The organism is Pseudoalteromonas luteoviolacea S2607 (genome assembly GCF_001625575.1).
Lineage (GTDB): Bacteria > Pseudomonadota > Gammaproteobacteria > Enterobacterales > Alteromonadaceae > Pseudoalteromonas > Pseudoalteromonas luteoviolacea_E.
Map to the genome: position 1 here is coordinate 1 of NZ_AUXV01000015.1, position 57671 is coordinate 57671.

42 protein-coding genes (1 of these 42 running past the window's edge) are annotated in these 57671 nt (G+C 41.8%); 22 read left to right on the forward strand and 20 right to left on the reverse strand.

The window, feature by feature from the left end:
• From N480_RS08975 to ahpC, 4 genes are all read right to left on the reverse strand, one after another.
• On the reverse strand, positions 1 to 227 hold a 227-nt coding region (locus tag N480_RS08975), incomplete at its 3' end, for a hypothetical protein (RefSeq protein WP_196761468.1).
• Between the two features lie 14 nt (positions 228 to 241).
• Positions 242 to 2077 (reverse strand): motility associated factor glycosyltransferase family protein, encoded by a 1836-nt coding sequence (locus N480_RS08980; RefSeq protein WP_063372177.1) that lies wholly within the window; start codon positions 2075 to 2077, stop codon positions 242 to 244.
• A gap of 323 nt (positions 2078 to 2400) precedes the next feature.
• Positions 2401 to 3972 (reverse strand): alkyl hydroperoxide reductase subunit F, encoded by a 1572-nt coding sequence (gene ahpF, locus N480_RS08985; RefSeq protein ID WP_063372178.1) that lies wholly within the window; start codon positions 3970 to 3972, stop codon positions 2401 to 2403.
• A 111-nt stretch (positions 3973 to 4083) separates the two neighbouring features.
• Positions 4084 to 4653, reverse strand: coding sequence for an alkyl hydroperoxide reductase subunit C (gene ahpC / locus N480_RS08990; protein ID WP_063372179.1), 570 nt, complete (start codon positions 4651 to 4653; stop codon positions 4084 to 4086).
• A 267-nt stretch (positions 4654 to 4920) separates the two neighbouring features.
• Here ahpC and N480_RS08995 point away from each other — a divergent pair, with 267 nt between their 5' ends.
• The 5 genes from N480_RS08995 to N480_RS09015 all read left to right on the forward strand — a co-directional run bounded on the left by N480_RS08995 (position 4921) and on the right by N480_RS09015 (position 9741).
• Positions 4921 to 5343 (forward strand): DUF3429 domain-containing protein, encoded by a 423-nt coding sequence (locus tag N480_RS08995; protein WP_063372180.1) that lies wholly within the window; start codon positions 4921 to 4923, stop codon positions 5341 to 5343.
• A 296-nt stretch (positions 5344 to 5639) separates the two neighbouring features.
• Complete coding sequence (locus N480_RS09000; RefSeq protein WP_081231809.1) at positions 5640 to 6482, forward strand: GGDEF domain-containing protein; 843 nt, start codon at positions 5640 to 5642, stop codon at positions 6480 to 6482.
• A 229-nt stretch (positions 6483 to 6711) separates the two neighbouring features.
• Entirely contained in the window at positions 6712 to 7803 is a 1092-nt protein-coding gene (locus N480_RS25910) for a methyl-accepting chemotaxis protein (protein ID WP_063372181.1), read from the forward strand.
• Between the two features lie 93 nt (positions 7804 to 7896).
• Positions 7897 to 8682, forward strand: a complete 786-nt coding sequence (locus N480_RS09010) for a class I SAM-dependent methyltransferase (protein WP_063372182.1) — start codon at positions 7897 to 7899, stop codon at positions 8680 to 8682.
• A gap of 210 nt (positions 8683 to 8892) precedes the next feature.
• The gene (locus tag N480_RS09015; protein ID WP_063372183.1) at positions 8893 to 9741 is read left to right on the forward strand and encodes an EamA family transporter; all 849 of its coding nucleotides are present in this window, start codon (positions 8893 to 8895) and stop codon (positions 9739 to 9741) included.
• A 51-nt stretch (positions 9742 to 9792) separates the two neighbouring features.
• Here N480_RS09015 and N480_RS09020 read toward each other — a convergent pair whose 3' ends face one another.
• Positions 9793 to 12309, reverse strand: coding sequence for a prolyl oligopeptidase family serine peptidase (locus N480_RS09020; RefSeq protein WP_063372184.1), 2517 nt, complete (start codon positions 12307 to 12309; stop codon positions 9793 to 9795).
• Positions 12310 to 12496: 187 nt separating this feature from the next.
• Here N480_RS09020 and N480_RS09025 point away from each other — a divergent pair, with 187 nt between their 5' ends.
• The 7 genes from N480_RS09025 to N480_RS09055 all read left to right on the forward strand — a co-directional run bounded on the left by N480_RS09025 (position 12497) and on the right by N480_RS09055 (position 22143).
• Positions 12497 to 13510, forward strand: a complete 1014-nt coding sequence (locus N480_RS09025; RefSeq protein ID WP_063372185.1) for a LacI family DNA-binding transcriptional regulator — start codon at positions 12497 to 12499, stop codon at positions 13508 to 13510.
• Positions 13511 to 14746, forward strand: coding sequence for a glycosyltransferase (locus tag N480_RS09030; RefSeq protein WP_063372186.1), 1236 nt, complete (start codon positions 13511 to 13513; stop codon positions 14744 to 14746).
• Positions 14747 to 15041: 295 nt separating this feature from the next.
• Positions 15042 to 16268: a threonine/serine ThrE exporter family protein gene (locus N480_RS09035; protein WP_081231810.1), complete on the forward strand. Its 1227-nt coding sequence runs from the start codon at positions 15042 to 15044 to the stop codon at positions 16266 to 16268.
• Between the two features lie 507 nt (positions 16269 to 16775).
• The gene (locus N480_RS09040; protein WP_063372187.1) at positions 16776 to 19337 is read left to right on the forward strand and encodes a TonB-dependent receptor; all 2562 of its coding nucleotides are present in this window, start codon (positions 16776 to 16778) and stop codon (positions 19335 to 19337) included.
• Positions 19338 to 19587: 250 nt separating this feature from the next.
• Positions 19588 to 20937: a TonB family protein gene (locus N480_RS09045; RefSeq protein ID WP_081231811.1), complete on the forward strand. Its 1350-nt coding sequence runs from the start codon at positions 19588 to 19590 to the stop codon at positions 20935 to 20937.
• Between the two features lie 156 nt (positions 20938 to 21093).
• Positions 21094 to 21693, forward strand: coding sequence for a hypothetical protein (locus N480_RS09050; protein ID WP_063372189.1), 600 nt, complete (start codon positions 21094 to 21096; stop codon positions 21691 to 21693).
• A gap of 18 nt (positions 21694 to 21711) precedes the next feature.
• Entirely contained in the window at positions 21712 to 22143 is a 432-nt protein-coding gene (locus tag N480_RS09055) for a hypothetical protein (RefSeq protein WP_155732803.1), read from the forward strand.
• Positions 22144 to 22210: 67 nt separating this feature from the next.
• On the opposite strand, the gene N480_RS09060 is transcribed toward N480_RS09055, so the two are convergent.
• Both N480_RS09060 and N480_RS09065 read right to left on the reverse strand, forming a co-directional pair.
• The gene (locus N480_RS09060) at positions 22211 to 22810 is read right to left on the reverse strand and encodes a hypothetical protein (protein ID WP_063372191.1); all 600 of its coding nucleotides are present in this window, start codon (positions 22808 to 22810) and stop codon (positions 22211 to 22213) included.
• A 98-nt stretch (positions 22811 to 22908) separates the two neighbouring features.
• A complete protein-coding gene (locus N480_RS09065; RefSeq protein ID WP_063372192.1) occupies positions 22909 to 24975 on the reverse strand; it encodes a winged helix-turn-helix domain-containing protein in 2067 nt (688 codons plus the stop codon).
• Between the two features lie 203 nt (positions 24976 to 25178).
• Here N480_RS09065 and N480_RS09070 point away from each other — a divergent pair, with 203 nt between their 5' ends.
• Both N480_RS09070 and N480_RS09075 read left to right on the forward strand, forming a co-directional pair.
• Complete coding sequence (locus N480_RS09070; RefSeq protein WP_063372193.1) at positions 25179 to 27839, forward strand: TonB-dependent receptor; 2661 nt, start codon at positions 25179 to 25181, stop codon at positions 27837 to 27839.
• A gap of 441 nt (positions 27840 to 28280) precedes the next feature.
• Positions 28281 to 30341, forward strand: coding sequence for a S9 family peptidase (locus tag N480_RS09075; RefSeq protein WP_081231812.1), 2061 nt, complete (start codon positions 28281 to 28283; stop codon positions 30339 to 30341).
• Between the two features lie 291 nt (positions 30342 to 30632).
• Here the strand turns inward: N480_RS09075 and N480_RS09080 are convergent, their stop codons facing one another.
• Both N480_RS09080 and N480_RS09085 read right to left on the reverse strand, forming a co-directional pair.
• The gene (locus N480_RS09080) at positions 30633 to 31892 is read right to left on the reverse strand and encodes an adenylate/guanylate cyclase domain-containing protein (RefSeq protein ID WP_063372194.1); all 1260 of its coding nucleotides are present in this window, start codon (positions 31890 to 31892) and stop codon (positions 30633 to 30635) included.
• Positions 31893 to 32144: 252 nt separating this feature from the next.
• On the reverse strand, positions 32145 to 34739 hold the full coding sequence (locus N480_RS09085) for a serine hydrolase (RefSeq protein ID WP_063372195.1): 2595 nt from the start codon (positions 34737 to 34739) through the stop codon (positions 32145 to 32147).
• A gap of 259 nt (positions 34740 to 34998) precedes the next feature.
• Between N480_RS09085 and N480_RS09090 the strand changes: the two genes are divergently transcribed.
• The 3 genes from N480_RS09090 (at position 34999) to N480_RS09100 (ending at position 37036) form a co-directional block, all read left to right on the forward strand.
• Entirely contained in the window at positions 34999 to 35733 is a 735-nt protein-coding gene (locus N480_RS09090) for an alpha/beta hydrolase (RefSeq protein WP_063372196.1), read from the forward strand.
• Positions 35734 to 35831: 98 nt separating this feature from the next.
• Positions 35832 to 36341 carry a YdcF family protein gene (locus N480_RS09095; RefSeq protein WP_063372197.1) on the forward strand — a complete coding sequence of 170 codons (510 nt, stop codon included), beginning with the start codon at positions 35832 to 35834 and terminating at the stop codon, positions 36339 to 36341.
• 185 nt (positions 36342 to 36526) lie between these two features.
• Positions 36527 to 37036, forward strand: coding sequence for a hypothetical protein (locus N480_RS09100; RefSeq protein ID WP_063372198.1), 510 nt, complete (start codon positions 36527 to 36529; stop codon positions 37034 to 37036).
• A gap of 186 nt (positions 37037 to 37222) precedes the next feature.
• Here N480_RS09100 and N480_RS09105 read toward each other — a convergent pair whose 3' ends face one another.
• Both N480_RS09105 and N480_RS09110 read right to left on the reverse strand, forming a co-directional pair.
• A complete protein-coding gene (locus tag N480_RS09105) occupies positions 37223 to 38077 on the reverse strand; it encodes a LysR family transcriptional regulator (RefSeq protein ID WP_063372199.1) in 855 nt (284 codons plus the stop codon).
• 31 nt (positions 38078 to 38108) lie between these two features.
• Positions 38109 to 38948 (reverse strand): hypothetical protein, encoded by an 840-nt coding sequence (locus N480_RS09110; RefSeq protein ID WP_063372200.1) that lies wholly within the window; start codon positions 38946 to 38948, stop codon positions 38109 to 38111.
• A gap of 434 nt (positions 38949 to 39382) precedes the next feature.
• Here N480_RS09110 and N480_RS09115 point away from each other — a divergent pair, with 434 nt between their 5' ends.
• Positions 39383 to 42952 (forward strand): amino acid adenylation domain-containing protein, encoded by a 3570-nt coding sequence (locus N480_RS09115; RefSeq protein WP_063372201.1) that lies wholly within the window; start codon positions 39383 to 39385, stop codon positions 42950 to 42952.
• Between the two features lie 250 nt (positions 42953 to 43202).
• On the opposite strand, the gene N480_RS09120 is transcribed toward N480_RS09115, so the two are convergent.
• From N480_RS09120 to N480_RS09150, 7 genes are all read right to left on the reverse strand, one after another.
• The gene (locus N480_RS09120) at positions 43203 to 43562 is read right to left on the reverse strand and encodes a DUF6334 family protein (protein WP_063372202.1); all 360 of its coding nucleotides are present in this window, start codon (positions 43560 to 43562) and stop codon (positions 43203 to 43205) included.
• Positions 43563 to 43882: 320 nt separating this feature from the next.
• Entirely contained in the window at positions 43883 to 44170 is a 288-nt protein-coding gene (locus N480_RS09130; RefSeq protein ID WP_063372204.1) for a hypothetical protein, read from the reverse strand.
• Between the two features lie 55 nt (positions 44171 to 44225).
• A complete protein-coding gene (locus tag N480_RS24985) occupies positions 44226 to 44423 on the reverse strand; it encodes a CPCC family cysteine-rich protein (RefSeq protein ID WP_081231814.1) in 198 nt (65 codons plus the stop codon).
• 217 nt (positions 44424 to 44640) lie between these two features.
• Positions 44641 to 45141: a hypothetical protein gene (locus tag N480_RS09135; protein ID WP_063372205.1), complete on the reverse strand. Its 501-nt coding sequence runs from the start codon at positions 45139 to 45141 to the stop codon at positions 44641 to 44643.
• A gap of 808 nt (positions 45142 to 45949) precedes the next feature.
• Entirely contained in the window at positions 45950 to 47164 is a 1215-nt protein-coding gene (gene zigA / locus N480_RS09140; protein WP_063372206.1) for a zinc metallochaperone GTPase ZigA, read from the reverse strand.
• A 94-nt stretch (positions 47165 to 47258) separates the two neighbouring features.
• On the reverse strand, positions 47259 to 47690 hold the full coding sequence (locus N480_RS09145; protein WP_063372207.1) for a TraR/DksA C4-type zinc finger protein: 432 nt from the start codon (positions 47688 to 47690) through the stop codon (positions 47259 to 47261).
• Positions 47691 to 47934: 244 nt separating this feature from the next.
• Positions 47935 to 48144 (reverse strand): hypothetical protein, encoded by a 210-nt coding sequence (locus N480_RS09150; protein ID WP_063372208.1) that lies wholly within the window; start codon positions 48142 to 48144, stop codon positions 47935 to 47937.
• Between the two features lie 334 nt (positions 48145 to 48478).
• On the opposite strand from N480_RS09150, the gene N480_RS25295 reads away from it, so the two are divergent.
• From N480_RS25295 to N480_RS09160, 3 genes are all read left to right on the forward strand, one after another.
• On the forward strand, positions 48479 to 48631 hold the full coding sequence (locus N480_RS25295) for a hypothetical protein (RefSeq protein WP_155732804.1): 153 nt from the start codon (positions 48479 to 48481) through the stop codon (positions 48629 to 48631).
• Positions 48632 to 49043: 412 nt separating this feature from the next.
• Positions 49044 to 51065, forward strand: coding sequence for a DUF1800 domain-containing protein (locus N480_RS09155; RefSeq protein WP_081231815.1), 2022 nt, complete (start codon positions 49044 to 49046; stop codon positions 51063 to 51065).
• 9 nt (positions 51066 to 51074) lie between these two features.
• A complete protein-coding gene (locus N480_RS09160) occupies positions 51075 to 52433 on the forward strand; it encodes a DUF1501 domain-containing protein (protein WP_063372209.1) in 1359 nt (452 codons plus the stop codon).
• 41 nt (positions 52434 to 52474) lie between these two features.
• Here the strand turns inward: N480_RS09160 and N480_RS09165 are convergent, their stop codons facing one another.
• Positions 52475 to 53380: a histone deacetylase gene (locus N480_RS09165; RefSeq protein WP_063372210.1), complete on the reverse strand. Its 906-nt coding sequence runs from the start codon at positions 53378 to 53380 to the stop codon at positions 52475 to 52477.
• A gap of 475 nt (positions 53381 to 53855) precedes the next feature.
• Between N480_RS09165 and N480_RS09170 the strand changes: the two genes are divergently transcribed.
• Complete coding sequence (locus N480_RS09170) at positions 53856 to 57029, forward strand: M43 family zinc metalloprotease (RefSeq protein ID WP_063372211.1); 3174 nt, start codon at positions 53856 to 53858, stop codon at positions 57027 to 57029.
• Between the two features lie 63 nt (positions 57030 to 57092).
• Here N480_RS09170 and N480_RS09175 read toward each other — a convergent pair whose 3' ends face one another.
• Positions 57093 to 57671 carry the end of a tetratricopeptide repeat protein gene (locus tag N480_RS09175; protein ID WP_196761469.1) on the reverse strand. 2178 nt of this gene lie beyond the right edge of the window, so the window shows 579 of its 2757 coding nt (coding positions 2179-2757); its start codon lies beyond the right edge, outside the window — the gene reads right to left on this strand; the stop codon is at positions 57093 to 57095.

Below are 57671 nucleotides of genomic sequence, written 5' to 3' on the forward strand. Positions count from 1 at the left end.
CCGAATGAATCACCTGCACCAAATGAATCACCTGCACCAAATGAATCACCTGCACCAAATGAATCGCCTGCACTTTGAAAACTATTAAATTCTGAATTATTGAAGCCTTGGCCAACTTGGGCTGGCTTTTGGTCTTCGATATAGTATTCAATCGTTTGTGAAATCGCTTTTCCCGAGTGAGCTGCAACCAATGCGATTGGCAAAACTGTTTTTAAATTAAACTTCATTAATTTCCCTTAATTCAAGTTGCTATTGGAGAGAGTTTTTGACGGACTTCAGTAAGCATAGTGTCTATATAGTCACGTGCCTTTGATGCATACTGAGGCCACTGATTAGTAGGTAAATGGTTAATATGGCTAGCAATCGTTGACACTACATATTTAATTGTACCACTCAAAAGTAGCTTATTTATTTGATTATGATTGGCATATAAGGTTTGAACAAAAAAGTTCAGTTCATTAAGAATATCAACAATTGATGGTGCTGATTGAATTTTGCTTTGCAAAGCATTTATGGACGTTATAACTTCTGCAAGAAAGCCAATGCTATGTGTGCGAGTCCTTTCACTGGTTTGAGTATAAGTGAAAACGTCATGCATAACTTTATGTTTTTCACACATTTCAATGGCAAGTTCGTCATAATTTATAGACTTTGCCCCTTTAATTAACGCGCCATCACTGGTATTAGACACCTCTAATTTAGGGGTCAACTTAATTAACTGCTCTTGAGCAAGCCTCGCTTCATTAAAAATGCGAGAAGAATATACATATTCTCTAAAATTCCCCCTTACCTTTAATTCCGCATCAAATTTAGCCTGAGATAAATCACTTGCACTATTAAAGTAGTCTGACAGCTGGCTATGGTGCGCGTTTGGATCTACGTAACCATAATCACATCCCAGTAAAATAAGCTTGTTGAATCCTAAACGTGAAAATGCCGTAGCTGCCATATTGGTAACTGTCGGGTTGCAATGATAAAGCGGTTTAATAGCTGTTAACCCATTTGAAAATAGCTTACTACCTAGATCGTTTCCTTTGGTAAATACAATTTTATGATGAAACTGGTTGATGAGTTTTGGAAAGACAGTGCTTAAAGTAATCAAGACCACATCTTTTAATCTGGGATCCGTTAACTGGCGCTCTTTTAGGTAATAGTTAGCTGCCGTTCGTTCCATTTCTATATGAAAGTCAGGAATAATCCCCTCTTTCAGTAATGCACCGAGTGCAGTACCGCATGAGGCGATAATAATATTCTCCGAGTCGTGTCGCAACTTTTTTAGGTTTTTGTCTAGCGACGGACCATTTCCAACTATGCCCACAGGTACATTGGAAAAGTCACTGAACACATTTTCGTGACTATTCACTACACAAAGCTTGCTATTTTCTATACTGTGAGTAAGGCCTAATAATTCATCTTCGAAAAACCCCCACATACTCGCTAAGTTATTGCGCCATTGCTTGAACTCCATATAAACTTGGTCAAATAAAGGCGTGCTGTAATGTCGATATAAACTGATGTCTACTAATGTATTAGCGCCCCTTTTAATTACATACGCTCTTAATTCTGCAATGAATTGCTCATAGCTAGTCGGGTTGAAAAAAGTAAGAGAGCCATGACGTTTTTTACATTCACGCTCAATACTGTTTAGATCGATATTTGCACATGCTGTTGCATACTGCTCTATATTAGATTCAACAACAATCACATCAGTATAATGAATTAATGAGAGCAATTTATGAATATGATATCCAGCACCAAGCCCGAGTACGATCAAAGTCCCCCTTTGCGGTTTAGAGCTGGGGTTGCAACCTAGTTCTTTTGCAACCAAATTGAGTGCATTGATACATTTTTGATGGGTATTCTTTGTTGCATTATCAGAAAGGTAATTTAATCGCAGATGCGTTGGGTGCTTTAAAAAAAGTGAAACTTGCTCTTCGCAACTTTTTTTTGCGTCAGAGCCATAAAAATTATTTTGATAGACTTGAGTGTCTTTAGTATTTTGGCACAACAGCTGGCGATAAAAATCATGCGGCAAATGTTGTTTTAATAATCCATAATTATGATTAATAAATTCCATATTCTTTATTTATTGTTATGCAATTAACGTTGCGCATTCTTCCATAACCACTTTGTATCGTCAATCAGCAAAATCTATTAAAAACAATAAATTGACAATAAAACAGTAACCAAATAGCTAAATTTGATAGTAATAGGATATATCTTAACTAGCTATTATTAGATATAAAATAACTTACGTGAAAATATAAATTATTTCATCAGCAGCATTGATGAAATACATAAAAAAAGCCACGCATAAAAGCGTGGCTGGAGACACATTGCATGGGTGTATTGCAATGAATTAAGTCGGGCAAGATGACTGCACCTTACCAAAGGGAATATTTAAGCAGCTTGATTGGCAGAATCCTGTGCTCGGATTAAGTAATCAAATGCGCCTAAGCTCGCTGTTGCACCGCTTCCCATAGCGATAACAATTTGTTTAAACGGGCTCGTAGTAACGTCACCAGCGGCGAAAACACCTGGTATATTAGTAGACCCTTTACCGTCAATTTCAATTTCACCAAATTGGTTTAATTTTATTTGTGTATTTTTCAACCACTCTGAATTTGGGACTAATCCGATTTGAACAAAAACGCCAGCGACCAAGATTGACTGCGCTTGTTGAGTACTTCGCTCAATGTACTTGAGCCCTGTCACTTTTTGCTCATCACCTACAATTTCAGTGGTCTGTACATTAGTGTGAATTGTAACGTTAGCGAGGCTGCGTGCTTTTTCTATCAAAACCTGATCAGCTTTTAAATCATTCGCAAACTCTAAAACAGTGACGTGCTCTGTGATATTTGCAAGATCTATTGCAGCTTCAATACCTGAATTACCGCCACCAATGACTGCCACCGGCTTTCCTTTGAATAAAGGGCCATCACAATGTGGGCAATAAGCAACTCCCCTGCCTTTATATTCTGCTTCACCGGGCACATTGACAGATCTCCAACGCGCGCCTGTGGAGATAACGACAGACTTCGCTGTCAATTTTGCGCCATTTTCTAATTCGATATCCAGATACTCATTGCGCTCGATATTAGCAACCCTGTTGCTCGTCATAATATCAACGTCGTATTGTTTAACATGTTGCTCTAATTGCGCGACTAATTTAGGCCCTTCAGTCTCTTTAACAGAGATAAAGTTTTCGATACTCATCGTATCAGCGACCTGACCACCAAATCGCTCAGCTACAACCCCAGTATTCAGACCCTTTCTTGCTGCATATACCGCAGCGGATGCACCCGCAGGCCCTCCGCCAATCACCAGCACGTCAAAAGGCGCCTTGCCATTAAGTTTTTCGACTTCCTTTTGAGCCGAATTGCCGTCTAATTTTTTTAGGATATCTGATAGACTTACCGCGCCTTGGCTGAATAGCTCACCATTTAAATACACGCTGGGTACAGCCATGATATTGCGTGCCTCTACTTCGTCTTGAAACAGTGCGCCATCTACCATGGTTGTTGAGATGTTGGCGTTATTTGCAGCTAAGGTATTAAGCGCTTGTACAACCTGAGGGCACGTCTGACAACTCAAAGATACGTACACTTCAAAGTTTAGAGGCCGATCAATTAACTGAATCACTTCAAGTTCGTCACTATTCAATCTAGCGGGGTGTCCACCACTGTGCAGCAACGCAAGTACTAAACTCGTAAATTCATGGCCCATTGGAACACCAGCAAAGCTAATTTGCGTACTCGTATTTTTCGAGCTAACAACAAGTGAAGGTCGTCTAGCATTCATATCGTAGTTTTCGACCACCGAAATGTGTTCGCTCAACGAAACAAGATCTTGAGCTAGCGAGTTTAGTTCATTGGATTTATTGCTACTGTCCAATGCAATTTTCAGCTCGATTGGTGATGTTATTTGTTTAAAGTGCTCTTTTAACTGACTTTTAATTTGCGCATCTAACATATTTATAATTCCTCATTGAAACGCTAAGCACATACTTGCTGTAAAGCGAAGAAGCAAATTTCAGGGGCTTGCCTGCTAGCAAGCGCCAGCAGGCTTAAGGCAAGTAGCGACTTAGATTTTGCCTACTAAATCAAGAGAAGGCGCTAAAGTTTCTTCACCTGGTTGCCAAGAAGCAGGACAAACTTCACCATCATGCGTTGCAATGTATTGAGCTGCTTGTACTTTGCGAACAAGCTCTTTTGCACTGCGTCCAATTCCCAAATCGTGAGTTTCAATAACTTTAATTTCACCTTCTGGATTAATAACAAATGTGCCACGTAGCGCCAGGCCTTCTTCTTCAATCATTACTCCAAAATTGCGAGTAATTTTGCCTGTTGGGTCGCCAATCATTGGGAATTCGATTTTCTTAATGGTATCTGACGCATCATGCCAAGCTTTGTGAGTGAAGTGTGTATCGGTAGACACCGAGTAAACTTCTACACCCATTTCTTGTAGTTGGGCGTAATGATCAGCCAGATCGCCAAGTTCAGTTGGACATACAAAGGTAAAATCTGCTGGGTAAAAGAAAACAATGCTCCATTTACCTAGTAAGTTTTGCTCAGACACATCTACAAAGTCTCCTTTGTGGTAAGCCGTCGCGTTAAAAGGTAAAAGTTTTGTGTTAATCAATGAAGTGCTCATAACTATCCTCTTTAAGAAGTATGTAATTTTGTTTTAAGCCGTAGTGGCTTTGCTTGAACACAAAGATATAAGCTTGCATGAATTAAATAAAATTGATTAAAACTATCATTGCTATCGAATAATTTGATTGAATAATCTGAAAAGCAAATTAAACCTTAGGTATAATCAACACGTAGAAATGAAACAAGTGCATTAGCACAGCCGTTCATCTGTACCAGTTGCTGATATACAGCCGAACACCTTAAACCACATAAGAAAAGAGTATTTATGCATCCATATTTCAACCACATACAACTAGGCTACTTGGGCTTCGTACCGTTTTTACTGTGTATTGCCGCAACACTCATGCTGGGCAGTTCTGAATCTTTAGTCGACGTATTTAGCTATTACAGTATGGGTATACTTGCATTTATGGCAGGTACTTTGTGGCGAGCAGGTGAACAACCGAAGTCACATGCGGTATTCGCAGTAGCTACTGTGATCCCTTTTCCATTACTCTCGTTTTTGTCACCAACATTGATACTTAGTTACTTAGCCGCTTGCTTTTGGGTAGTTCTTTGGACAGAAAAAGCAATGCCCAAATGGCAAGAAACGCACAAAGACTATAAACAAATGCGTTTTATTTTAACATCCGTTGTATTTGTTTCTCACTTGTTCATGATATCTCAAGCTATTGAATTAACTAGATAGAATAATCCCTCCGAAGCTCAGAGGGTTTTACGCTTCAACTATTCTTTTAATGCAATGTAAAAAAGCTACAAGTTCTCAACCTGATAGATTACCATGACGAAATAGTGTCAGGAGTGTGAAAATTAATTTAAAACACTCACACGCCACAGAAATAGCCCTAATGACCTAGTTAGGGCCTTCCTGAGATAAAAATAATTATTTTAAGCGACTGAATAATTGTAGTAAGTTTATTTGCAGGCGAGCAAATCAAGGCGATAGCTGCTATAAGTTAGAGGGTAGCGTTGGGAGTGCAATTTATGTATCAAAAGCTGCTTTATGCCGCGATTTGGGTCTTCGTTTTTGGGTTTTATATCTGGATGCAGGAACAGCCGGGCGACTTACTCGACTCACTAGAGGAGTTATTCTGGTTCAGTATTGCGTCAACGATGATCGTGTATTCAGCACCACACCTTAAAAATCGCGTCTTAATTTGCGCTTGGGGCATTTATTGCTTTGGCTTATTACTTGATTTACTAGATGACTTTATTGCTGTTGATATATTACCAGTCATTGTGCTTGATACTTCCTTTAAGCAATTAGGCTTTTTGCTCATTTGTTATGCGCTATACACTATGATAGTGCGTAAACGCGAAACCATAACCCAGCTCAATAATGAAATACATCAACGCAAACAGCTTGAAGACAAGCTAAAGTTTGATGCAACGCATGATGAGTTAACTAAAATAGGTAACCGCAGAGCCTGTTTTACACAATTTAATACACTTTGCCGTCAACACCCGACTCTTTTTTATTTTGATTTAGATGACTTTAAGTGTGCTAATGATAAATTTGGACACAATTGTGGTGATGCCATTTTAAAAAAAATCGCAACCTCATTAAACGAAGTATTCGGACAAGATAACTGTTTTAGAATAGGCGGTGACGAATTTGTTGCATTTGGCTCTCTAGATCAAAATGATGATGAGCAGCTCAGAAAAAAACTCCTTGAAGAAGTTTTCGAGTTCGGTGTCGGGCTCAGTATAGGTCATACTGACACTGACCCTGATACTGCGCCTGACAAACTACTCCACTTGGCAGACGCTGCAATGTATAACAATAAAAGTTTAAAATCCGTACGCTCTAGACCAAGACAAGGGTAAAGCATCGTATTTACCCATTCCTACCTCTTTATTGTATATCTGGCTGATATATTTTAATTTACATAAAAATAGATCTACACCAACACATATAAAATACTTCATAAAAAATTTGTGTCACAATAGCAAACAATGCAATGTATACATTGTTTTAAATTATTAACGAGTCGCGTGGCGATTGTTTGCAACGCACTCACGCAAAATAAGCGAAAAGATAAAGGGGACTAAATCAGTGTTTAACAACTTATTCTCTAACACCGATTTTAAGGAAGAGCTACACCACATAAAATCAGAGCTTGCTGCGCAAGTTCAAGAAAATCAAAGGTTGGAAGCTGAAAACCAGAGACTTCAAGAGCAACTCATAGAAGCTCAAGCACAGTTAAATGACAACACCGATAACCAACTGCTGCAATGCGCATTATCTGGTATGAACCAAATTCAAGGGATCAGAGAAACCGTATTGCAAAGCTTTTTGAATATTGAGCAAGACAGCAGCGCAATATCAGAGGTCAATCAATCTTTTGAAACTTCAGAAGAGTCCTTAGCTAAAATCCTTTCAGGTATGGGTAAGCTTTCTGAAAACATGTCCAGTATGACCGATAATATATCTGGCTTGTCACATATGGCAGACAATATTCATACCTTTGTTTCCACCATATCTAAAATCTCAGATCAAACCAATTTACTGGCTTTAAATGCGGCGATCGAAGCTGCACGGGCGGGTGAAGCAGGAAGAGGCTTCAGCGTGGTCGCAGATGAAGTGCGCGCGCTGGCTAATAACACTAATGCATCAGCAAACGAAGTTTCTGACTTGGTAACTAAAATTATTGATACCACACAACTAACTGTAAAAGATGTGTCGGTTATTCAAGATTCTAATAAAGTGCTTTCAAGTAGTATTGAACACTTAAACGATGAATACGGCCAAATCGTTACAAGTTGCGGCTCGATGAGACACACGATTTCTAACGCAACCCAGCAAACATTTATCCAAACGGTCAAGCTTGATCATGTGGTATGGAAAAGTGAAGTTTATAATGTCATCACGGGCATCAGTCATAAGGCTGTTACGGACTTTGCCGATCATACATCATGTCGGCTGGGCAAATGGATAGCAGGCGACGGTGCTAAACTATATTCAGATAACTCGGCTTATCGACGCTTAGAGCAACCGCACAAAGAGGTGCACAAGGCAGGCGTTGAAGCGGTCACTAAATTTAAAAGCGGTGATAAACAAGGTGCTGTGCAGCAGCTAAATAGAATGGAGCAAGCCAGTATTGACGTAATGCACTTATTGGATGAACTTAAGAGCGTATCGCTATAGCACAATTAAAATCTAATAAGATTACACAAATTGCGCTTCACCATGTAGTTTGGTTTGGTATAATTACGCGTTTTGAATAACCAGTAGTTTTTTATGAAGCTGAACCCGCAGTGGCGAATTCTTACAGTAGGAGATGGCGACCTAAGCTTCTCCTATTCCATCCAAAAACACCTTAAACCCACATCACTGGTCGCGAGTATTTATGACAGTGAATCAGCTTTACGTGAAAAATACCAAGAGCATGCTATGGACAATCTGCTCAAAGCCGGTGTGCAAGTACTCACCGAGTTTGATGTAACCGATGTCGACTCTTGGCACCGTCTAGGACGACAGCAATTTGACGCTGTTATTTTCCAGTTTCCTTTAATACCCGCTTTTACGTCTCATGACGAATTCAAACAAAGTCAATTGAGTATTAACACGCTAAACCGACGTTTGTTGCGCTACTTTTTAGTTAACTCTCAGTCCATTGCCCTCGATAAGCAAGGTCCAATGCTCAGTATTATCACGTCAAAGGACGTCAAACCTTATTGTGAATGGAACCTAGAGCAAACCTTACATCAGGGGCTCAATATTAACTACTTAGGACAGACAGATTTCAACATAGACCTCTTTCCCAATTATAAAATCAGGAATGTGGACAGGGACAAACATGTTAAGGATACACGTGGGATCAGCTATTTTTGGTCATCCCAAACCGACACAGCTCAATCATTAGTAATACCCGATTACCTCTGTGATTCGCATTGCGGTATGTGTAGAGCTGGACCATTTTTAACAGAGCAAGACAAACAAGCCCACTATTCATCAAAAAAGCATAAACAAATGTCAGCCCATGAAAAAGCATGGCAAGCTTTTTTAGCCTCAGAGCAGACATAGCTGAAATATAGAAGCCTGGATTTATGTAATAATTTGTTGCAAAGATCCAAGCCCAGAACACAAAGTATCAACCTAAAAAACACAATAAATACACAGGGCAAACATCGAAAGATAGAAAAAACGCAATAAAGGAATAATGTATACAAAACCATTGAGTGTGATGGTCTAAAGCATTAGACTACCGCCCTCTTAAAGCCAATAGGTGTATCAATGCAAATTTTGGATAGGCGTTTTTTGTATGCGATTGCTTGTCTCCTTCTCGCTATGGTGACTATTCAGTCTGGCGCATCAATCGCGAAACAACTTTTCCCGTATGTGGGCCCTGAAGGTACAACAGCATACAGACTCGGGTTTTCAGCGCTGATTTTGTGCCTAGTTTTTAGACCTTGGCGAAAGTTGCCTGCGAACTGGAGACCGGTCACCCTTTATGGTTTGTCGCTAGGTATAATGAATTTGACTTTTTATTATGCGATAGAGCGCATACCTTTGGGAATTGGGGTTGCACTTGAATTTACGGGCCCACTTGCGGTTGCGTTATTTTCTTCTAAGAGAAAGCGTGACTACCTTTGGGTATTGCTCGCCATAGCTGGGATTTTGATGCTATTACCAGATATGAGTGAAGTTGATGGACTGGATCCAATTGGCGTTATCTTAGCCCTAATTGCAGGCGCATGCTGGGCAGGCTATATCATCTTTGGTAAAAAAAGTGGTGGCCAAGGTTCTGGCGGCATCACTGTTGCCTTGGGCATGAGCGTCGCAGCCTTTGCAGTCGTTCCCTTTGGCGTAGCGTCACAGGGGTTGGCCTTACTTGATTGGCAATTAATCCCATTAGGGATTGCCATAGGCCTTTTGTCTAGCGCTCTGCCCTTCAGCTTAGAAATGGTTGCACTGCGCAATATGCCTGCGCAAGGCTTCAGCATTATGATGAGCTTAGAGCCGGCAATTGCAGCTTTAGCCGGCTTAATGATACTTGGAGAGTTACTAACAATCTGGCAATGGTTCGCAATTGCAATGGTTATTGCCGCTTCTTTGGGTAGCTCTATTACTCAAAAAGAGTGATGTAAAGCATTTTTCACTATTCAAGAAAAGGCCCGATAGGGCCTTTTCTCATTATTGATTCCAAGGAGACGGATATTGAAACTCTTGCTGAGGTTCTGGGAGTTCAAACCTTAAAACGTCAGGTATTGTGTCTGTTTCTTCTATAGTTGGGAGTGGTTCGAAGTGAAGTTGCAACCACTTCGACTGCTCATAAAGCATGTGTAGCACTTCTGCCTGCTCTGTGTAAATGTGGCCACTTTGCGGGAGCATTACCAATTTTACCGATTTGCCTAAATCGTTCATCGCGCTAAACAGTCTCTCGGATTGAACCGCAAAGCTCCCTTTACTCTTGTCTTGATAACCATGTACTAACATCAGCGACGTATTAATTTTATCGGCTTTAAATATCACTGAGTTATTTATGTACCTAGATTGGTTTTGCCATAAGCTGTGCTCATCTTGACCAAACGCGAAAGGCGTTAGCGTGAAATTGTAGGTACCACTTCGAGCTATGCCTGTCACAAACAAATTTGTCTGCGCGAGTAAATTAACAACAGCGGTTGCCCCCAAACCATGCCCACCAATTGCTATTTTATCTTTATCTGCAATACCTTGCGCAATCAGTGTTGATACAATTACGTCAGCACTGTCTCGTAACTGTTTTGCTAACTCTTCTCCTTGTAGCTGTGCACTGAGTAATGGTAAGTTGTGTACATTTAGTACTGCATACCCTTCATGAACAAATGGCACCCCACTCAAAGCATCTTGCTGAGCAAATAAGTAAGGGGATTTAATCTCAGTTTTGTCTATCGGTGCCTGAGCATTTATCCAGATCAGTACCGGGATCCGCCCATTACTCGGATCGAAGCTGTTAGGCAAATAGAAATCCCCCTCAACTATACGTCCACTTCCAACATTAAAACTCATAAGCTCTTTGCTTATGTTTTGCATGCTCGGATAAGGGTGTGCACTTCTTGTCAACTGCTCAACCGTGTCAAAAGTCAGATTTCTAGAAAAGTAATTTGCAGGATTACTTTTAGACTCTTTTCGTGTTACAAAGCGCATACCATCGTCAGAAATAACGTCGATTACTTGCTCAAAGTATGGTGCATTAGCCTGCCAAATAGGTGTAAACAAATTACCTTTCGCATCAAACCTTGATAAGAAAGGTTCATCTTGTCCATTATTTCTATTGGTGCCCTTTACGAATAAGTATCGGCCACCTGCAACCCTTAAAACATCAACCCCAAGATCATTTTTTGTGAAAATAAGTTCACGTTTAGCGCCGCGTTTTAAATCATCAAATAGCTGTAATTCAACACGAGAGCGGTTTGGGGTTAATGGTGAAAAGGCATAATAGACCTTTTTACCATTTGCCTCATTCATAACTAACACGCCTAACTGGTTGTCCCCCCACAAAATGTGAGATACGCGCCCATCTGTATCCGCGTAATGTCTTGGTGTGCGTTTAAACGGCGCAGAAATACTATATAAGCTTTCATTATCATCATTGTCACTCGACTGGGCCCAAATCAGCGTAGCGCCTTTATCTGCACGCCATTTAAAGGCTCTTCTTACAGTTGTTTCTACAAAGGGTTGAGAGAGCCTGTCCGTGCCTTGCAGGCTTTTTTGAGGTCTATACACTTCGTACAAAGGCACCCCACGCATACCCCAGATCTGCCAAACGCTATTGTTTTGTTCTTTAAAATCAACCACCTGCATTTGTGACAACCTACTTATGTCCATCATAGCGACCAGTAAATTGGTGGCGTCGGGAGAGGCACTAAAGTCGCTAAAGTAAGCAGGCTGACCAATTGCTACTGCCCCGCCTTGTAATGAAAGCTTGTAAAGCTGAGTAAAAGCATAGGTTTTAAACTCATCTTGCTGCACAGGCCCAAATTGTGCTTTATCTATGTTATTGAAGCTAGCAGTAGAATTGACGACTAAAGGAGACTGAGAAATACGTACTGCATTAGGTGCAGGCTCCGTCACTCCACGATTCAATTTAATATTAGCGATTAATCCAGAGCCATCGGCTAACCATTCAAAAGGCTTGCTTATTGTGAATCCATTTAATGCAAACTGAGACAAAATACGGCTCTTTTTTTGCTTAATATCAAATACCCACAAATGGGCAGCCTGTTCAGTTTCCAAAATGAAAGCTAAGTGTCGACCACTCGCGCTCCATGAAGGATGCAAAATTCTGCCATCGGGAATCCCTGTTGGACTAATTACGGCGCCTGTATCAATATGCTTAAATGAGATTCGAGAGTATCTGGGAATATCAGCGTGCATCGTACTAAGCGGGTTAAAATCAACGCCCAACAAATGTTTGGTTGTAGTGTTTGGGAGCTGATTTAGTGGCGCTTCATCCAAAAGTGCCATCCAACGACCTTTAGGCCCCACCAATGCTTCCGGCACACTATATTTGTTCACAAACTCCGCAATTTCTGATGATGGTTTTTTGTACTCCGTTGCGTTCGTTGCACTACTGTGAAACAAGGAAAGCGCAAACATAAACAGCGTTGCAGTAAACAATAATGAACCGGTGGTATTTATCACTTCTGAAAACCCTTTTCTAATTCCCATAGCAGACCATGATATAATGATTTTATGCTAAGTGCAGTATTTTAGAGACATTTGACGTTCAAAAATCTGATTTTTAGGCTATTGTTTTAGAGAATTGAGACACAATTGAATTGTAAGTTGCAGAGTCGAAGATTAAAAGTTTAAACTATGCAACCGTCATCAGCACAATGTATGCGATCAGGCACTTATGAACAACGACAAAAAGCCAGAAAAAATAACAATTTTTGATGTTGCCAAGGAAGCACAGGTCTCCAAATCTACCGTTTCGCTCGTTTTAACCCACTCAGATAAAGTAAGCGATAAAAGCAAAGAAAAAGTCTTAAAAGCAATTGAAAAGCTGGGTTATGTCTATAATCGTGACGCTGCTGCACTTAGAAGTAAAAAATCAAACCTTGTTGCAGTCGTCATCAACGACTTAACTAACCCCTACTCTGCACAGTTAGCGGTCGGTTTAGAAAAGCACATCTATGCATTAGGTATGGTTCCCATGTTAGTCAATACTGGGGAAGACTTTCAGCGCCAGCAGCAAGTAGTGAATACTTTAAAAGAGTACAATGTTTCAGCATTTGTTATGGTTCCGGCACCAGGTACAACTAAAGAATGGGTCAATCAATTAGTACATTCAGGTTTCCCAGTTATAAATATAATGCGTGAGATTCAATTTGCAGATGCGCCATGTATTCTCCCAGACAACCAAAAGGGGACGCACCTAGCCACAGAGCATTTGTTAGCGAAAGGGCTTGATAAGCTGGCATTTTTAGGTGGAACAACAGAAATTTCGGATTATCACGAACGTGTCGCTGGTTTTCGTTCGGCTATTGCCACTCGCAATTCATCTTCGCAAACGCACGAAATTACCGCACCAACCAACCGTCAAGGCGGTCGAGATGCTTTTCACCAACTTTATCAAGTGGCGCCAGATACACAAGCTATCGTCTGCTTTAGCGATGTCATAGCATATGGTGCCATTGAAGCGATGCGTGAGCACAATCTCGTGCCAGGTAAAGACATCAAAGTGATTGGCTTTGATGATTTAGCCGACTCTAGACTCATGCGCCCAGCACTTTCTTCAGTTCGTATTGATGCAGACGATATAGGTAAACGTACCTGCCAAGCGCTCAGCGAAATACTTAACAAATCACAGCCACCGGTCAGGACACTGGTAGATATTACACTACAAATAAGAGAATCATCTTCATAAATGACCAAAGTTTTAGTTATTGGATATGTATGGCCGGAGCCGAATTCATCGGCAGCGGGTGTACATATGATGTCCTTACTTAAGTTTTATAAGTCTCAAGGTTGGCAAGTTGAATTTGCCAGCCCAGCTCAAACAACCGATCATATGGTCAATTTGAATGAGTACGGCATATCAAGCCAACAAATTGCGTTAAATTGCAGCTCTTTCGACGAATATGTTCAAAACTACGCACCAGATATAGTCATGTTTGACCGCTTTATGATGGAAGAACAATTTGGCTGGCGTGTAGACAAGCATGCTCCTAACGCACTTAAAATTCTCGACACTGAAGACTTACAATGCTTGCGCGGTTCTCGCCACGAGGCAGTAAAAGCAAATGAAGCATTCGATGAGTCTAGACTATTGAATTCAGAGCTTGCTAAGCGAGAAATTGCCGCCATTTTGCGTTGCGATCTTTCTCTGATTATATCTGACTTCGAATTAGAGTTATTAAAACGAACGTTCAACATCAGTGAGTCGTTGCTGGTGCATTTGCCGTTTCTTGTAGAGTTGTCGAGTCTACCATCAGATCTACCAAGCTTTGATGCGCGACAGCATTTTATGACCATTGGTAATTTTCGCCATGCACCAAACTGGGATTCAGTCCTTTATCTACAGCGGCTATGGCCCGCAATTAAGAAACGCCTACCTGAGGCAGAACTGCATATTTACGGCTCATACCCGCCCAAAAAAGCAACGGCACTCAACAATCCAAAAACTGGATTTTTAGTTAAAGGATGGGCGGATGATGCGATAGAAGTTATGAAACAAAGTAGAGTGTGTCTGTCACCCATTCGATTTGGTGCGGGGATCAAAGGGAAGCTTCTTGAAGCGATGATCACACAGACTCCATGCGTTACAACGCCAGTAGGTGCAGAAGGGATGCATGGCTCCCTACCCTGGCATGGTGTTATAGCGCAAAGCGATGAAGAGTTTGTTGATGCCGCAGTGTCCTTATATACCGAAAAAGCAAAATTTGAGGTAGCTCAGAAAAATGGGATTACAATACTGCAAACATGGTATGACCAACAGCGTTTAATGGAACGGCTACAAACCAAAATCGCTGATATTAGAGGCTCACTTGCACAGCATCGCACAAATAATTTTTATGGCCAAATGCTGAAACACCATACATTGCGCAGCACTCAATACATGTCGCAGTGGATTGAAGAAAAAAACGCAAACAAAATGCGTTGAAAATACAGCAAAACTGGTTAGAATGCGCGGCGTAACTTATTATTGATTTTATGGAAATTAGCACCGTACAGCTGCGGCGCTTTTTATAAGACAATGAGCGCTGCTCAAGTATTAAGAAAACTGGATAGGCGAGCTTTTCGCCTATTTAGCTTAATCATACAGATTTTCAACATAATTGAGCAGTAACATTACATCATTAAAGTCACGATATTTAGTGTATTTTGGGGTTTAAGCACAAAACGCTTAAATTATGGGGCCATGCCCTTAACTACTCAACTAATTAGGTATTGCTCAGTTGAACTCAGCAACGTTTACGCAAAAGCGCAAGTTTATTGTTAAGCTTGGCAAAATGCTTCACCAATATGGTACACCTGCTTTTCGTTTAGAAGCACATTTAATGGAAGTTGCCACCCACCTTGGGTTAAAGTCATCTTTTGTCATGTCCCCAACGTCGGTCACATTTGTGATTTGGACTGACGGACACGAGGAAGAGTACACACACGTAGCAAGGGTTGAGCCAGGTGATCATGATTTGGGCTCGTTAGCTAATACCGACGATGTCGTCAACAAGATGTTGGCTGGCGAGTTAACTATTGCAGAAGCTGATGAAAATTTAGATCAAATTCAAACTGCTGAGTCCCCCTACTCGAGGTGGCAAATGGCGCTCGCTTTTGCAGTCTCAGGTGGTGCTTTTGCAATGTTAATGGGCTCCAGCTGGAGTGATGTTGTTTGGTCAGGTATCATTTCTATCTTGGTATACCTATTTATATTGTGGTCAGAACACTCTAAACGAGTCACTCACATGCTAGAGCCTATGGTTGCCATCGCTTCGGCTATAGCTGCGTGCGCTGTATCCGCATATATTGACCCACAATTAAATATTCGCTTAGTCGTACTTTCCGCAATTATCGTATTTATCCCGGGACTAGCCCTTGCTCTGGGGTTTGCAGAGCTTTCTGCAAGACACTTGGTATCTGGAACAGCGCGTGTCATGGACGCATTTATGCTGTTGTTCAAGCTATATTTTGGTGCTTTTTTAGGTATCAGTATTGGCTTCTATGTATTTGGCCAAGCAGACTTTGTTCAGCCAGATCCCATACCAAAATGGACGGCATGGTTAGCGGTATTTCTGCTTTGTATCAGCTTAGTCGTTATATTCAAAACCAAGTTAAAACATATTCCATGGTGCATTACGTCTGGGTTTATTGCTTACGCAGTTTCTGTAAGTGCTGCGATATATTTCGACTATGCTCTTGGAACATTTGCTGGTGCGTTTGCAGTGGGCATTTTTAGTAATATTTTCAACCGTGTTGAAAATGCTCCTGCTTCAATCGTCACGATGAAAGGGCTGATTGTGCTGGTCCCGGGCTCTAAAACCTACATCGGGCTAAACTCCTTGATTGAAGGTCAAAGCTTTGTTATGGCAGATCATATCGGGCAACAAACATTCTTAATCTTTATGTCGCTCGTTGCAGGTTTGATATTTGCGAACGTTGCACTACCTCCGAAAAAGAGTTTATAGCAATACCAAAGCATGCGAGGTAAATCAGTTACACTGACTTACCTCGTATGCTCGCAATGCTTTTTGCACGCTGACTTTTATTTGACCGTAACAATGTAAAACGCAGTTATGCGGCTTTCCCTGCTTCCTATGAATTTAACATCAACACCATCGTGTTTTTGTGACCCAACTACTCACTCCTTTTATGACTCACCGCATTTAATAGTTTCGATCTCCCCCTGTCATGGCGATATTTCATACAATTAATCACCACCTTGGGATTATTAGTTGTGAATGTGAACGAGATTAGAACAAAAAGATAATAAGTAAACTTACTAAATAAACTCAAAATAGTTACAAAATAGTTTTTATATTGTTTTTATACAATAAGTTAGTTTATTTTCACTTTTAATTTTTACGTTTCATATTAATTCATAGCCATTCAAGATTTAACAATCCTCCCTGTTGTTAAATCTTTACTGCACTAGAGGCGGTTACGCTTAATTTACATCCAAGGGGAATGGTAAGATGTCAAAAAACAAAAATAGACTCGCAGTTGCTGTAAGCTCAGCATTGATGGGGGCAGCTTTATACACTCCAGGCGCGCTATACGCGGCTGAGAGCAATGCATCACAAAAAGAAGTTGAAGTAATACAAGTTCGCGGGATTAGAGGCAGTGTTGTCAAATCTCTTAATACAAAACGATACGCTGATGCAATTGTCGACGCCGTAACAGCCGAGGACATTGGTAAATTTCCCGATCAGAACGTAGCAGAATCTTTGCAGCGCATAACGGGTGTATCGCTTACGCGAAACTTTGGTGAAGGTGAAAGAGTAAGCATTCGAGGTACTAGCGAAAGCCAGAATAGAACACTTTTAAATGGGCAAGCTGTCGGCTCAGCAGATTGGTGGACAAACTCAGCAGCCAGCCGTGGTTTCAACTATACCATGCTGCCTTCAGAAATTGTCTCGGGTTTAGAGGTTTATAAATCACCAGAAGCTGATATCGATGAGGGCTCAATTGGTGGAACCATCATTGTTAAAACGAGAAAGCCTCTTGATTTAGAAGCAAATAAAATTGCAGGCTCACTGTTAGCCCAATACAGTGAAGTGTCTGGTGAAACAGATCCTCAAGCTTCCATCATGTATAACTTCAAAAATGATGACGAAACATTCGGCGCTCTTTTTTCAGTCATTAGACAGGAGCGTAATTTACGTCGTGACGGTATTGAAGCTTGGAGTTGGGCTGATAGAACAGTTACTCTTGAGGACGGCACGGTTCATGAGGACGTGTATAGCCCAGGAGGTGGTGGTTCAGCAATGTTCTCACAGGAGCGTGTTAGAACGGGTATCACTTTAGCACTACAATACAGACCAAGCGAAACCACTGATGTTACCTTTAATTTACTAGATTCAACACTTGACGCTGATAATGAAAACCAAAACTTTCTTTGGTTACCTGAGCGCGGTAATTCTAAATACACAGACATAACCATCATTGACCACGAAAAAGTCGGAAAAATGGCTGTCGGTGGCACATTGGGCCTCTCGCCTGATGGCACCAACATACTAGACGAAACTAAAGTAAGAAACTCACAACTTAAAACTAAAGCTTACGACCTAAAACTTGAGCATGAAGGCGAGATTTGGCAGTCGACTTATCAATTAGGCTATACCGAAGGTACAGGTGGCTCACAGGCTGACCGTTCAGTTGGTTGGGTTGGCAACTACGTTCATTCATACGACGCATCACAAGCTGAAGACATAAAAACATCCTATGGCGCAGATCCAAAAGACGGTACCAAATGGGATTTAGGTTTCCTGCGTTATGATAGTAATGACGCGAAAGACGACGAAACATATTTTCAGGCAGACTTTAAGCGCCCTATCGATATTGCTGTGTTTAGTGAAGTAAAAATGGGTGTTAAGTATAGAGACCACAGCAGATTTAATACCAAGCACACAACGGCTAATCGTACCGACTTAGGTTGGAGCCTTGCTGATTACTCGCTCGCAATGCCAAATGATTACCTTTCAGGGCTTGGCTCTTCAGGCACATTGCGTTCGTACGCGATAACGGACTCAGATAAAGTTCGTCGTGATGGAGATGCCCTAACGTGGAACTATGACGTATTAAAAGCCAGTACTTTTGACATCAATGAGAAGATTTTGGCAGGTTATGTTAAAACGACGATAGATGCAGATGGCATGCGCGGTAACTTAGGTGTAAGGCTTGTGCACACCAAGCAAGAGTCATCTGCTTTCGCAGGTGAAACTGGCGCAGAAGTTTGGACGACTCAAGATAAAGACTACTTTGATATTTTACCCAGTTTAAACCTAGCCATAGATCTGAGTGACGATCTACTAATGCGATTCAGTGCTGCAAGGGTAATGTCTAGACCTGATTATGCAAGTATGACCGCGTCGACCTCTTACAATGTGGAGACACAAACTGGTACCGGTGGTAACCCAGACATTGATCCATTTAGAGCAACACAATTTGATACTGGTATTGAATGGTACTTCAACGAAGCTGGTTTGTTCTCTGCGGTGTTTTTCTATAAAGACATCCAATCATTCTTAGATAGTACGCCTGCTTTTGAAATACACGACAATACGCGTATTCGTATCAGCCGTCCAAGTAATGGTCGAGCTGGCCGTATCCAGGGTTTAGAGTTTGGTTATCAGCAAGAGTTGCTTGAAGGGTTTGGTGTATCAGCAAACTATACCTATGTTGATGGTGAGGCAAAAGATAAAGACGGTAATGACGTTACTATCCCAGGAAACTCCGAGCACACAATAAACCTAAGCGCTTATTATGAGAATGATGACTTCAGCGGTCGAATTTCCTACAACCATCGTTCAGGTTATGACTCAGGAAATGACTGGCCAGGTTATATTGATGCCTATGGACAGGTTGATGCCAACCTAACTTATAACATCAATGAAAACCTAGCTGTTGTGCTCGAAGCTATCAACTTAACGGATGAACATACCTTCAGTTATCAAGAAGAAGGCGTCGAGCAAGCACTGACTGGTGTTTATGCTGATGGACGCAGGTTTGTAGCCGGGATTCGATTTAACTTTTAAGTAGGTCCTCGTTGTAAATAGCTAACACAGGATCCACTGGCTATGGATGGCCTCTCCCTGCCCAGGAGACACAAGCTGAAGACTGCATTGCAGTCCTTCAGCTTTTCTTTTTATCTATTACCCATATGGTAATTGTTTGTAAAAGCTGTAGAATCGGTCGTTTAGGTACTGATTTTAACGCTGTTCAATTGGTAATTTAACGCCTACTTTTTAAGTGTGGTTCTCGAAACAAGGTGACGTATTAGTTAGCATGCTGCATTATAGGACTTTTCGAATACTCTTGTTACTTTTGGCGATGATGCCAAAGGTAAGTTTTGCAGATCTGTTCACCGCAACTCAGTTTTACCAGCAGCAAAACTATACCAAAGCTTATGGCGAGTTTTATAAACTGGCAGAAGTTGGCAACGGAGACGCAATATATAATTTAGCGGTTATGTCATTACATGGACAAGGTACCGAAAAAAGCCTATCACTGGCTTATGCTTATTTTACAATCGCAGCCGAGTACGGCATTGCTGAATCCTTAAATACCGCGCAAATCATCGCCACTCAATATCCAGACAAGCAAGCGCTCCAGCAGGTCTTAGAACAAAAAAGGGCACAGTTCGGTTACCCTCATATAAGCCAGAAATATGAACCAAACTTTAGTGATTTCGAAATTAAAGATAAGTCCATCAATAAAGTATATGAAAAGTTACCTACCTACCCTGAGCAAGCTGCTAGGCAAGGTATTGAAGGTTGGGTGTGGCTTGAATTTGACGTTGGAATCACAGGCGCTGTAAAAAATATTAAAGTCATTGATAGCTACCCAAAAAACATTTTTACGAGTGCACTTGTTAACGCTGTGAGCATTTGGCGGTATCAGCCTAATAGCGAAAAAAAGAATCACTCTTTAGTCTATCACTTTACAACTTTCAAAGGTAAGGAGTATCACAGAACACTGGGCTTTCAACAAAAAGACTACCGCAACGAAATCAAAAGACATATAGATGCAGCGGAGCAAGGCAACGCGCAGGTTCAATACTACGTCGCCAACTGGTTGAGTTCTGATGAGTATAATGCCAGCCAGCTTTTAAAATATCATTGGCGTGATGACACCGCACACCTTACCATGCTGTTGGCAGCGGCCAAAAATAACTACCCTATTGCCCAATATAAATTGGCGATAGAGTTAATATCTAATAACCCTTCGGCTGAGCAATTTAAAGTGGCCGTAAATTGGCTATATCAAAGTGCACTGTCTTTTGCACCGGCTCAATATAAACTCGCGACCCTTTACGCAGATGCCAACAATGAGCTCTTTGCCCCGCACAAAGCAACTCACTGGTATGAACTTGCTGGTGAATATGACGAACGAGCTGCTAAAGCGCTTGCGATGCACCTTTTCAAGTATTCTCCCAAGTCACCTGATATAGAAAAATGGCTAGAAACGGCGCTTGGAAATGATAATAATGATCCAGAGTTATTGTTACTTAAAGCTAAATTAACTCAACCGAAAGATCCTCGTAAAGCGATACGAATTGCAAAAACCGCTTTGAGTAAAGCACAAGAGCGAAACTGGGATACGACGCCTATTCAAACATTCCTTGGTAAAAGCTAGCCTGATCCCCAGCAGTACTTCAACGCTCTTTAGCCCCCCTTTGACCCACAAGATATACTTCGATAAGTCTGATTAAAAACACTGCGCCAATTGACAAAACACGCCATCATATCCTAACTTACAATATTGCATAAAATTCAACCAAGGAAGTTAGTGATGCAAGCGCAATACATAGGCATTCTGTCAATTTTTCTAGTGGCGTGTACTTCAAGTCAAACTGTTCGAACCCCCTCAGGCGAAGAAGTTAGCGTAACCTGCCAACCTGTATACGGTAAATGGTGTGGAAAGAGCTATCCAGCATATGAAACAACAGGCTATAAACCTCGCCCCGTTGACCAATGGGATGCAGCATGCAGAGCGCATGATCTGTGTTACGAGCGCTATGGAGAGGAAGGGGAAGACAGTTGTGATAGACAGTTTACTTACAAGCTCGAAAGGCTCTACCACTCTGGTATCCCCATCCCTCATCAAATGGTAAATGCCTACAATGTCTTCAAAGAAGACTTATCGTTTCGAACAATCAATATTCCATTTTCGGATATTTGGAACGCAAATACGCTTGCCTGTGATGGCTCCGAGGGTAAAGCGGCACTCTTTTGCGACGTCGGTGTTCGCGGTTTGAACTGTCAGATCACCAATGGAGCACAAGCTCAGGGAGCTAGGTGTGCTTGCACTTACCCTGCATCTTATGGCCCATTTGGTTACTTTCAAGGCGGTACACTCTATGGTATTCAACGAACCGCCAATTCATTCTAAGTGAGGTGCACTATGAATATGGATAACTTAGTATCACTGTATGTACTCACTCAAGGTGAAATTGATAAGTTATGGGAGTATTTTTTAGTAAGTCAATTGGCTTTAATAGGCTGGCTAGTCACGGTTTCCGAGTGCCAAGTGCAAAGGGCAAGGCGGGTTTTGACAGTTTCCTTTTTAATACTCACTGTCGCACTAGGTTATTTCTTCTATGACGGCTACACGGATTTAGCGTTAATCCAAACTGACATCAAAGCGGTGATTGCACAAATGGATGCCAAAACCATCACAACGTCAGATCATGGCTTTGTTAACCAATTGCTGCACACAGATATACAGGCTCGATTTAATCGTGTCATCATCGTTTTCTTTGCCTCATTTACATGTGCTCTATATCTGTTAAACCATCCTAGATTTGGAGGGCAAGCGATGCCAACTAAGGAAGCTAGCTGACCCGCTTGCTCGCTTACTTTATCGCCCTTGAAAATGATTTGAGGGCCATAATTAAGCGGTAACCTTTTTACCGGACCGGGGTATTTATTGTCGTCTTTATGCAATCGGCGCCATCGCTTATACGAAATTCACAAAAAGTCGTATTAATGAAATCGGTGTCAGATAACAAGACGTTCCTGTCTAGGTTTGGATGGATCCGGCTTAATAGCATTTGATCTTGTTTCATATGATCACGGTATGTCACACCAGAAACCGTCTGGCTCAGTTGCGCAAAACGTGAAAAATGGATACGACCTATGTAATTCACATGGCCAGCATTGTTAGTAAATGTATTGTCCATTTCTATCAAAGACGTAGAGTAATAAGGCGTGCTTACTTTCCAACCGGTAAGCGTATAAGAACCTGAAGGAAGAGCAACAACAAACAACCCACCCTTAAAACCTTCTAGATTGACTAACTCAGCCTGCAAAAAGCCTACTTCACCAGTTTGGTGATTTTTATAATGTAACTGATAGTCTGCAAACTGGTCATCATAAGTAATTGTGCCCCAGACGACACCTCGCTTCTTATCTTCTGAAATGCGATAATCAGAAGCAATATGTGGGCTAGCACAGCCAATTAAGAAAATTGCGGTTCCAAACACGATAAATTTGAGCAACTGCATCATACTCAATACTCCTTTGGCAACAGTGTATGCTTTTTCTAACTTTGCATTTTGACTGCAATTATTGCAACACTTTTATTACATGCTATTGCCTCTGTGCTCTACGGCTGCGCAAACTTGTGCAACACAATATCCATTTCTAAGTTTTCTACTCTGTTTAAAATGATTTGGTTGCCATCTTCCGTGGTGCTCAGCCCCAAATCAACATTCATATTGTATAAATGCAAACCAATATCTGCGACAAACTCATTTTTTTGAACAAAGCTGTTAAAATTATAAAGCGATAATTGATGTCCCTGCTTGATGACATAATAAATGCCATTTTTATGCACCGCTGGGCGATATAAATCGATAGAACTTGATAGTTGTTCTAGGCTTACCTGTCCCTCTAGTACCTCGAATAAATACTGCTTAAGGGACAGCAGAAATCCATCAAAGCTTATATTTTTCTTGGACAAAGGGAGCTGACTTTTACTATTATCAGCTAGCAAGTAGTTACCCGCACTTCCCACGTCATATCGCCAATACTGCCGTTCACCTGATTCAGTTGTTTGATAAAAAATAGACTTTCCATCATCTGCCCAGTGAATATCCCTTAAGCTGCTATTTTCTTTCACCACTGCAACAGGGGTTTTAGCAAAGACATTGATTATATAAAGCGTGTTTGCCTCACTTAAAATCGCTAAGTATTCTCCATCTGATGAAAATAACAAAAACCGAGGTTGGTCAGACTTAGGCATTTTAGTGAGCAAACTCGGACTCGCTTTTAAGCGGTGTTTTATCCAAACTTCAACGTGGTCAATTTGCGGGTCGACTCTTGGAGCCGTAGATACATAAGCCAGCTGCATACCATCAGAAGATATACTCGCCAGGGTATCTACCCTAGAATTTGAAGAAATCGCCTGAAATTCTGCTTTATTACGATTAAACAAGTAGAGGTTAACTTCAGCTGTGCCTTCGGTATGTGCTAAATGGCCAGACCCTCGCCCAATTGCAAGTTCAGTAATTTTGCCATATGGCTTATATATGGACGCCGTTTTTTGTTCTTCAGTGTGGAGCTGTAAATCGCCATTAAGGCTGACCACTTCGCTCTTTGTCAATCCAAAATAAGGTTTGCTGATTTTGCCCAAGTCCACAAGTTCAATGGCTTCACGCTCAAGGTTAACACCTGACTTAAACACTTCATCATTAGTATTTGAATAAAGTAATTTATCACCGAAAACATCGTAATGTTGAACACCATGCAGAATTTGAGACTCTCGCAATTCAAATTGCCCATGCTCGTCAATAAGAGTGTCGTACTGCACCAGAGCTTTTTTACCAGACATAGCTCGGTTTACTAACAAACTGTCTTTTGAATACCAAATGATTTTTTCTGGTTCATGTGCCCCATCGCACTCTAACAGGTGGACCTCTTTGTTCAACCGCCAAAGCTCTATGGCATTGTTGACCGACAGAGCACGGACTTCACAACCAAAAGGGCCAAGACGATAATACACAAGCCAGTTTCCATCTGCTGACCAAGCAGGAAATTGCTCACTGTACCCAGAAGACTTGACTGTGTGTGATGTTTGAGTTTGCAAATCGTAGACTGCCAGATCAAACTGGCTACTGCCCGACACAATCTGGCTATAAGCTAAATATCGCCCGTTTGGTGAAAAACTCAACTGTACTTCAGCCCCTGGCGCTGAAGTTATTCTCGAAATGTAATCGATTTTTTGGGCGTCTCCATCACCCTTCCAGTCAAATAACAGAACTAACGCAAGACAAAAGCCAAAAGCCATCCCGCTCATCATCCAATGAAAAGGGATATGCTTGTTCGGAGTCTTTGATTTTTCAATTAACGTCGGTGTGTGCGAGAACGTAGCTATGCATTGATAGCCAGTTTTGGGCACCGTTTTTATGAAAAGTGGCTTTTTGGAAGTGTCACCCAGTACTTTGCGTAGTTGCACAATAAGCTGACTGACAGAATTATCACTTACGATTAAATTAGGCCAAAGCTGCTCAATAATTTCATCACGTGTAACTGGCTCTGGGGCTTTGTGGATGAGAAGTCTGAGTAAAGCCAACTGTTTGTGTTCTATGGGTGTCCACTGCCCCGCCGTTTTGACACGCATTTTCTTAGTATCAATTAATACATCATTTAATAAAAAACGCTCAAACTGCATTGATTGATCCAACAATAAATTGCTTCCTATTATTCAGAAAGTCACAAAACAGACATCTATTCCCTTACCATCATACTATGTTATGCTACTTGAAAAAATAATTTACCTATATGTAACCTTGATCCGTTTGTTCTTGCGTTTAAAAACATAAGTTCAAAAAGTGTCACGATAAGTTAAATGCTTTATTGCAGGAGTCGGAAATAATGATTTTTAGCAGTCGTAATAACCAATTTCTGATTACCAGCGCTCTAATTGGTGCTTTTATTTTTGCGCAAAACGCCTACTCTGCATCTAATAAAAGCCAAGAAGACCCTAATACAAATCCTCACCCTGACTCACCAAAAGACCCATTAATTCATATTCAAATCAGGGGCTTTCATGACAGCGTTGTCAAATCTCTCAATAATAAACGCTATAGTCAACAAATAAGCGATAGTATTAGTGCACAAGAGATAGGAAAGTTTCCAGACAAAAATGTTGCAGAGGCACTTCAGCGCATAACTGGCATATCATTGTCTCGAGTTCAAGGAGAGGGTGAACGGATTGGTGTGCGAGGTACCACACCTGAACAAAACCGTACTTACTTGAATGGCCAATACTTGGCATCGGCTGATTGGTGGATCTCTTCTTTGCCAAGTAGAGGCTTTAACTTTACATTGCTGCCTGCTGACATTGTTTCTAGTTTGGAAATCTATAAAACGCCGCATGCCAATCAAGACGAGGGCTCTCTGGGTGGAGCAATAAATATTAAGACCATAGATCCGCTCTATGCCGAATCAGGCACTGGCTCAATTACAACTCAGGTCCAGTATAATGATTTATCCAAGCAATATGACCCTCAATTTTCTGCTGTATATAGTTGGAAAAATCAGCCCGAAGATTTCGCGTTTTTGATCACTCTCAACCACTTGCAGCGCTCATTAAGGCGCGATGGATTAGAGTCATGGGGCTGGCATGAAAGAAACTTTGATCAAACTTCGAATGGACAGCTTGCAGCTTCGAGCAACCCAGATGCGACGTTCGAAAACATTTGGACCCCAGGAGGGGGTGGCTCAGCCGTCTTTTTACAAGACAGAGTGCTAACCAGCCTAACATCTAGTATTACTTACCAGCTTGATCATAATTGGGCCCTTCGTGCTCACTTGCTCCACTCAGAGCTTAGCGCAGACAACAGCAACCAAAACTTTCTTTGGCAGCCAGGGAAAGCGCTCGATGCACAAAGCCCGATAACCAACTACGAAATTCGTGACAATACCCTCGTTTATGGCCAGTTAGGCCACGCAACATCCAAGCCTTTTAACACCAGCATGGAAGCAATCTGGCGAGAAGCCCAGATCCAAACCCAGAGTTTTCATCTAGATCTAAATTACACGGGCCCGTGGTGGGATGCACAATATCAAGTTGGCTACACATTGGGGCAAGGCGGCACCAGTGAGGATAATACCGCACAGTTTTCTGCCAACACAGTCTACTCATTTGATACTAGGGCACCTCAAAACATCCAAACACGCTACGAGACCTCACCTTTACAAGCTGACAAGTGGTTTATCAGTGAAGCCAGAAGCGACAGCCAAGATGGTAATGACACCGCTTATTTTATACAAAAAGACTTTTCTCGAACTCTTACGACACCTGGGCTAGAAAAATTAAGCTTTGGTGGCAAATATAAACGCCATAAGCGCGATTTTATCCGAATGCGTTCTAATCAAGGGGGCTTAGATGGCCTGGCAGCACAACTTGGGACAAGCCTAGCTGACTACCCAGCACCTTTTGTAGATAATTACCTGCAGGGAATAGGCAACGCACAGACTTTAAAGCGCTACAGCTTTGCAAATATTTCCGCCTTAGAAAAAGATTTTTCTGCACTGCAGTTTGTTCAAAACGAGGAAAAGAACAGTCGCTTTTACATTGAAGAAGAGACGCTAGCTGGGTATTCAATGCTGACTTTAGGCGGGTCAAGCTATAGTGCAAACCTAGGCCTTCGATTAGTAAAAACATGGCAACAGGCGCAAGCCTATGAGCGTATTGCTACGCTACCAGACACCACCCCCGACTACCATTGGCAAACTAATACCAAAAGTTATACAGATTTATTACCGAGTGTTAATCTACAAGTAGACCTAACTGACTCGCTGATTGGCCGCTTTGCCGTCGCAAGAGTTATGTCCAGAGCACAGTTTCATCATTTGATGCCATCGACGAATTACAATGTCACCCAAGCTCAAGGACAGGGAGGAAACCCTGATTTAGACCCTTACCGTGCGACTCAATATGACGTCAGCTTAGAGTGGTACTTTGCTGAGGCAGCTCTTGCATCGATGGCAATCTTTAATAAAGACGTTGAGTCTTTTATTGAGTTTAAACGTCAATTAGAAGTTCATGAAGGCGTTCAAATGTCCATAGATAGGCCCATCAATGGCAATGGTGGCACGATACGGGGGGTTGAACTCAGCTACCAACAAGCAATCGCTTATGGTTTCGGCCTCATCGCCAACTATACCTATGTTGATGGTAGCAGAACATCTCAACTCAGCGGCCTCAAAGATTGGATCCCCGGCACATCTAAACACAGCGCCAACCTCACGGCTTACTATGAAAACAATCAACTCAGTATTCGACTGGCTTATAATTATCGAACCGAGTTTGCTACAGGTGTCGGCGAGACCAAAATGGATGATTATGGGCAGCTGGATGGCAACATCACCTATTCTTTGACCGACAATCTCGACTTGGTATTCGAATTTTTAAACCTAGGTGATGAAACAATTTATACTTACGATCGAAATGAGTACGCCCCAACAGCAGTATACAGAAATGGACGACGCTTTTACCTAGGTGCGCAATATCGCTTTAGTACGCATTAGTCAGGATGTGTATGTGTACTAAGCAATGGAGTAAAGGTTTGTTCATGCTGTCTACATTAACGCCGAGCCGCAAGCGTCCTTTACCCAATATTCCGTCGTAGATGATTATATAGAATTAGTTTTAAAGCTTACGACTCATGGGCACAACGGTGCCTCATCTTGGTACATCAAAGTGAATAGTTAATCATCCTCGCTTTTTGCTTGTAAGCACCTCACTCTACCAAATCAATAGAATATTCGAGTTAAACCAAAGCCTAACAATATTTGGGCGTTTACTTAGTCAAATTTTACACTGTTTTATGCAGTAGCTATACCGCTAGTCGCACCACCCATACACTTTGTCGCAAACACTGGTTTTCTGAACGCCCCTACGTAAAATGTGCTAAATTTTATGAGCTGGGCAACCCTGCTCAGTTCAGTTTCTTATTCAAGGTTAGTACAATGAAGTTGATCAAAACCACACTGGCCCTTGCTATAGGTTTAGCAAGTGCCAGCAGTATCGCGAGCAAAGCTGATACTATTACCATAGAAGACATTCCAAAAATTCAAAAAGTTGTCAGTGCTGCTGTGAGCCCTGATGGTGAGTCAGTTGCGTTTACACGTTCAGTTCCGAGAGAGCTATACGTAGATAAAAATGGTAAGAACTTCACTGAACTTCACCTCGTTGATGACAAAGGGGTCGAGCGCCCTTACATTACGGGTAAAGTCAATATCCGCAATATTTCTTGGTCAGCAGATGGTAGCTACATCTACTTCTTGACCAAGAAGAAAACTGATATGTTCACATCACTTTACCGCATTGCTGTAAATGGTGGTGAAGCGCAAAAAGTCTTCTCACTAGCAGGTCGATCTGTTTCTGCTTATCGTTTAAGCCCTAATGGTAAGCAAGTTGCTGTTCTTGCTATGCCCGCAAAAGATGCGTCTGAAAAGGAGCTCAAGAAATTAGGCTTTATGGCGGAAGTATACGAGCTAGGCCTTAAAAACAAGCAACTTCATATTATTGACTTACATGCCAGTGAAAAACCTCTACAGCCGACTGCAATAAACGTTGACGGCTATGTAAGTGACGTGAATTGGTCAGATGATGCCCGCACGCTACTGGTGAAGACTCAGCCAACTGCGCTCATTGACGACCAATACATGAAATCTCAATGGCACATCATGGATGCGAAAACGTATGCAATTACTACATCTTTCAAGACAGAAGGTAAATTGGGCGAAGCCGAGTTTTCCCAAGACGGCAAATACATTGCGATTTTAGGCGCGGATGACAAGCATGACCCAGCTAAGGGTCGCCTGTACATCGCAAATGCCAAAACAGGTAAAGTCGAAGAATGGATCCCTAACTTTATGGGCCACATCGGTGACTTTGAATGGTCAAACCGCAAAAACGTCTTGAACTTTGTCGGCCATGTTGGTGCAGAGAGCTTTGTGGGTCAAATCAAAGTGGGCTCTCAGAAATACAAAAAGCTTATCAAAGAAGGCAAACTAATCGCTGGAAAACTGTCAGTATCTGACTCTGATAAAACAATTGCTTTAACTGCCAATACAGCTAAACACCCAAATGAAGTATACATGGTGAGATCAAAGCGCCCTACTCGCTTGTCAAATTCAAACGAGTGGCTTGACAGTAAACGCTTTGCAAAGCAAGAAGCGCTCACCTTTAAAGCCCGTGACGGTGTAGAAATTGGGGGTGTTTTAATCTACCCACTTGATTACGAAAAAGGTCAACGTTACCCATTGATCATGTCGGTACACGGTGGCCCTGAATCACACGACAAAAATGGGTGGCTGACCAGCTATTCCGATCCTGGTCAAATGGGCGCTGCGAGAGGGTACGCGATTTTCTACCCTAACTACCGCGGCTCTACAGGTAAAGGGGTTGACTACTCGAAGCTTGGCCAAGGTGATTATGCTGGCAAAGAGTTTGACGACCTAGTAGATATGAAAGAGTACCTTGTGAATATCGGGCTAGTCGACACGAAAAAAGTCGGTATTACGGGTGGTTCTTACGGCGGTTATGCTTCTGCATGGGGCGCGACTAAATTAACGGAGCACTTTGCAGCAAGTGTGATGTTTGTGGGTGTTACAAACCAATTATCTAAGTTTGGTACGACTGATATCTCAAACGAAATGTTCTTAGTTCATGCGCGTTCATACCCTTGGCAGAAGTGGCAATGGTACTTAGAGCGCAGTCCTATTTATTGGGCTGGCCAATCTAAAACTCCACTATTGATAATGCACGGTAAAGATGATCCTCGTGTTCACCCTGCACAATCAATGGAACTTTATCGTTATATGAAAGTTCAAGGCAAAGATGTGCGTCTGGTTTATTACCCTGGAGAGGGTCATGGTAACCGTAAAGTAGCAGCACAATATGACTATAGCATTCGACTAATGCGCTGGATGGATAACTACTTGATTCATGGTAATAAAGAAATGCCAGAATACGTTATTGACCATGCGGCTAAACTGAAAGAAGTGAAAGCTGCACGCAAGTAAACCAATTTCCATGTCAAAAGAGTGAAGCGACTAAATCTATGACTTAGTCTATGACCTAGTCTCTGATTATGCCGTTTTGCTCTTTTATTCATTGCCAAAGGTGGTAGCTGCCCAAAAACAAGGCTACCTAATCGTCTTAGGCCTTTGCAAAATTCATTGACCCCTTCCATGCGCTTCAACGTTAGTGACCGTATTCAGCAACCGCAAAAGCATCAAACAAAGATAGCCTCACTTTTGAGCTGTACCCATATTAAACTAACAAAGACAAAAAAGTAAACAATAAATTCACAATTAAATTACAGGGTCAAAAAAGACTTCTATCGGCTCCGAGCGGCCTTTCAAATTAACTTCCGCTACCTTTTCTAACGAGTTTAACTGTGATTGTTCAACACTTACTTTACTGATAAGTAAAGGGGTTTTAAGATCTTTGGTTTTACTTTCAATACGCGCAGCTACGTTTACGGTATCGCCAATCACAGTGTAATCCATACAACTAGAGCTACCTACATTGCCTGCTATCGCTTCACCACTATGCACCCCTATGCCAATCTCAAGTGCCGGTAAACCCTCTTTAACAAGCTCGTCATTAAGCTGTTCAAGTGCTGTCAACATTTCTTTTGAGGCCTCTATGGCATTTCTGGCGCTGTTACCTTCGTCTTGAGGCGTACCAAAAATTGCCATAATTGCGTCGCCAATGAATTTGTCTATCATCCCATCATATTTAAAAATGATAATACTCATTGCGGAAAAATATCGATTCAACAAAGCCGTTATCACTTCGGGTTCATGCTTTTCACACAAAGATGTAAAACTTCTAATATCAGCCATTAATACCGTTACATTGCGCCGCTCTCCGCCGGGCTCAATATCAACTTTTCCGGTTTCAACAGCACTGACTAGCTTTTTTGGAAGGTAGCGTAGCAGCCGCTCTCGATGTCTAAGTCGAGTATAAGTATTTGTGATATAACTTGAAATTGACCAGGCTAATAGGCCTGAAAACAGAATAATGATTTGTTCATGTAACTCTATCGCCCGTGCAGTATCACTGTGCTCCAAAATCAATGTGCCTGTCGCTAAACAACACAGGGTTGAATAGTAGATTATCAACTTTCCTTGCCTAAACGCACTCATAACGTTAAACAGAATTAATGCACTCATCAACATGAGTTCAAACTCCGTATTGTGCATATCATGCAAAAAGTGGCCAATCTCTGAAAGAAACTCCATTTCTAAAGTAATGATTAAGATAATTAAATAATCAAACAAAATCGAAATGTACTTTAACCAAGGCTTGTACTCTTTACTTCTAGCCCACATCGCAACCACAACACACCAAACGGCTGTTAGCGCCATCGTGCCAAGATCCACGGCTATTAAGGTCCAATCTATCCCACTGTTGAGCAAACCGATAAACAATTCAATTAAAAACAACGACATCAGGCCATAAAAACGGATCCGATTAATGTGTAACTCCATCTCCATTTCTCGTTGCTGATAACAGTCAGTCAGCAACGCATCAAACGTTTCGTCAATATCCTTCAACCATTTCATTTTAATTGTTCACCACATATATATTTAGCTGGCAACTGGTACGCAACTTGTTCATTGGAGAGCGTGATACCAATCTCGACAAATATAGTGTAGTTAAGCATTTTTAAATTAACATAACAGCAAACGACGTTTCGTGAATTCAAAGAAGCAGTTGTTTAATAGGAATTTACCAAAGTTGAACCAGTTGAATTTTAGTTAAGTGGCTGCAGAGTTGACACCGACTACTTGTCTTACAGCCACCCGTTAGATTTGCTACTTGTTATTAGCTGGGAACTGCACTCCATAACGATAAAGGCTAGACGCTATATCATTTAATTGGCTATTTATTTCATCCTTACCATGAATAAAGTCCTCGCCATTGGCTATGATAATAACGCCGGTTTTGGTCTCTTTGTTGTAGGACATGCTCGCATGAGTACCAGGATCGCCACCATTATGTCCAAAGAAAGAACCATCCCAGTACCAAAAAACCCCTTGCTGGTAAGGAATGTTAAAAACATCACTTTGAGCACTGAGCATCTGCTCAACACTTGCATCCTGCAAAATGCGTACATTTTCGTACATTCCGTTATTGGCAACCGCAATTAATAGTTTGCTTAGGTCATGGCTACTGACATTCAAGTCACCATCGTAAAAAGTAGCATAGCTATATTCAGGCATCGCATGTTTCACACCGTCACGATCAATACTGTACTGAATCGCTTTGGGGTTATCCTCATCCAGCTCAGTGTGATACCAGTGGGTATTATTCATCTTTAGGGGAGCAAAAATGTGCGCTTGCATATCATTGGCCAAATTCAGCCCAGCTTTTTGCTCTACAGCATGCACAGCAAGCGCTGAGCCGATATTAGAGTACCCATGCACTTGATTTGGTAAACCACCTTCCTCGTCAAAATAAATGCCACTTCCCACGTAACGACCACCCAGCTTAAAGTAGTCATTCGCCAAAAAGGTCTTAAGGTCTTGCGTTACGGGCGCCGAGTCATCGCAATAAGGTATACCAAATATATTTGCCAGCGGCATTCCTGTTTCGTGCACATAGTAAGTACAAAGAATCATATCGCTATCTTTTATACCCGATGTGTGTGTCACTAGATTTCGCAAGCTCATTTGCTCACCGGTGTTTTCTGGGTTGTTTGGGTCGAAAGTCAGGTTCATCTGTGCCAGCTTGTCATCAAGGCTCACTGTGCCTTTCTCAACCTGCTGCATGATGGCGACTGCTGAAACCGCTTTACTTATCGAGCCTACATTGTAAGGCGTATGAATTGTAGCAAGCCGATTTTGGGCAATATCCGCATGGCCCACAGCTTGCTCGTAGACGATTTTGTCACCTGAAATCACCGCGACCGATAAACTTGGTAAACCAGTTTCTTTTAAAGCCTCCTCTAACAGACCATTTAATTTGGCTACATCATACCGATGCGTTGTCATCTCGCCCAACGTTTGAACGACAAATTCAATTGGTGTGTCTGTATTTAACTTATGGTCAACACTGGCGTAAGCGGGCATATAAATATCTGGTGTAACCCCTGCTTTTTCTAAAACGTCTCCCGCTTGGCTTTTATATACCTGATGACTTAAACTCAGCTCCCAACCACCCGGTAACTCATGGGTCAAAGAGTCTGAAACGCTGCCATTTGTTGCTTCACCAACCAATTTACTTTGTGGTAATGTTTTGAGTGCTTGAGCTAAAACCTCTGCGCCACTCCCCGTATTTTCGCCCGTCAGCACATAAATAGGTTTTGTAAACTTGAGGGTTTCACTGGGTGTAACAGTTAGCTCTATAGACTGCCCCTGATGTGCTTTATTAGCAACCTGTTTAGTACCAAAGCTGTACGCCTTATCGGTAAAGTACCCGGCAATCTTGCGTGATACATTGTCATAGCCTCCCCCATTGTATCGTAAGTCAATGATCATAGATTCTACATCTGCAAATTCGGTCAATACTTGTTCCATGATTTTATCGGTGTTAGTAAGGTCGCGTTCAATCCTTGAAATAACGCTGTCGCTTGAATTGTCCGCCACCATATCCGACACCTTATCAATGCGTAGATAACCAAGATCATCAGATATCTTGCCATAAAATAGCGCATCACTATTGTCATAAGTGCGTAACTCCCCATCCTGCATCAGGTGTTTTAGCACCCTCAATTCATTATGATGAAGCTTCGCGAGTGCGCCTTCCATATTCTCGTCATCTAGCAAGAGTGCTTCTTTCAATAAAGTATCGATTTTATTACCATCGGCGCTGGTCCCATCATTAGCGCTTAAGCTCAAGTGCCCGTCTCCAAACTCAGTAAAAATATCATCCATGATCTCTATAAACTCAGTTTGTGTGATAGAGTCCGTCACTTTGGGTTTGTAATCCGTGTAAACTTGCTGCCAGTCTATGCCTCTCAATTCAAAAAACGCGTAATACTCATTCAAAGTGTGCCAAACATAGTCAAACAATTGCGGGTACGTCATCTCAGTCGTTAGTTGACCATCTTGGCAAAGCTCAGGTAGGGACGACAGCTTACTTAAAGTTAAATTAGAAGACGCTGGATTTGCAAAGGTCAACGTATCTTGTGACTCTGAAAGAGACAAATACTTCAATGCACCTTGAAGCTCTTTCTCGGTCTCAGCCTCCCCTTTAACACAGTTTTTGCTGTTGTAATTGTATGTTGTAAGGCCTGAGGCATCGATAGACCAAATTTGGCCATGCCCGAGCAGATTCCATTGTCCATAAAAGTCAGCCAACACTGCCGGTCTGTCTTTGTCTTTAGGTTTGATAATTTTTACACCATCGCCGTTACAACCCGATAAAAACATTGCTGAAGCTAAAATACTTAACGTGAACCTTTTCACTTTTCTTTCCTTAATGTTGTAAGTAATTGTGTCTATCTTAGGAAATAGTGAGGCCCAATAATGTGTTTAACTGAGTACTTGATGTGAAATTCGGTAACTGAATGTTGGGGATCAGATACGGTTTTATAATCTTTCCAACATCGACATTAAAAGCTCAAAAATCACACAACGTGACCAAGTGTGAATTTATCGCATAAACCCTGTATTCGCGTTTTAGCTGAGGTAGTTTAGTTTGAACGCCCAACATCAAAGGATCAAAATGAAAATAATATATAGCCTGGTGCTCACCACTGCACTTGCCAGCACTTCATCGCACGCAAATACCCAGTTAACTGCCAAGGATGGTTTTACGATTAAAGGCGAGTATTTTTCATCGCCATCAACAAGCAAAGGCGCAGTATTAATGCTCCACCAATGCAACTACAATCAATCCATGTACAACCGCATCGGAAAGCAACTGGCCAACAATCATATTCATGCTTTGAGCATAGATTTTAGAGGTTTTGGAGAGAGTAAAAGCGTCAAATACGATGTGAGCAACATGTCGACATTGAGCACGGAGCAACGCAGAAAAGCTTGGCAAGATATGTCTGCTCACTGGCCCTCTGACGTTCAAATTGCCTATGACTTTTTGAGAAAAAAAGTCGGCGCACAAGGAAAAATTGGCGTAATAGGGGCAAGCTGCGGCGGTTCTCAAGCGATAGAGTTGGGAATAAATAATCAAATCGCCGCCATTAGCTTTTTCTCATCAGCGCAAAGTGAAAAAAACATAAAGAAGTACACAGCTTCATTATCTAATACGCCCACACTCATTATTGCGGCAGATGAAGATGGCAGAACCTATACCAGTGCACAATCACTGTTTATTGAGGCACAACACAGTAATAGCAAATTTCTGGCATACAAGGGCAAAGAACATGGTTACCCTCTTTTAGATAAAGACAGCAACTTGACTGACGCCATTGTGACTTGGTTTTCGCATCAAATTAACTAAAATCTTAACTTGCTTGAGCGTCTCTATGCTCAAGCTTAACCGCCCCAGTTTTGGCGTTAAAATTATCACTATAGAAACCATGCAGGAAGTACTCAATTTTGACTCATGTAATCATCGTGCTTGGCAACAAGAATGATAAATATGGAAACCTTTCACCTATTTCAAAGTCTCGCTGTGATCTGGCATATGAACTGTTCTGTAAAAAGCCACAAAGTAAGCTGATTTGCACTGGCGGCTTTGGTAAAAACTTCAATCAATCTTCACACTCGCACGCAAGTCTAGTTGGCCTGTATTTAACCAGTTTAGGCATTTCTGAGCAGATGTTTTTAGACAATGCATTAAGCAGATTTACAATTGAGGACGCTACTTTGACAGCGCCATTACTGAGTGCACACAAGGCGCAATCTGTCGATATTGTAAGCTCCGACTTTCATATACAGCGGGTCAAATTAATTTTTGACTATTTGCAGCCCAGTCTCTCAAAGCAATTTCACTGTTCAAAAGCTTTTCTCCCTGAGTCAGAACGCAGCAGACTTGAAGCCCATGAAGCTCATGCTATTCAACGGGATTTTCAGTCATTGCAGACATATTACTCGCCCTTGTTATAACCAAATAAGATATAAAAAATGGGTGTTGGCATGTAACCAACCGCCATCACTAAAAATTTTAAAAACATAAATATCAATAGCTTAATATTTATTTTTATAAAAATTGCCTTCTATTGTTATTAGTTGGAATTTTCCTCGTTTTACTTACTGACCACCAAAAAAGTCATCAACGAAGGGAAATAATAATGAGAACTCTGTTAGCTCTATGTTTAGGATTATCGGCAGCTTCTGCGGGTGTACAGGCTGCACCACAAGAGTGGCAAGGATTTTTTAAAGGTAAATGCGAGTTAATCGCGCCAGGACATGGCTCATTGTATGAGTTCCCAATGTCGCTTGAAGTTGGCGCCCCTATAGAAAATAAAGCTGATTGGATCATTACGTATGGTGAAGGCCCCAATGCTCGCCCACGTAATTACACCTTAGTGACTTTAGATGAGAAAAAGGGTCACTTTGCAGTAGATGAAAATAACGGCATTGTTATCGACCAGTACCTGTTCGAAAACAAGTTCGTCAGTCTGTTTGAAATTGGTTCAAGCAAGCTAAATGCAAGCTACCAGTTACATGGTGATGGCTCATTAGATGTTGAGATCATTACCTATACATTCGATACCATCCGTGAAGCACAAGTTGGACCTTATCTAGTTGCTAATTACGGTGGCAAACGAATTCAAAAATGTAAATTGTTTAAGTGGTAAGTAAGACAGTTTGCTAGACGATTTTACATTGTCACTCGCCTACTCGGGAGCAATGTGAAAAAACCAAGAACATGCCCGTCACTTGGTTTTAATGTGTGAGCTGCTTGGTAAGAGCAAATAATGATAATAATAAACGCGCTTTACCAAGCAGCATCCACACATATCAAACATGACAACAACGTTTGGCTATTCTATTTGCATTTCAACATGATTTAATAAAGCTTGAATTAAAGGCTCTGCCTGCCGACTTGCCAAAACAACAAAGAATAACGGCAAAGTAAAATCGAGCACATTTGTTTGATGAACATTATCTGGCAGAACCAAAAGCTCGCATTCATCGATAAAACTCGCCCCCAATCCCTGTGAAACTAAATCAATTCGAGTGCGCTCGTCGCAACTTGAAAAGTGGCTGATTTTTGCATTAGGCAGCCGAGTTACTAATTCATTATCAAATGGGCAGTCCTCGCTCATTCCAATCCAAGTTCCTTTTTCAAGCAACTGAAAATCACTTTCTTGTGTATTCATCCAAGCTTTTGGCATCACCGTCGTGATCTTGCGGTTGGTGATAAATTTAGCCGAAAACTCATTGCCACTAGGGCCGAAAACATAGCCCCCATCTAACTGACCTGACTCAATGCTTTTGAGAATTTCAGTAGAGTTACTCGGATTTAATGAGATAGAAACTTTTGGAAACGCGCACTGCAGTTGCTCAAGTAAACCTTGACACTGCTGCGCACGGATGGACAAATTAAGGCCAAGTTTTAGTTGGCCAGTCAGCGGACTATCAGTAAATGCTGCACTTTGGATAAAATCACGCGCGCTATTAAGTGTTGTTTGTGCTTTGTCTTGCAAAGCAAGCCCATGCGGGGTGAGCAACATACCTTTACTGGTCCGTTCAAACAAGGTCACATTTAACTCTTGCTCAAGTGCTTTTATATGTGCACTAACCGCGGGGGGCGTGGTGTGCAGTTGTTTAGCTGCTTTTGTTAAGTTTTGAGCTTTTGCAACAGCAACAAATGATTTGAGATGATAAAACTCCATGTACACCCCCTACTTAATGGTTTAGCGGTTATTATTTGGTCAGGCCTAATTTATCTTGCAACCAACGCAGCGCTGGGCGCCTGTAACGAAAATCAGCCATAACCTTTGGATCTGTATACAAGCACTGCCCTTTAAACTCAGCAACCAAGCGCTCAGTTTCTTCAAAAATAAACTTACGAGGTTTTTTGTGCCAATAGTGATAAACACGCTTGTGTCCAACTTCACTTAACGACTCATGGCGACGTAAAATAATGCCCAGCGCGAACTGCTCTGCGGTGTGTATCGTTGTATGCTCATCAATCAAAGGCATTAGCCACAAAGCGCTGTCTAAATGCTTGCAGTGCGTATCACAAATCCCAATTAAACCAGAGTTATACATTGGCATATCTGACTCGATCAGCCACTCCCCAAACTCTGGGTGAGAAAACGTTTTGCCAATAACGCCTGCGTGCTGCTTAGCAAAACGCTTGCCTGTTAAATCGCCTTCTTTTTCATGCAATAACGTGTTGTTCTCAGAAATTTGAGAAAACAAGTCCATGATTGGTGCCTTGACGAGGGTATCAGTATCTAAAAATATAATTTTATGTGCATGTTGCTCTAGTAAGTACTTTAAGCCAGCAAGTTTAAGTTTAAAGTGGTAGCCGTCTTCTCCCATCCACGCTTGCTTCATGTCATCGGTTAAGGGGATTACAGTAAGCTGAGGGTGTTCATCAAAAAGCTCAAAACACTCTGCTAAGACACAGATTTGTGCTTCTGGGTTGTGAAAAATGAGGCTGGCAATACTGAGTTGCGCTTCGAGGTAATGGCGCGCTTGTTTACCATAGATGATATACACAAAGCTCTGGGCTTTTTTTTCTGAATGTTGTTCCAAGGCAATAATTCTTCCATATAAATCACTGGAATTAATATACCACAAAACAAATAAACAACCTGCTTAAACGCACTTATTAAACTTATATTCTTAAAAAGAAAAAAGCAAAGAATAATAAAGAATCGCTAACAACAAAATAAAAAACCGTTAAAAATTAAAACTCAAATGATATAACATAATAAAATTTAAAACTCTTCAAATAATGAACATACGATAAAACGCCAAACAAAAATGTTAACATAAAACATAACGAAGCTGAAAAAAACTCCAACCCATTATTTTTTATAATAAAATTTAATAGATTAAAAACTCTAAAAAATATGAGTAAAAAGTAAAAGTACATAACCTGAACGCAATTTTCACACCTTTCTGTTACCTTTGACCTGCATTGAAGAATACATAAATCAATAACAACTCCACAGAAGGAAACGTAAATGCAGAAGGCAAACAACAATGAAATAAGTGATAAATTGAGTGTTCGTTGTAACACTGTTTATGAGCTTATTAATCACCGAGCGCAACTTACCCCCGAAGGAATCGCAGTCATTGATGGTGAGCGCGAAATCACCTATTCACAGTTAATGACTGCGGCTTGGACAATTGCATCTGAGATCGAAATACAACAAATTCCAAGATCTTCAATAATCGCTGTATGTATGTCTCGAAAGTGGCAGCTGCTCGCTGCGATGATCGGTATTCACAAAGCAGGTTGTGCATACGTCCCTCTTGACCCTAACTACCCTAAAAACCGTGTGGAATACATGCTCTCTCATTCCGGAGCAAAAGCAGCCATTGTTGATAGCGAGCACACTTTAGCACTTTGTACAGGCGTTGCTAAGCATATTATTACCGAACAACTGAATATGCATAATCAAGTTATTGAGCCCACGGCATCCCCAACCGCTGAAGATTTGGCCTACGTCATCTACACTTCAGGTTCAACCGGCAAACCCAAAGGAGTCGCCGTAGAGCATAGAAGCCTCGTTGCTATGAGCCAGGCACTGAGCAAGCTGTTTGGTTCTAGTGAGTTGCGGGGGGTGTTAGCTGCAGCATCGATATGTTTTGACACCTCGGTGATGGAAACGCTCGGCACGCTATCTTTAGGAGGAACCGTCATACTGGCCAAAAACGCGCTGGAACTACTTTCTCTTCCTCATGCAAACAAAGTAAAAGCATGTGTTATGGTTCCCTCTTCTATGCAAGCCATACTCAACGCTGGTACCCTACCCAAAAGCATTGAATGTGTGGTATTTGGTGGTGAGACACTTAAACCGGCTTTAGTGGATAGAGTACATGCGCTTAACCCTAGACCTAGAGTTGTGAACGCGTACGGCCCAACTGAAGACACTGTATTCTCCACATTAAAAGATATTGAAGTCGGTACCAAAACCATCACCATAGGCAAACCGGTTGAAAATTCAAGCGCAGTGATAGTGGACGAAACACTTCGACCCGTTTCCGATGGTGTAGCAGGAGAGCTTTGCCTTGGCGGACACAAATTGGCCAGAGGATACTTAAACGATACCGAACAAACAGCGGCTCGATTTATTGAAATACAAGTCAGTAATGAAGCTAAAAAGCAACGACTTTATAGAACAGGTGACTTATGTCGCTTTACAGAGGAAGGAAATATAGAGTTTTTAGGTAGAATTGACCAACAAGTTAAAATCCGTGGGTTCAGAATAGAGCTCGGAGAAATAGAATCAACACTTGAGTCTTTAACGTTTATAAAAGCTGCCGCTGTAAGTGCGTTGGAAAGCAAGACGGGTCAAAAGTCGCTGGTTGCTTACCTCGTTGAGCAACCAGATGCACCAAACCACGACGCGTTAAAATCGATACTTCTAAAACAGTTACCAAGCTATATGGTTCCGCAATTATTCATGTCTCTCGACTCACTCCCTTACTTACCCAACGACAAATTAGATCGCAGTAAACTGCCTGATTTGACACAGGTCCGACTCGCAAATCAAGTTACACTCGGTCAAGAAAACGCACTCGCACTCGGCGATGAACTGAAGGTGACCAAATCACTTATTCAACAAGAAGTCGCCGCGCTATTGAGCATAAAGGACCCCGAACTCATAAATCACGACACTAGTTTTGATAGCTTGGGCATTGACTCACTCAACCTCCTTGAGCTATCGAGTCGATTAAGCAGTGCCTTTGGCACATTACTACCCCCAGCCTTAATTTCAAATCATCCTACAACTGCTTTGCTTGCGAAGCATGTACTCAAAGACCACCCCTCACAGTATGAACAAAAAACAACACCTCACCTCGAGACATTAAGTCAATTTCAAACTTTATTGCAGTCAAGCCACCCAACCTTTGGTTCAGCAAGTGCTCATGCTTGGGACATAGATGATAAAAGCCTCCTAGTTCAAGCGATACTGCAAATGGTCAATAGAAATGGACGCAACCCTTATGGCAAGGTATTACGAACAGGCAGCTCGTCTAAAGGCCTTATAGGAGATAGCTATAACGACGATGAAAGAGCGTCTATTATATGGTCAACCAACTTGTATTTTGGCTTTAACCGCGACCCAGAAGTTATCGCTCAAGCTACAGAAGCGCTGCAGGACTACGGCACAGGTATGGGAATTTCAGCAGCGGCAACAGGCATGACAGATCAACATGTCGAATTTGAAAAAGAGTTTGCTAAATTGGTCGGTAAGCCAAACGCTTGTTTATTCCCCACAGGTTACACCGCTAATTTGGGGGCTATATCTGGCATACTTGGCCCAAACGATATTGTTGTAATTGATCAACTTTGCCACGCGTCTATCGTGGATGGTGCTAAGTTAAGTGGCGCTACCATTCGTACCTTCAAGCACAATGATAAAGATGACCTAGCGACGGTTTTAGCCGCTGAGCAATCTCCTTATCGTACAACCCTAGTCGTATTAGAGAGTGTGTACAGTATGGGCGAAGGCACGGCGCCGGTTGCGGACATAGTTCACACCGCGAAGCAATATGGTGCCTTAGTACTTGTAGATGAAGCGCACTCTTTTGGTTTTTACGGTGAACACGGTGCCGGCGTTTGCGCTGAGCAAGGTGTCAGCAATCAGGTAGACTTTATCATGACTACATTGAGTAAGGCTCTGGGTAGTATTGGCGGTGTTATTGCAGCCAGTGAAAAGCACGTCAACCTACTCAAATCGGCATCAAGGGCCTATATTTTTCAAGCCTCCATTAGCCCTGCTGACATCGCTGCGGCATTGGCTTCTTTGCGCATATTGCAACGTGATGATTCAATGAGAACGCAACTTTGGGATCGTACTCGCTACATGCGTCAAAAATTTAAAGACGCTGGATTTGACCTTGGTACTGGTGATGGACCTATTGTCACACCACATTTTGGAGACAAAGATAAGTTATATGCCATTGTGCAAAGTTTATATCAGCGCGGAGTACAAACTTTGGCGGTCACCTATCCAATAGTTGAAAAAGGACGCGGGCGCTTGAGATTCATTTGTTCGGCTTCTCATACCTATGAAGATATTGATTATACTGTAAAAGCGCTTATTGAGGCTGAAAAGGAAGTCAACGCAAACGTCATTCAAAGCACGCAAAATCTAGACTGCTTAGAGGCAGATGGATTAGACAGCGCACTGCCCATGTTGAAAAACTGGGTAAATAATTTTGTCAGCTACCTTACATTACACTTACAAAACTGCACTGGGCCACAACCAGCTCTTGCCGTTTCAATTAAACTTGGTACCGTTAAAAAACCATTTACGATAAAAGTTGAACAAGAACAAGTTCAATTGGAGCAAGGTTTGGACAACAGCCTACCTTATTGCGAATTGCATTTAACCAGTAACACCGCACTAGAGGCACTGACAAACAACAATGAACAAGCTTTGCTGGAAGCGGTATGCCAAACAGGGTGTGTTTTAAATGGGCAAACTGAAGCATTTGTTTGGTTTATGGCAAGATTGATTGAACATAACCAAGATAAAAGTTTAAGGCCACAAGCGCAAACTCTATCCTTGCAGGCTTAAATACAGTTGCTCATATCTGCTCTGCAGGTTTTAAAAAATAAGCTTAAAGTCCACCTGATGGGCAGGTATGAGCGAAAAGAGAACGGTCGGGTAAACTCGCCTTTGGACATAAATGCGTTAGAGGTGAAGGACGGCTATATGCCAACGACTATCATTCATAACCCTCGATAAGAGGTTCAAAGTCAATTGGTTATATTCTAGCGGCTTGCCCGCAACAAACCAATTGATTTTGTCCATTTTAATCGCCTAGTTATATCTCGGATACTCGGTAAAGCTTAAACTCGGATGCCAAAACCACTACTTCAAATGCGGCTGCGTTATCAAACTCAAATTTGATACCATCCAGATATCCTTGTTGGTTCATCATACTCCAAGCCCACATCAAACGCTTTCCTAAACAATCATCAAGTGCCAACGTTGATACTAGGGGTGCGAAGTTAACTGGTATCGATTCGAGCAACACAACCTCGTCTGTGTCCGCTTCGACTTTTAAGAAGAATGAAATTGCATCAAACCCTATCAATAAGCCGTCAAAGGCCCTCTCACCTGAAGAGTAAGGTACGACTTTATTTAACTTACCTGAGTCGAAAACAATATCAACTAGATTCATAGTTAAAAGAGATATAACGCCTCAAGAAGAGGCGCCGGTTACGGCGTCCATCTTGCTTGAATTGTTAGGGCCTTGCTGGTTGATTTTAGCTAGTAGCGGCTTAATAGCGGAAAAGGTAGATATGTTTACATGCTCTCGCCTCTGAATAATATTGACTAGAGACAACAAAAATAGTGCGAAAAACACAAAAAATAATTTCACCATTAAAAAGAGTAAAGACTGAATACTCATTAGCAGGAAAACAAATGATAGACCTCTTGAAAACCTCAGAATTATATAGGATGACCATATTGCTTTGTAGGCAGGTTCAAGATTTATCATTAGCATAGTTTTATGCTCTTATGTGCTTTATTTCTCAGAGGAGCAGGTTCTAAAACTCCATTTACCACATCACTATAAAAATATTTACCGAGGTTTAGATATTTTGCGATTACTGCAGTCATTGTAAAGCATGTTACATGGCCCAGTGTCTGCAACAACACACCTACGGTATACAAAACAACTAATCCAACAATTGGAATACCTACTTTTTCGACTAAAGCGGCAGTTGATGCGTAATAACCCACCCAAAAACTCAACTTATCTTGGTTGTAAATTGCAAGAAACACGATTTCACAAAGCAATAGAGCAACTGGAATTTGTGGCTTCGGCTTGAGCGGTTTGTTATACGCATTTAACCGCTCGTGACAAAGTATCTCGTTCTACCTCGGAAATAACAACTTCTGTGCACTTCTCTTGGCTTGCACCAAATTTTAAGTAGTTTGATCTTGCTGCAGTTAAAGATAAGCCATCATTCAATTCGGAAGGTAAGGATGCTCTGGGTGAATCTGGATCAACTTCGTCATCTTCCCAAAAGCACACAGGGCATACAAGGCATTTACCTCACTCCGCCAGTGAATAATAATCACAGCAGGGGCACGGTTTCATATTTTCACTAATGGGGAGTTCAATTTAATTCCATTGCTCGATCTCAACCTGCGTATAACACCCGCATAAGCGGCGAAAAATGCTTGGCTATACTAGTAAGGAACGAACGCAACCAAGCTTTTTGCGTCCGCACTTGATGCGATTGTTATGTTTACATTCTCACAGGAACTATAAATAAACTAGCAAACGCAACCCCTACACTTACGGTATTTGCTAAGAAAAACCATATGGATAATTTACTTTTGAATTGAAAAGGTAACTTAAACACTTTTTTATATACAAGCCCTTCGAGTGCCAAGTTTACTAAACAAGCCAAAATAAAAGTTGCAGTCCAAGTAATAGGGTTAAATGTTCCCATCCCAAGAACCTTGTAAAAAAGTATGCCTGGAAATATTTCCCAAACAATGCCTGCTAAAGGGATCAAAACTATACCTACAACAGCAGAGACCAAGTTTGCACCAATTGTAGCTAACACAGCTTTTATAATAGGAACATCATATAGTTTTCTAACAAATAGGTACTCTATGACTAAGCCTAAAGTAATAGCCCACCATGAAAAAAGGCGTGTTTCAAGATATAAAGCCGGCCAAATCATATTGGCATAGGCAGGGACTGGGATTAATAGAACTAATAAAAAAACTCGGAGATGCACATACTTTCCTTGCAAACATAACGTCCGCATAACGGGCTAATAAAGCTTGGCTAAAATGGGTGAGGCACGAACCAAGCCAAGCTTTTTGGTTCTGCTCATAATGCGCTTGTTATGTTTCAAATAAACAAACTAAAAAGTTAATTTTTCATGTGGTGATGAATAAACAGAACAGCCCATAATAATATTGCGCTACAGATAAAGATGGATAAATCTTTAAGACTAAAGCTACTAACTCTATGATCGCAAACTGGACACACAAAATATGACTTGTTCATTGCCACTTTAACTTCTAGTGGCACAATATCCGCTTTGCATTTTTTACACTGAGCCATTTAAATTTGCATACCCTGATTGAAACACAACAATTTAATATCGACCCAATCGGTCGTTTATCTGATTGGTCCAGTTTTAACATAAATAATGACATGTTGCTACATATCACTATTTTATGGTCATGGTGTTTTACCAAATATATAAAAACGACCCATTTGGTTGTTTTCATGACTACAGGAGCAAATTGCTAGTTCAGGAGCTAAAAACCAACGATCTCAAAAAACGGTGAAGGTCCGCTCATGGTACTTAAAGGACTGCTCGGCATCTAACTAGAGGCTATGGTGTCTCCCGATTAGCACATAGGTAACCGCCAAAATTGGTTACGCTGTGTTGAGTGAGCCTGACAGAGCAAGTTAAGGTAGACACATTTAGAGCCACTCCCTGAAGTAGCTCTTTCACAGTATTTTGTCATTAGTAAACCAAGCTTAGACAACTTGGCTTTTTAAAAATATAAAAGACGAAACTGAAAAATAACTTACTCTGGCCTCAGAGGCCAGTCAGGAAACGGGTCAGGTAATTTCGCCCAAAATGACTGACCTTGAGCAAGCTCCTCTGGGGCCAACAAACACTTGTCCAATCTACTGGTAATGTCTTCTTTATCTAACCCTTGACCAATAAATACCAGTTCTTGTCGCATATCGCCAAAAGGTTCTTCCCACATATCTGCGATTGCTTCAAGGTATTCGGGGTCTTCAGGCCATTGTTCTTTAGGCACCGCTTTCCAAAAAAGCCCGGCCATACCGTATCTCGCCATTCCACCAGCTTGACTCCAGCTGCCAGCAATATGTGGGCGTGTCGCTAACCAGAAAAACCCTTTTGAACGCACTAACTTGCCGCTAATCTCTTTACAGTGAAGAAAGTCGTAAAACTTTTTTGGATGAAACGGGATTCTCGCGCTGTAGACAAACGCACTGATCCCATACTCTTCTGTTTCGGGTATATGCTCTCCCCGCAACTCTTTGAGCCAGCCCGGTGCTAATTGTGCTTTCTCAAAATTAAATAAGCCTGTTGCAAGCACTTCTTTGATGGGCACTTGGCCATTTTGAATTGCAACTTGCTTGGCTTGAGTATTTAGGGTTTTTAATATTCCTTTTAGTCGTTTTATTTCACTTTCGGATACGAGATCTGTCTTACTAATCAACAAAACGTCCGCAAACTCGACTTGCTCAACCAACAAGTCTGCAACGCTGCGTTGATCCGCTTCACCTAGACTCTCACCCGTTTCTTGCAACAACTTAGCTTCATCGTAATCTTTTAAAAAATTCAGCGCATCTACCACCGTAACCATCGTATCGAGCTTGGCAATGTCTGACAGGCTATTGCCGTTTTCATCTGCAAATGTAAATGTTTCAGCAACGGGCAGAGGCTCTGAAATTCCAGTAGATTCAACTACCAGATAATCGTATTTGCCAGCTTGCGCTAAACGTTGAATTTCCTCGAGCAGATCTTCACGCAAAGTACAACAAATACACCCATTACTCATCTCTACCAGCTTTTCTTCAGCGCGATTTAAGCTGACTTCGTTTTGCACAATCTCAGCATCGATATTTATCTCGCTCATATCATTGACAATAACCGCAACTCTCAACCCTTCTCTGTTGCCAAGAATATGATTTAATACCGTGGTTTTGCCTGCCCCTAAAAACCCCGACAGAATGGTGACCGGTAACAATGACCTTGACTCAGCCATAAGTACTCCTAAATTAACTTGCTGTTAAATAGAGAAGTTGCCACACCTAAACTTCATGCACCCCAATAGGCAAGCAACTTAATGATAAATCTAATCAATGCTTATAGAGATGCTCCCCAACCTCTTTCAGGTTTTTGACATCCGCACAAAACTCTGTGGTAGGTCTGGCCAATAACCGAGGAATACCAATGGGTTCGCCTGATTCCATACAGTAACCATATTCGCCCAAACGAATACGTTCTAAAGATTGAATAATTTTTGGTAAAAGCTTTTGCTCTCTCTCGACAATTCGCATCGATAGTGCCCACTGTTCTTCCCAAGATGCCCTATCATTAAAGTCCGCTAAATCAGGCTGATCTTGCATATGCTCCTTGACTTCTCTAATCCGTTCACGGGTTGTATCGTGTAGTTCAATTAATCTTGCTTTGAAAAACGCGAGTTGCGCGTCATTCATATAATCAGACTCCGGAGCCTCTAAAATCTGCTGCTCGGTTAACAATGGTAATGCTTTGTTTTCGCCAGTCATCTTCTAACTCAACTCATAAATTTGTTATAGTATAACATAGCACACAAATTTGAGTTATGTTCTCTTGCAAGGAACAATTCGTGAGACTCGTTGTGAATTGACCATCGAAATATACGCACATTTCATGAATTGTTAAACGGTCTTACTCTACTGGCAACAGAGCCTTTTCTACCAAAATGACTCAGTGGCAAAGCTCACTCCCTGCACGGTAAGTTTCATCAAAAAGGTTAAACAAGTCATTAAGTTACAATAGGTGCTCTAACACCGTGTGCTCAATTTGGGTCAGTGCATGTTTCACTGAGTTTGAAGATAAGTCTAATTCAAGCCAGCCATCTGTGCCCATTATTTCTACTTTGTGGTAAATAATGGGCACAGATGGTGAACAACCTAAGGCACCCGTTAAGCGCAAAGTACCTATACGGGTTTGCAGCCGAGTTATATGAAACTGCTTCACCTTTTAGTCTCCTCTTAATCTGAGAATCAACAATGGTATTAAACCATTTTAAAACAGCAATATATGAATAATATTATTTAGTAATTAAGCAGCAACACTTGCATCCTTCACCTAATATATAAACTAAAAACAATCATAAAAACACTTCTTACAATCTCAACCGAACACTTAAGCTTATAATATTAAGAAAAACCCACCCACACAGATGATAATTGGGTAATAAAATATCGTTAATAAAATTCAATTTACAATATTCCGGATAAATGGGAATTTAAATATCGGCCATGTCAAAAAAGCCGAGCAATCGCACCGGCGAATATAATAAGGAAATACAATGAAACTCAATATTCAAAAAAAGACTTTAAAGTCACTACAAAACAAAACGCTCTCAGACAAGCAGACAAATGACGTTGCAGGCGCAACAGCTGCTCCTCCAGGTTATTCAGTACAAGCAATGATGTGTCGCTGGACAAGAGACTTTTGTTAATTGCTTTTTGCAGAGGCTAATATGCCTCTGCGCTTGCCGTGAAAAACCACTCAATTAATACAGCTTACGCGTACTCATTAGCTTCTCCGTAATACACGCAAGGCCGAGCTCTATTTACTACGGGCTCCTGTACAGCCAATCGAGGCTATTGAGTTAAGACAACCTCCTATAGTCAAAAAAACACCATAGACTCACCCATAAACAGCCTTGAATAACACGCTTGTTTTAAATATATCAACACCATACAGCAAAACAATGCAGAGACTTGCTTCACTTAACCGCACAAAAAACATTCACCCACCTTGAAAACCAATACTTTAAAACTAAAAAACAACAAACAGACTAATGAAAAAACATTGTTAATTTTACTCATGATGCTATAAATGGAGAAGGCAATATTGAGGAAATCGAAATGAAAATACTCGCCATACTTGTAGCGTTAACCTTCACACTATCCGCTTGCGGCGGTGGCGGAGGTGACACTAATAACAATAATGTGACGAATGATAGCAATAACTCAGGCTCTCCCTCGACCCCAACTGACTCCAATAACGACAACCAAACGCCTGATGCAGGAGATAACGAGGGCGATAACTCGGATACCGGCGCACAGGATGACATAGGTGCTGCGCCAATTGTGGACGTAAAAGCGCCTGGAAATATTGTTCGTAAAGGTACTACGATTGTTATTGATAGCGTTGTAACTGGGGGGAACGAACAGCTAACATATTTATGGGAGCAAATTTCAGGCCCTACAGCAACGATATTAAACAACCAATCAGCCAGCCTAACTGTAACCTTACCTGAGACGAGTTCGCCTAATCAAGACGATTTTGTATTTGCCCTAACAGTGACAAATAGTGATGGGCTAAGTACTTATACAGAAACTACTATTGAGTCCATCAATGCAATGACTCAACTACAAGCTGCGGCACTTTTACATCAGGGAACACTGGGGCCGACTTACGCTGAAATCCAAGCAGTAATAGGAAAAAGTGAAGAAGAGTGGATAGATGCGCAACTCGAGTCGCAAACTACCTACCATATGCCTTTTTTAGAAAACTATCCGAACAAAGAACAACCCAGCCATATAAACCGAATTGATGCATGGTGGAAAGCCAGCTTAAATGCACCCGATCAACTAAGACAGCGAGTCGCGTTTGCACTGAGCGAAATATTTGTTGTGTCGGACGCAAACAGCGCGCTAAGAGGTGAACCGGAGGGAATGACAAACTATTATGACATGCTGCTTAAAAACGCGTTTGGAAACTTTCGTACACTGCTAGAATCCGTTACCTTGTCTCCCGTTATGGGCGTCTACTTAAGCCACCTAGGTAACGAAAAGGCTGATTTAGCAAAAAATATACGCCCTGATGAAAATTACGCAAGAGAAGTCATGCAGTTGTTCACCATAGGTTTAGATGAGCTAAACCTTGATGGCACAGTAAAGCTAGACGACAACGGTAACACGATCCCGACTTACTCTCAGCTTGAAATTGGCGGGTTTGCAAGAGTATTCACCGGCTGGACATTTGCATATTCTGCTCGCTGGAATCGACCTAGTAAAAATTATACCCTGCCAATGCAGCCGTTTGAAGATTATCACTCTAGTCTTGAAAAGCACTTACTCAATGGCGAAGTAATTCCGGCAGACACAGGCGCTGAGGAATCAATGAAGTTGGCACTCGACAACTTGTTTATGCACCCCAATGTTGCACCTTTCATCTCTAAGCAGTTAATTCAAAGGTTAGTAAAATCAAACCCAACGCCTGCGTATGTTGAACGGGTTGCAACCATTTTTAATGACAACGGGCAAGGTGAACGGGGAGATCTCGCAGCCGTTGTTAAAGCTATTCTTCTAGATGATGAAGCTAGGAAGTATTCGCTCGTTTTAGAGCACACAGGTAAAATAAAGGAACCAATACTCACTAAACTCCATTTTTGGCGAACGCTTAACGCAAGCTCTCAGGTCAATCGCTATTATACGTGGAATTTATCTACGACATATGGACAAGGGCCACTTCTCTCTCCATCTGTATTTAATTTCTTTAGACCTGATCACAGACCAAGCGAGCTGCTTGATTCAAATCTGGTTGCGCCTGAACTACAAATTGCCACCGATTCAAACATGATTTCTACAACAAACAACCACTATAGCGATCTTGTTTGGAGAATGGCCGAACGTAAAAATACCTTAAACCCCAATACTATTTATATGTATGGCGAAGCGTATATTTCGTTATTAGAAGAATCGGGATTACAGGCTTTGCTGGATCACTACGATGTCGTCTACTTTGCAGGCAGCATGTCAGATGAAACTCGTAGTGCGTTGACAGATCTAGACAGTTATTTTGCAAACCGTACGCCAGCAGATCGCATATCTCAATTGTTGTACATGATTTCATTGTCGCCAGAATTTAATTATCAAGACTAGGAGCCTCACATGACAACCTACAATGGAAAATCAAGAAGAGCTTTCTTGTCCCTTTGTTTGAAAGGTGGAGCATCAGTTGCGGCCCTGACTAGTTTACAACTGCAAGCACTCGGAAGTACTTTAAGCAGCGAGTCTCTAACTGATTATAAAGCGCTTGTTTGCATTTTTTTGCACGGCGGCAGTGACTCCCTCAATATGCTCGTACCGACAAGTGGCCAACATCGCACCAATTACGAGCAAAGCAGACAAAACTTAGTTGTAAATGACGCAATTAACCTCACTACTAAAACCCAATTTGAAGGGGGTGTCGGCTTGCACCCAAGTATGGCGAGCCTCACCCCGTTATTTGACAGCGGACAGTTAGCGTTTGTTGGAGGTGTAGGTACTTTGATAGCCCCAACGTCACTTGTTGACTATCAAAACAAAGCCGTCAACTTGCCAGGCCATTTGTTCTCACACAATGATCAACAAGCCACATGGATGCATGGCCAAGAAAAGGTCTCGTTAAATACTGGGTGGGGAGCGCGAATGCTCGAGAGACTCAATCAGCATAGCGCATTTACCAGTAATATTTCCTTAGCGGGATCCAACCCCTGGCAATCAGGTATACAAACATCCCCCTATGCCCTGAGTCGATCTGGGGTTATGAAAATCAACCCTCTATCTGGTTATCAGCCACAGGTCGATCACGTCAAAAGTATTATTGATCGTTTGCTGCAAACACCCAGTAATAGTCCAATTCAAAACGCCTATGCCAGTCGATTAGGGCGTTCAATTAGCAACGTTCAAAATATGAATAATTTACTTGAGCAAGCACCCATTCTTACAACGCAATTTAGTGATAATGACTTGTCACAACAACTCGCTGCCGTCGCTAAGTCCTTGAGCATTAGCAACCAAACCTCATCTCAGAGACAAATATTTTTCGTCTCTCTAGGCGGGTTTGATACACATGATGAGCAATTAACAAGACAGCCAGCTCTGCTGTCAACTTTAGCGACTGCACTTGCGGAGTTTCAAAGTGCGCTTAACGAGCTTGATCTGCAAAATAGTGTCACCACTTTCACTATGTCTGATTTTGGTCGTACCCTCACATCAAATGGAGATGGCACCGATCATGGCTGGGCTGGTAACCAACTACTGATGGGCGGCGCTGTAAATGGCGGTGATGTCCACGGCGCCATGCTAGATCAACTTGTAGGTGGGCCACTAGATGTTGGTGGTGGACGGCTTATCCCGCAATTTTCAAATGAGCAATACTTTGCTCCCATTGCAAAATGGTTTGGATTATCTAATGCAGAGATTTACGAGTTATTTCCAAACTCAATGAATTTTGATGCATTTACCCTGCCGCTATTCAACAGCTAATCGATGGCAGCCAAGTGCTGCCACATTTAAAATTTTAAGTACTAAAGTTTAGCGGCCTGTTCAATGACGATGCCATGGCGTTTGGCCAAACGTTCATGGTCTTTGTCATAACCACCGCCTATGACTGTCGCAACGGGCACCCCCATAGATTGGCACGTTTTAAGTACTAGGTTGTCCCTTTTTTCAAGGCCCTGCCAACTGATATCTAGTTTACCCAAAGTATCATGTTGCCACACATCAACACCCGCATCGTACAATACAAGGTCAGGATTTAGCTGCTCGATCAGTTCTCTCAGCGTAGACGCCACAACCGATAAATATGCCTTGTCATCCGTGCCAATGGGTAGCCCAATATCTAAATCGCTTGAATGTTTCCTAAACGGGAAGTTTTTCTCACAATGAATTGAACAAGTGAATACATACGGATGATGCGCGAGCATTGCAGCCGTGCCATCGCCTTGGTGCACGTCACAATCAAAAATTAAGACATTATGTACCTTATTTTCATCAATTAATCGTGTAGCGGTATAGGCAAGATCATTAACCATGCAATACCCTGAGCCAAAATCATAATGGGCATGGTGCGTACCACCGGCCAAATGACAAGCGATCCCATGCTTTAAGGCGTTCTGAGCCGTCAAGTAAGTGCCGAGCGGTGCAGTAAATGTACGTGCCATCAATTGTTCTGACCAAGGTATTCCGATTCGGCGCATCGCCTTATCACATAATAAATTGTGATAAAGATCATGTACATACTGCTCACAGTGTACCAATTCTAAGTCATTGTAGTGCCCTTCAGGCCCTTGATATAAATTGTTTTTTATAATGCCCTTTGTCTCTAAATATTGTTTTAGTCGCGCAAACTTACTGACTACAAAACGGTGTTTAGGGTCAAAGCTAAAAGAATAATTAGGATGATAAACAAGGGGTAAGTTTGGATTGTACATACAATAACGTCATTAGAATCTTCCTATGAGTATCTCATAATTGAGCCACATTAGGTATCTATCACATGCTAGTACCGCAATACCGGCTTGTTCCTATATTTGCTTAACACACACAAGCACCAAAAATCATGGCTGCTTTCAAAGTTTTATGAGCGCCGGCGTTCAAACTTTAAACACTTGTATTCTTTGCACTATTTCTATTTTCAGGCAATGAACACACCTGCCACAAAGTAACAAAAATACAAAAACATACATTATATTGTATACAATTAATTTTCATTGATGTAAGTTTAAAAACGCTTGATTCACACAAGATGTGGTAAAGGCAATAAGTAAAAAACTATAAGCATTTAATAATAAACAAAAAATACAATCACAATCGAGAGGTATAGGCAGCAATGCCAATTGTTAACCTGGATACGAGAATGCCTGTTTGCGTACCAGTCGTTAACAATCATAACTACAGGAGAACAACATGTATTTGTCTAAAACGGTGCTAACTTCGTCACCAAGTAACAGAGCATTAAATTACATTACAGCGGCTTTGCTATCTGCTTTCGCCACAGCCCCCGCATTGGCAGGTGAAACTGTAAAGCCATCATTGATAACCACAAATAACTCTGCAAGTGTTGCTGCTCATGCACAACATACTCACTCAGGGCAGATTTGTGGTACCGACCATAACGCGCAAAGCTGGTCCGCCATTCAAAAAGAAAATGCTCGCCAAGCAAAAATAAGCTCCAGCTTTGCTTCGCAAATTATGTCAACGCTCGCGACACAGGACGATCTCGCTGCTGAAAACGGCAATGGGGTGCCTGGCAGGTATTATATCCCTGTCGTTGTGCATGTTTATGGGGATAGGTATAACTGTGAGACTGGTACATACTGTTTAACAGAGCAAAAAATTATTGATGGTCTGAATAAATCCAATGAAGATTTTTTAGGCCTAATAACGGACGATGGTCCTATTGCACCTGAGTTTCAAGCTATCAGAAAAAATCTAAATATTGAGTTTGTCCTTGCTAAAAAAGACCCTAATGGCCAACCCACAAATGGTATAGTGCGCTATCCGGACAAGGCTGGATATGGTAAAGGCAGTGGTGTCGACGATCAAATTGCAGCGGATGCGTGGGACAACTTTAAATATATGAATATTTATGTTCAGCACGACCTGTACGACGATGGTTCAACAAATAACTCTGGGGTAGCTTGGTACCCGCAGCTTAGCATGTCTCAAAATGGTCTCTCGCGCGTGGTTTACAACGGTGATTACATCGGTGCGAATACCAATGAAAACTTCCGCTCAGTTTTGACCCATGAATTTGGCCACTGGCTCAATTTACCGCATACCTTTGATGGCAGCTGTACCGTTCATTCAGAAGCTTTCTGTAATGCAACCGGTGATGGATCGTGTGATACGCCACAAATGAGTAGCAGTATTTTACAAGACAATGCGAAGAACTGCTTAGGTCAGCCGACCAATACTGAAAACTTCATGCACTACTCAGATAATTACGCCATGTTTACCAAAGATCAAGTTGACCGCATGACAGCGGCACTTCATGGCCCTGCCCGTGCAACCATATGGTCCAACGCAAACCTAATTGCAACAGGCCTCGGCGAGTATACCAGTGACGCAGATCACCCATGGGACGGTACGTCAGGGGCAGTTGTACCTCCAAAAGGCACGGTTGTTCAGTCGTTTAGCGATCTATCAGCACAAAAAGGCGAAACTGATAATTTTGAGATCTCTGTACCCGAGGGCACGCAAGCTGTTGCTTTCTATCTTGACGGGTATGATGAAGATCCAGATATGTACGTTTCAAAAGGCAAAGCGCCAGTTAAAAATGGTGACTCATGGGATGCTGACTTTATTTCATTTAGAAGCGCGGGTTCACCTGAACTGGTTACACTATCCGCACCCTCTAGCACTGAAACTTACCACACCACAATTGATGCATTCAGTGCGTACTCAAATGCAACCTTAAGCATTATTTCGGGTATTGATAATACGCTATGCCAAGGCTGTGAGCGCGTATTCTTATCAGAAGTAAAAGGCCTAAAATCAGCCAAAGGCGCGGAGCCTAAAACCTATCAATTTGATATTCCCGCTGACGCTATTCGCACTGTTGCCGTCATACCCGGAGGCTATCAAGGCGACCCAGATCTTTACGCCAGCATGAATAAAGTGCCAACAACAGACAGTTTCGATTGTGGTCCATTCAGTGCACCAAGGCTCAGTGAGTATTGTGAGTTTTCGGCGGGAGGTGGCACGCTAAACCTGTTGGTCGATCCTTTCCTTGAATATAGTGATGCATCTCTAGTCGTTTACTATGAAAGAGCAACCGACTCTGAACTACCCATTGCGCAGGCCAATGGCCCGTACAGTGGCTTACTTGGTGAAAACATTTCGTTCAGTAGTGCGGGTTCTTTCGATAGCAATGGCAGTATCGCGAGCTACCACTGGGACTTTGGTGATGGCAATACATCGACCAGTGCAAACCCGGTCCATGCTTATCAACAAGCCAACACTTATACCGTTAAATTGACTGTAACAGACAACGATGGAAATTCAGCCAGCGATACTGCGAGTGCTCAAATTAAATCAGAAAACCTAGCGCCGGTGGCGAATGCAAATGGACCTTATACTGGCCAAACAGGGAAATCAGTTAGCTTTAGCAGCGCAAACTCTTCAGACCCAGACGGAAGTATTGTGAGCTACCAGTGGCAGTTTGGTGACGGTCAATCTAGTTCAGCTGCGAACCCTACGCATACCTATGCCGAAGCAGGAGACTACATAGCGTCACTGACTGTTACAGATAATGAAGGACTAAAACACACTGCGCAAGCCAACGTTAATATCACTGGCGTGGACTACTGTGAAGCTGATGGCAATACAAGATATGAATGGATAGCCAATGTGCAATCAGGCTCTTTCAGCAACCCATCTCAAGCTAATGGTTACAGTGACTTTACATCAAAGGTGATTAACTTAAATGAAGGAGATAACCAATTCACGTTAACCGCGGGTGGAAACTACACAGAGCATTGGGTCGCGTGGATTGACTTTAATGAAAATGGTCAGTTTGAACAATCTGAGCAAGTTATGAGTAACGTTTCTGGCAAAGGTGCTGTCACAGGCACAATCTCGGTGCCATCAGGTACTGTAGGTAAAACCGTTCGGATGCGTATCGCGATGAAATACGATGGTGCAGCAACATCACCGTGTGGGCGCATAGGAGACGGCGAAGTTGAAGATTACACTGTCACCATCAAACCGAGCGATGCTGATAAACAAGTGCCAAATGCATGTGCGACGCAGACACCAATCACAGGCGGTCGTCTTGAAGCTGGTCAAGCGGCCTGCTTGGGTGGCAATGGCACACTGTGGCTAAGTATTGGCGACATTAATTCGGCTCAAAATATCGCAATTACCACAGCGCATGGCCAAAGCAACTTACATATTTTATATAAAAATGGTGGTTGGCCCAGCGACAATGATAAAGACGCCGAGTCAAATTCAGGCACAACAACGGAGTGCATCACAGTTCCTGCTGGCACTCAATATTGGTCTTACTTAAAGATCTCAGGAGATGCCAAAGACACAAGTATTATTGTCGACTTTGATAGCCGTCAATGTAGGCAATAAATAACGAAAAGTTTCATCCTTATTCTCACCAAAAGCGCTGAATGAAACACTTCGGCGCTTTTTTTATCTTTGAATAATGCTCGCCGGCAGCGTGATATCAAAAGTGACGCCCTGCTCTGTACTGTCTCTATAATTTATTTGACCATCAAGCACAAAATTCATCAGGTTAAAGATCATGTATAAACCTAGCCCAACATTTCCCTCACTACGGGCAGTAGTAAAAAAAGGCTCGAAAATATGTGGTCTCGCCTCGCTGTCCATACCAACGCCATCATCACTAAAAGTAAGTTGTAAGCCGTCATCATCCGCGTGTACACCAATATGTATTGTCCCTGATTTATTTTTAAAGCCATGTTGCAAAGAGTTTTTACATAAGTCCTCGAATACCTTACCTAAGGCTTGCGTGTCACAATTTACGTGGATCTCCTCATGACAATCGATATCAACACTTAGCCCAGCCCCTTTTACATTATGTGTAACCATTGCCTGTATAAACTCTTTTAGCTGTACAGTTGTCGCAGAGCTTACATACTCATGTACCGATGCGTGCTTAAACCGCTTTACAAGCTGCGCCGCTCTACCAATATTGCTTTCTATAAGCTGAGTGCCTGATAGGGATACTTCAATAAAACTTTTGGTGTC

What these genes read in the sequence shown, in the direction of transcription:
- N480_RS09015 (WP_063372183.1), top strand. Translation starts at nt 8,893, where the DNA reads ATGCAAATTTTGGATAGGCGTTTTTTGTATGCGATTGCTTGTCTCCTT.
- N480_RS09070 (WP_063372193.1), top strand. Translation starts at nt 25,179, where the DNA reads ATGATTTTTAGCAGTCGTAATAACCAATTTCTGATTACCAGCGCTCTA.
- N480_RS09145 (WP_063372207.1), bottom strand. Translation starts at nt 47,690, where the DNA reads ATGACTGGCGAAAACAAAGCATTACCATTGTTAACCGAGCAGCAGATT.
- N480_RS09010 (WP_063372182.1), top strand. Translation starts at nt 7,897, where the DNA reads ATGAAGCTGAACCCGCAGTGGCGAATTCTTACAGTAGGAGATGGCGAC.
- ahpC (WP_063372179.1), bottom strand. Translation starts at nt 4,653, where the DNA reads ATGAGCACTTCATTGATTAACACAAAACTTTTACCTTTTAACGCGACG.
- N480_RS09090 (WP_063372196.1), top strand. Translation starts at nt 34,999, where the DNA reads ATGAAAATAATATATAGCCTGGTGCTCACCACTGCACTTGCCAGCACT.
- N480_RS09105 (WP_063372199.1), bottom strand. Translation starts at nt 38,077, where the DNA reads ATGGAGTTTTATCATCTCAAATCATTTGTTGCTGTTGCAAAAGCTCAA.
- N480_RS09155 (WP_081231815.1), top strand. Translation starts at nt 49,044, where the DNA reads ATGAAAATACTCGCCATACTTGTAGCGTTAACCTTCACACTATCCGCT.
- N480_RS09030 (WP_063372186.1), top strand. Translation starts at nt 13,511, where the DNA reads ATGACCAAAGTTTTAGTTATTGGATATGTATGGCCGGAGCCGAATTCA.
- N480_RS09040 (WP_063372187.1), top strand. Translation starts at nt 16,776, where the DNA reads ATGTCAAAAAACAAAAATAGACTCGCAGTTGCTGTAAGCTCAGCATTG.
- N480_RS09100 (WP_063372198.1), top strand. Translation starts at nt 36,527, where the DNA reads ATGAGAACTCTGTTAGCTCTATGTTTAGGATTATCGGCAGCTTCTGCG.
- N480_RS09120 (WP_063372202.1), bottom strand. Translation starts at nt 43,562, where the DNA reads ATGAATCTAGTTGATATTGTTTTCGACTCAGGTAAGTTAAATAAAGTC.
- N480_RS09060 (WP_063372191.1), bottom strand. Translation starts at nt 22,810, where the DNA reads ATGATGCAGTTGCTCAAATTTATCGTGTTTGGAACCGCAATTTTCTTA.
- N480_RS09160 (WP_063372209.1), top strand. Translation starts at nt 51,075, where the DNA reads ATGACAACCTACAATGGAAAATCAAGAAGAGCTTTCTTGTCCCTTTGT.
- N480_RS09055 (WP_155732803.1), top strand. Translation starts at nt 21,712, where the DNA reads ATGGATAACTTAGTATCACTGTATGTACTCACTCAAGGTGAAATTGAT.
- N480_RS09000 (WP_081231809.1), top strand. Translation starts at nt 5,640, where the DNA reads ATGTATCAAAAGCTGCTTTATGCCGCGATTTGGGTCTTCGTTTTTGGG.
- N480_RS09170 (WP_063372211.1), top strand. Translation starts at nt 53,856, where the DNA reads ATGTATTTGTCTAAAACGGTGCTAACTTCGTCACCAAGTAACAGAGCA.
- N480_RS08995 (WP_063372180.1), top strand. Translation starts at nt 4,921, where the DNA reads ATGCATCCATATTTCAACCACATACAACTAGGCTACTTGGGCTTCGTA.
- N480_RS09045 (WP_081231811.1), top strand. Translation starts at nt 19,588, where the DNA reads ATGCTGCATTATAGGACTTTTCGAATACTCTTGTTACTTTTGGCGATG.
- N480_RS08980 (WP_063372177.1), bottom strand. Translation starts at nt 2,077, where the DNA reads ATGGAATTTATTAATCATAATTATGGATTATTAAAACAACATTTGCCG.
- N480_RS09050 (WP_063372189.1), top strand. Translation starts at nt 21,094, where the DNA reads ATGCAAGCGCAATACATAGGCATTCTGTCAATTTTTCTAGTGGCGTGT.
- N480_RS09165 (WP_063372210.1), bottom strand. Translation starts at nt 53,380, where the DNA reads ATGTACAATCCAAACTTACCCCTTGTTTATCATCCTAATTATTCTTTT.
- N480_RS09025 (WP_063372185.1), top strand. Translation starts at nt 12,497, where the DNA reads ATGAACAACGACAAAAAGCCAGAAAAAATAACAATTTTTGATGTTGCC.
- N480_RS25295 (WP_155732804.1), top strand. Translation starts at nt 48,479, where the DNA reads ATGAAACTCAATATTCAAAAAAAGACTTTAAAGTCACTACAAAACAAA.
- N480_RS09065 (WP_063372192.1), bottom strand. Translation starts at nt 24,975, where the DNA reads ATGCAGTTTGAGCGTTTTTTATTAAATGATGTATTAATTGATACTAAG.
- ahpF (WP_063372178.1), bottom strand. Translation starts at nt 3,972, where the DNA reads ATGTTAGATGCGCAAATTAAAAGTCAGTTAAAAGAGCACTTTAAACAA.
- N480_RS09080 (WP_063372194.1), bottom strand. Translation starts at nt 31,892, where the DNA reads ATGAAATGGTTGAAGGATATTGACGAAACGTTTGATGCGTTGCTGACT.
- N480_RS09020 (WP_063372184.1), bottom strand. Translation starts at nt 12,309, where the DNA reads ATGGGAATTAGAAAAGGGTTTTCAGAAGTGATAAATACCACCGGTTCA.
- N480_RS09115 (WP_063372201.1), top strand. Translation starts at nt 39,383, where the DNA reads ATGCAGAAGGCAAACAACAATGAAATAAGTGATAAATTGAGTGTTCGT.
- zigA (WP_063372206.1), bottom strand. Translation starts at nt 47,164, where the DNA reads ATGGCTGAGTCAAGGTCATTGTTACCGGTCACCATTCTGTCGGGGTTT.
- N480_RS09075 (WP_081231812.1), top strand. Translation starts at nt 28,281, where the DNA reads ATGAAGTTGATCAAAACCACACTGGCCCTTGCTATAGGTTTAGCAAGT.